General features: G+C 69.6%; 56 protein-coding genes (1 of these 56 running past the window's edge). 32 read left to right on the top strand and 24 right to left on the bottom strand.

The features are described from left to right. Together VFG40_RS17535 and VFG40_RS17530 are read right to left on the bottom strand one after the other, a co-directional pair. A protein-coding gene (locus tag VFG40_RS17535) for an efflux transporter outer membrane subunit (protein WP_324899941.1) crosses the window boundary here: on the bottom strand, window positions 1-1,419 show its 5' portion. 72 nt of this gene lie to the left of the window's left edge; only the first 1,419 of its 1,491 coding nucleotides appear in the window; the start codon lies at window positions 1,417-1,419; the stop codon falls past the left edge of the window. 25 nt (window positions 1,420-1,444) lie between these two features. After that, entirely contained in the window at window positions 1,445-1,816 is a 372-nt protein-coding gene (locus VFG40_RS17530) for a MarR family winged helix-turn-helix transcriptional regulator (protein ID WP_324899974.1), read from the bottom strand. Window positions 1,817-2,142: 326 nt separating this feature from the next. On the opposite strand from VFG40_RS17530, the gene VFG40_RS17525 reads away from it, so the two are divergent. The 6 genes from VFG40_RS17525 to VFG40_RS17500 are packed head-to-tail and all read left to right on the top strand — an operon-like array spanning window position 2,143 to window position 5,491. Beyond that, entirely contained in the window at window positions 2,143-2,565 is a 423-nt protein-coding gene (locus tag VFG40_RS17525; RefSeq protein WP_324899939.1) for a YeeE/YedE family protein, read from the top strand. Between the two features lie 2 nt (window positions 2,566-2,567). After that, window positions 2,568-2,984: a DUF6691 family protein gene (locus VFG40_RS17520; protein WP_324899937.1), complete on the top strand. Its 417-nt coding sequence runs from the start codon at window positions 2,568-2,570 to the stop codon at window positions 2,982-2,984. Between the two features lie 29 nt (window positions 2,985-3,013). Continuing rightward, window positions 3,014-3,880, top strand: a complete 867-nt coding sequence (locus tag VFG40_RS17515; protein ID WP_324899935.1) for an MBL fold metallo-hydrolase — start codon at window positions 3,014-3,016, stop codon at window positions 3,878-3,880. Between the two features lie 35 nt (window positions 3,881-3,915). After that, complete coding sequence (locus tag VFG40_RS17510) at window positions 3,916-4,353, top strand: protein tyrosine phosphatase family protein (RefSeq protein ID WP_324899933.1); 438 nt, start codon at window positions 3,916-3,918, stop codon at window positions 4,351-4,353. Next, entirely contained in the window at window positions 4,353-4,691 is a 339-nt protein-coding gene (locus tag VFG40_RS17505; protein ID WP_324899931.1) for an ArsR/SmtB family transcription factor, read from the top strand. Before VFG40_RS17510 ends, VFG40_RS17505 begins: the two co-directional genes overlap by 1 nt. A 20-nt stretch (window positions 4,692-4,711) precedes the next feature. Next, the gene (locus VFG40_RS17500) at window positions 4,712-5,491 is read left to right on the top strand and encodes a sulfite exporter TauE/SafE family protein (protein ID WP_324899929.1); all 780 of its coding nucleotides are present in this window, start codon (window positions 4,712-4,714) and stop codon (window positions 5,489-5,491) included. Between the two features lie 26 nt (window positions 5,492-5,517). On the opposite strand, the gene VFG40_RS17495 is transcribed toward VFG40_RS17500, so the two are convergent. Then, window positions 5,518-6,294 carry a hypothetical protein gene (locus VFG40_RS17495; RefSeq protein ID WP_324899927.1) on the bottom strand — a complete coding sequence of 259 codons (777 nt, stop codon included), beginning with the start codon at window positions 6,292-6,294 and terminating at the stop codon, window positions 5,518-5,520. 111 nt (window positions 6,295-6,405) lie between these two features. Continuing rightward, a complete protein-coding gene (locus tag VFG40_RS17490) occupies window positions 6,406-8,853 on the bottom strand; it encodes a S9 family peptidase (protein ID WP_324899925.1) in 2,448 nt (815 codons plus the stop codon). Between the two features lie 129 nt (window positions 8,854-8,982). Here VFG40_RS17490 and VFG40_RS17485 point away from each other — a divergent pair, with 129 nt between their 5' ends. The 4 genes from VFG40_RS17485 to hemC all read left to right on the top strand — a co-directional run bounded on the left by VFG40_RS17485 (window position 8,983) and on the right by hemC (window position 12,649). Next, on the top strand, window positions 8,983-9,651 hold the full coding sequence (locus VFG40_RS17485) for an alpha/beta hydrolase (RefSeq protein ID WP_324899923.1): 669 nt from the start codon (window positions 8,983-8,985) through the stop codon (window positions 9,649-9,651). A 50-nt stretch (window positions 9,652-9,701) separates the two neighbouring features. After that, window positions 9,702-10,736: a sensor histidine kinase gene (locus tag VFG40_RS17480; protein WP_324899922.1), complete on the top strand. Its 1,035-nt coding sequence runs from the start codon at window positions 9,702-9,704 to the stop codon at window positions 10,734-10,736. A 39-nt stretch (window positions 10,737-10,775) separates the two neighbouring features. Beyond that, window positions 10,776-11,480: a LytR/AlgR family response regulator transcription factor gene (locus VFG40_RS17475; protein ID WP_324899919.1), complete on the top strand. Its 705-nt coding sequence runs from the start codon at window positions 10,776-10,778 to the stop codon at window positions 11,478-11,480. Between the two features lie 245 nt (window positions 11,481-11,725). Beyond that, complete coding sequence (hemC, locus tag VFG40_RS17470; protein WP_324899917.1) at window positions 11,726-12,649, top strand: hydroxymethylbilane synthase; 924 nt, start codon at window positions 11,726-11,728, stop codon at window positions 12,647-12,649. Window positions 12,650-12,731: 82 nt separating this feature from the next. Here hemC and VFG40_RS17465 read toward each other — a convergent pair whose 3' ends face one another. Together VFG40_RS17465 and VFG40_RS17460 are read right to left on the bottom strand one after the other, a co-directional pair. Further along, a complete protein-coding gene (locus VFG40_RS17465; RefSeq protein WP_324899915.1) occupies window positions 12,732-13,550 on the bottom strand; it encodes a DUF481 domain-containing protein in 819 nt (272 codons plus the stop codon). 96 nt (window positions 13,551-13,646) lie between these two features. Further along, window positions 13,647-14,660, bottom strand: a complete 1,014-nt coding sequence (locus VFG40_RS17460; protein ID WP_324899913.1) for a hypothetical protein — start codon at window positions 14,658-14,660, stop codon at window positions 13,647-13,649. A 31-nt stretch (window positions 14,661-14,691) separates the two neighbouring features. Here VFG40_RS17460 and VFG40_RS17455 point away from each other — a divergent pair, with 31 nt between their 5' ends. Then, entirely contained in the window at window positions 14,692-15,666 is a 975-nt protein-coding gene (locus VFG40_RS17455; RefSeq protein WP_324899911.1) for a helix-turn-helix transcriptional regulator, read from the top strand. Between the two features lie 115 nt (window positions 15,667-15,781). On the opposite strand, the gene VFG40_RS17450 is transcribed toward VFG40_RS17455, so the two are convergent. Continuing rightward, on the bottom strand, window positions 15,782-17,557 hold the full coding sequence (locus VFG40_RS17450) for an SLC13 family permease (protein ID WP_324899909.1): 1,776 nt from the start codon (window positions 17,555-17,557) through the stop codon (window positions 15,782-15,784). Between the two features lie 229 nt (window positions 17,558-17,786). Between VFG40_RS17450 and VFG40_RS17445 the strand changes: the two genes are divergently transcribed. Then, a complete protein-coding gene (locus VFG40_RS17445; protein ID WP_324899907.1) occupies window positions 17,787-18,755 on the top strand; it encodes a patatin-like phospholipase family protein in 969 nt (322 codons plus the stop codon). Between the two features lie 9 nt (window positions 18,756-18,764). Here the strand turns inward: VFG40_RS17445 and VFG40_RS17440 are convergent, their stop codons facing one another. The 6 genes from VFG40_RS17440 to VFG40_RS17415 form a co-directional block, all read right to left on the bottom strand. After that, on the bottom strand, window positions 18,765-19,133 hold the full coding sequence (locus tag VFG40_RS17440; RefSeq protein WP_324899904.1) for a DUF488 domain-containing protein: 369 nt from the start codon (window positions 19,131-19,133) through the stop codon (window positions 18,765-18,767). A gap of 92 nt (window positions 19,134-19,225) precedes the next feature. Then, a complete protein-coding gene (locus VFG40_RS17435; protein ID WP_324899902.1) occupies window positions 19,226-19,942 on the bottom strand; it encodes a glycosyltransferase family 2 protein in 717 nt (238 codons plus the stop codon). A 161-nt stretch (window positions 19,943-20,103) separates the two neighbouring features. Beyond that, window positions 20,104-20,973: a ParB/RepB/Spo0J family partition protein gene (locus tag VFG40_RS17430; RefSeq protein ID WP_324899900.1), complete on the bottom strand. Its 870-nt coding sequence runs from the start codon at window positions 20,971-20,973 to the stop codon at window positions 20,104-20,106. Window positions 20,974-20,975: 2 nt separating this feature from the next. After that, window positions 20,976-21,824, bottom strand: coding sequence for a ParA family protein (locus VFG40_RS17425; RefSeq protein WP_324899898.1), 849 nt, complete (start codon window positions 21,822-21,824; stop codon window positions 20,976-20,978). 100 nt (window positions 21,825-21,924) lie between these two features. After that, window positions 21,925-22,569 carry a 16S rRNA (guanine(527)-N(7))-methyltransferase RsmG gene (gene rsmG, locus VFG40_RS17420; protein WP_324899896.1) on the bottom strand — a complete coding sequence of 215 codons (645 nt, stop codon included), beginning with the start codon at window positions 22,567-22,569 and terminating at the stop codon, window positions 21,925-21,927. Between the two features lie 140 nt (window positions 22,570-22,709). Continuing rightward, window positions 22,710-23,165 (bottom strand): SPFH domain-containing protein, encoded by a 456-nt coding sequence (locus tag VFG40_RS17415; protein ID WP_324899894.1) that lies wholly within the window; start codon window positions 23,163-23,165, stop codon window positions 22,710-22,712. 460 nt (window positions 23,166-23,625) lie between these two features. Here VFG40_RS17415 and VFG40_RS17410 point away from each other — a divergent pair, with 460 nt between their 5' ends. The 8 genes from VFG40_RS17410 (at window position 23,626) to VFG40_RS17375 (ending at window position 34,654) form a co-directional block, all read left to right on the top strand. After that, window positions 23,626-24,651: a LacI family DNA-binding transcriptional regulator gene (locus VFG40_RS17410; RefSeq protein WP_324899892.1), complete on the top strand. Its 1,026-nt coding sequence runs from the start codon at window positions 23,626-23,628 to the stop codon at window positions 24,649-24,651. 46 nt (window positions 24,652-24,697) lie between these two features. Next, window positions 24,698-27,745: a TonB-dependent receptor gene (locus VFG40_RS17405; protein WP_324899890.1), complete on the top strand. Its 3,048-nt coding sequence runs from the start codon at window positions 24,698-24,700 to the stop codon at window positions 27,743-27,745. Window positions 27,746-27,836: 91 nt separating this feature from the next. Further along, window positions 27,837-29,369, top strand: a complete 1,533-nt coding sequence (locus tag VFG40_RS17400) for a tryptophan halogenase family protein (protein WP_324899888.1) — start codon at window positions 27,837-27,839, stop codon at window positions 29,367-29,369. A gap of 103 nt (window positions 29,370-29,472) precedes the next feature. Beyond that, window positions 29,473-30,942: a glucoamylase family protein gene (locus VFG40_RS17395; protein WP_324899886.1), complete on the top strand. Its 1,470-nt coding sequence runs from the start codon at window positions 29,473-29,475 to the stop codon at window positions 30,940-30,942. A gap of 92 nt (window positions 30,943-31,034) precedes the next feature. Next, complete coding sequence (locus VFG40_RS17390) at window positions 31,035-32,294, top strand: sugar ABC transporter substrate-binding protein (protein ID WP_324899972.1); 1,260 nt, start codon at window positions 31,035-31,037, stop codon at window positions 32,292-32,294. After that, entirely contained in the window at window positions 32,291-33,181 is an 891-nt protein-coding gene (locus tag VFG40_RS17385; RefSeq protein ID WP_324899884.1) for a carbohydrate ABC transporter permease, read from the top strand. The genes VFG40_RS17390 and VFG40_RS17385 overlap by 4 nt, the downstream gene beginning before the upstream one ends. Continuing rightward, window positions 33,178-33,999, top strand: coding sequence for a carbohydrate ABC transporter permease (locus VFG40_RS17380; protein ID WP_324899882.1), 822 nt, complete (start codon window positions 33,178-33,180; stop codon window positions 33,997-33,999). Before VFG40_RS17385 ends, VFG40_RS17380 begins: the two co-directional genes overlap by 4 nt. 121 nt (window positions 34,000-34,120) lie before the next feature. Further along, window positions 34,121-34,654 (top strand): gluconokinase, encoded by a 534-nt coding sequence (locus VFG40_RS17375; RefSeq protein ID WP_324899880.1) that lies wholly within the window; start codon window positions 34,121-34,123, stop codon window positions 34,652-34,654. 10 nt (window positions 34,655-34,664) lie between these two features. On the opposite strand, the gene VFG40_RS17370 is transcribed toward VFG40_RS17375, so the two are convergent. From VFG40_RS17370 to VFG40_RS17355, 4 genes are all read right to left on the bottom strand, one after another. Further along, window positions 34,665-35,498, bottom strand: a complete 834-nt coding sequence (locus VFG40_RS17370) for a pirin family protein (RefSeq protein ID WP_324899878.1) — start codon at window positions 35,496-35,498, stop codon at window positions 34,665-34,667. Window positions 35,499-36,617: 1,119 nt separating this feature from the next. Then, window positions 36,618-37,298: a YecA/YgfB family protein gene (locus VFG40_RS17365; RefSeq protein ID WP_324899876.1), complete on the bottom strand. Its 681-nt coding sequence runs from the start codon at window positions 37,296-37,298 to the stop codon at window positions 36,618-36,620. A 6-nt stretch (window positions 37,299-37,304) separates the two neighbouring features. Then, window positions 37,305-38,084, bottom strand: coding sequence for an exodeoxyribonuclease III (gene xth, locus VFG40_RS17360; RefSeq protein WP_324899874.1), 780 nt, complete (start codon window positions 38,082-38,084; stop codon window positions 37,305-37,307). Window positions 38,085-38,232: 148 nt separating this feature from the next. Continuing rightward, window positions 38,233-40,308 (bottom strand): M3 family metallopeptidase, encoded by a 2,076-nt coding sequence (locus VFG40_RS17355; RefSeq protein WP_324899872.1) that lies wholly within the window; start codon window positions 40,306-40,308, stop codon window positions 38,233-38,235. A gap of 100 nt (window positions 40,309-40,408) precedes the next feature. Between VFG40_RS17355 and VFG40_RS17350 the strand changes: the two genes are divergently transcribed. The 3 genes from VFG40_RS17350 (at window position 40,409) to VFG40_RS17340 (ending at window position 43,057) form a co-directional block, all read left to right on the top strand. After that, complete coding sequence (locus VFG40_RS17350; RefSeq protein WP_324899869.1) at window positions 40,409-42,127, top strand: patatin-like phospholipase family protein; 1,719 nt, start codon at window positions 40,409-40,411, stop codon at window positions 42,125-42,127. A gap of 67 nt (window positions 42,128-42,194) precedes the next feature. Then, the gene (locus tag VFG40_RS17345; RefSeq protein WP_324899867.1) at window positions 42,195-42,728 is read left to right on the top strand and encodes a gamma carbonic anhydrase family protein; all 534 of its coding nucleotides are present in this window, start codon (window positions 42,195-42,197) and stop codon (window positions 42,726-42,728) included. Next, window positions 42,725-43,057, top strand: a complete 333-nt coding sequence (locus tag VFG40_RS17340; RefSeq protein ID WP_324899865.1) for a low molecular weight protein tyrosine phosphatase family protein — start codon at window positions 42,725-42,727, stop codon at window positions 43,055-43,057. The genes VFG40_RS17345 and VFG40_RS17340 overlap by 4 nt, the downstream gene beginning before the upstream one ends. Window positions 43,058-43,063: 6 nt before the next feature. On the opposite strand, the gene VFG40_RS17335 is transcribed toward VFG40_RS17340, so the two are convergent. The 5 genes from VFG40_RS17335 to VFG40_RS17315 all read right to left on the bottom strand — a co-directional run bounded on the left by VFG40_RS17335 (window position 43,064) and on the right by VFG40_RS17315 (window position 46,442). Continuing rightward, window positions 43,064-43,594: a hypothetical protein gene (locus tag VFG40_RS17335; protein WP_324899863.1), complete on the bottom strand. Its 531-nt coding sequence runs from the start codon at window positions 43,592-43,594 to the stop codon at window positions 43,064-43,066. Window positions 43,595-43,675: 81 nt separating this feature from the next. Then, the gene (locus VFG40_RS17330; RefSeq protein ID WP_324899861.1) at window positions 43,676-44,638 is read right to left on the bottom strand and encodes an energy transducer TonB; all 963 of its coding nucleotides are present in this window, start codon (window positions 44,636-44,638) and stop codon (window positions 43,676-43,678) included. A gap of 81 nt (window positions 44,639-44,719) precedes the next feature. Further along, complete coding sequence (locus VFG40_RS17325) at window positions 44,720-44,974, bottom strand: YkgJ family cysteine cluster protein (RefSeq protein ID WP_324899859.1); 255 nt, start codon at window positions 44,972-44,974, stop codon at window positions 44,720-44,722. 9 nt (window positions 44,975-44,983) lie between these two features. After that, window positions 44,984-45,805 carry a shikimate dehydrogenase gene (aroE, locus tag VFG40_RS17320; protein WP_324899857.1) on the bottom strand — a complete coding sequence of 274 codons (822 nt, stop codon included), beginning with the start codon at window positions 45,803-45,805 and terminating at the stop codon, window positions 44,984-44,986. A gap of 82 nt (window positions 45,806-45,887) precedes the next feature. Beyond that, window positions 45,888-46,442 (bottom strand): lipocalin family protein, encoded by a 555-nt coding sequence (locus VFG40_RS17315; protein WP_324899855.1) that lies wholly within the window; start codon window positions 46,440-46,442, stop codon window positions 45,888-45,890. Between the two features lie 141 nt (window positions 46,443-46,583). Between VFG40_RS17315 and VFG40_RS17310 the strand changes: the two genes are divergently transcribed. Then, window positions 46,584-46,805, top strand: coding sequence for a hypothetical protein (locus VFG40_RS17310; RefSeq protein ID WP_324899854.1), 222 nt, complete (start codon window positions 46,584-46,586; stop codon window positions 46,803-46,805). Window positions 46,806-46,849: 44 nt separating this feature from the next. Here the strand turns inward: VFG40_RS17310 and VFG40_RS17305 are convergent, their stop codons facing one another. After that, window positions 46,850-48,334, bottom strand: coding sequence for a RimK family ATP-grasp domain-containing protein (locus VFG40_RS17305; RefSeq protein ID WP_324899851.1), 1,485 nt, complete (start codon window positions 48,332-48,334; stop codon window positions 46,850-46,852). A gap of 299 nt (window positions 48,335-48,633) precedes the next feature. Between VFG40_RS17305 and VFG40_RS17300 the strand changes: the two genes are divergently transcribed. Then, a complete protein-coding gene (locus VFG40_RS17300; protein WP_324899970.1) occupies window positions 48,634-49,098 on the top strand; it encodes a GNAT family N-acetyltransferase in 465 nt (154 codons plus the stop codon). Window positions 49,099-49,116: 18 nt separating this feature from the next. Here VFG40_RS17300 and VFG40_RS17295 read toward each other — a convergent pair whose 3' ends face one another. Beyond that, on the bottom strand, window positions 49,117-49,803 hold the full coding sequence (locus tag VFG40_RS17295; protein WP_324899849.1) for a hypothetical protein: 687 nt from the start codon (window positions 49,801-49,803) through the stop codon (window positions 49,117-49,119). Window positions 49,804-49,913: 110 nt separating this feature from the next. Here VFG40_RS17295 and VFG40_RS17290 point away from each other — a divergent pair, with 110 nt between their 5' ends. From VFG40_RS17290 to hslV, 7 genes are all read left to right on the top strand, one after another. Beyond that, window positions 49,914-50,702, top strand: coding sequence for an SEL1-like repeat protein (locus tag VFG40_RS17290; protein WP_324899847.1), 789 nt, complete (start codon window positions 49,914-49,916; stop codon window positions 50,700-50,702). 557 nt (window positions 50,703-51,259) lie between these two features. Beyond that, on the top strand, window positions 51,260-52,045 hold the full coding sequence (locus VFG40_RS17285; RefSeq protein WP_324899845.1) for an SEL1-like repeat protein: 786 nt from the start codon (window positions 51,260-51,262) through the stop codon (window positions 52,043-52,045). Between the two features lie 48 nt (window positions 52,046-52,093). Beyond that, window positions 52,094-52,264: an LPS translocon maturation chaperone LptM gene (lptM, locus tag VFG40_RS17280; RefSeq protein ID WP_324899843.1), complete on the top strand. Its 171-nt coding sequence runs from the start codon at window positions 52,094-52,096 to the stop codon at window positions 52,262-52,264. Between the two features lie 11 nt (window positions 52,265-52,275). After that, window positions 52,276-53,109 carry a diaminopimelate epimerase gene (gene dapF / locus VFG40_RS17275; protein WP_324899841.1) on the top strand — a complete coding sequence of 278 codons (834 nt, stop codon included), beginning with the start codon at window positions 52,276-52,278 and terminating at the stop codon, window positions 53,107-53,109. 105 nt (window positions 53,110-53,214) lie between these two features. Beyond that, on the top strand, window positions 53,215-53,895 hold the full coding sequence (locus tag VFG40_RS17270; protein WP_324899838.1) for a DUF484 family protein: 681 nt from the start codon (window positions 53,215-53,217) through the stop codon (window positions 53,893-53,895). A gap of 13 nt (window positions 53,896-53,908) precedes the next feature. Beyond that, complete coding sequence (gene xerC, locus VFG40_RS17265; RefSeq protein WP_324899836.1) at window positions 53,909-54,802, top strand: tyrosine recombinase XerC; 894 nt, start codon at window positions 53,909-53,911, stop codon at window positions 54,800-54,802. A gap of 60 nt (window positions 54,803-54,862) precedes the next feature. Next, window positions 54,863-55,399 carry an ATP-dependent protease subunit HslV gene (gene hslV / locus VFG40_RS17260; RefSeq protein WP_324899834.1) on the top strand — a complete coding sequence of 179 codons (537 nt, stop codon included), beginning with the start codon at window positions 54,863-54,865 and terminating at the stop codon, window positions 55,397-55,399. Window positions 55,400-55,433 lie beyond the last annotated feature (34 nt).

Below are 55,433 nucleotides of genomic sequence, written 5' to 3'. Positions count from 1 at the left end.
GCGCGGCCGGTAGCCGCCGCCCAGCGCTGCAATCAGCTGCACCGACAGGTCGACCTGCTGCGCCTTGAGCGCGGCCATGCCCTGCTCCGCGACGAGCAGCTGCTGGCGCACGCTGAGTGCCTCGAGGTAACTGCCGATGCCGGCGTCGTAGCGCTGGCGAGCCAGCTCCCACGCCTGCTGCGCGGCATCCAGCGCGCGCTGCTGCGCCGTCACCTGGGCGCCCAGCGAGTCGAGTGCCGACAGATCGTCCGCCACCTCGTTCACTGCGCTCACCAGGGTCTGGTTGTACTGCGCCACGGCCAGGTCGTAGGCAGCGTCCTTGCTGTCGAGGTTCGCGCGCAGGCGACCGCCGTCGTAGATCGGCAGGCTCAGGGTGGGCCCGAACTGGTAGAACCGCGCCGGCAGCTGGAACAGGTTGGTGCCGCCAGTGGCCAGTAGGCCGGCCATGGCGCCGATGCTCAGGTTGGGCAGGAATTCGGTCTTGGCGGCTTTGATGTTCTGCTGTGCCGCCTCGACCCGCCAGCGCGCCGCGACGAGGTCGGGACGATGGCCGATCAGGCCGGCGGAGAGATCGGCCGGCACCGCGACCGCAGCGGGCTGCAGCAGGCCGGGGCGGGCGATCGCCAGGCCACGGTCGGGCCCTTTGCCCAGCAGCACCGACAGCGCCGACTGCGCCGCGTCGACCGCGCGGTCGGCAACGGCCTGCGCGCGCTCGGCCTGCGCGACCTCGACGTCGCCCTGCTTGAGCTGCAGCTTGCTGTCCACGCCCGCGGCAACGCGCTGGCGGGTGAGCTTGCGCGCCGCGGAGGCGCGCTCCAGCTCGGCATCGGCGACGTCTTTCCGGGCGTAGGCATAGCCAAGCTGGGCATAGGCGCGGGCCACGTTGGTGGACAGCTCGATGCGGGCGGCCCGCGCCTCGATGTCGGCGGCCTTGGCCGCACCCACCGCCGCTTCCCAGGCGGCGCGCTTGCCGCCCCACAGATCCAGGCCCCAGTTGAAGCTGGCGTAGGCGTACTTGGCGGTAACGAAGTGGCCGCCGCCGACATCGGCCGGCACGGCCGTGGTGGGGAGGCGCGCGCCGGAGACGGCGCCCGCGGCGTTCACCTGCGGGCCGCGCGCGGCATCGGCGCTGCCGACTTCTGCCTGTGCGGCGCGCGCACGGGCGTCGGCGCTGGCCAGGCCGGGGTTGTCGCGCAGCGCTTCGTTGATCAGCGCGCTCAGCTGCGGATCGCCCAGCGTGGTCCACCAGTCGTCGCTGGGCCAGCTGGCTTCGGCCACGTGCAGGCGCGCCAGGCTCTGGTCGGTGGCAAGGGCGGACGGGTCGGTCAGCGAGCCGTTGGGGTGCAGCCCGCCGTCGCTGGCGCAGCCGGCCAGCAGCAGGGTGAGCCCGAGTCCGGCGGCGAGGGAATGCAGACGCATGGGGAAGGTCTCTGGGGAGATGGGTTCAGGACTTGTCGCGCAGTGCGTGCAGCACGCGCTCGAGGTAGTCGTGCAGTTGTTCGCGCTCGGTGCCGCTGAGCGACCGCTGGGCCGCCTCCAGCACACGGTCGTTGCAGTCGGTGAGCCGGTGCCACAGGGCGTCGCCCGCGTCTGTGAGTTCGATCCGCAGGGCGCGGCGATCCTGCTCATGCGGCGTGCGGCGCAGGAAACCCTTGGCTTCCAGCTGGTCGAGCTGCCGGGTCATGGCGCCGCCGTCGAGCTCCACCGAGCGGGCCAGCTCGCTGGCGCTCATCGGACCGAGCCGTGCCAGCCGCTTGAGTATCAGGAACTGGGTAAAGCGCAGGTCGATCTGATGCGCGGCCAGCTCGGCTTCCATGGCCCGCACGATCTCGGAGCGGACCAGCCCGAGCAGCACGCCGAGACTCTCGGCGGGGCCTTTGGCGATCGGGGGGGTGAGGGCGTCGGGACGGTTCATGGCCGGGCATTCTATTGCTGTGAGTTTAATTGTCAAGGCAAATATCTAGATCACAGCTTTTGCGCCGGCAAAGTGTTCTGCGTGCAACCCGCGGGGCATGGGGCATGCGCCGGATGCACCCGGGGCAGCGGCAGCACCGCTCGCCGAGAGCCCGCGACGGCAGCCCCTCTTGCGTGCCGGCTCGGGCGCCTTTATATTCGTTTAATCGCATATACGAATATTGACTCATGCACCCATACCTTCTTTCCTTGCTGGGTGGTGTCCTGATCGGGGGCGCCGCAGTCTTGCTGATGGCCAGCCTGGGCCGGATCACCGGTATCAGCGGCATCGCCAGCGGCGTCTTCATCGGCAATCGCGGCGATCGCGGCTGGCGCGTAGCCTTCGTGATCGGCCTGATCGCCGGACCGCTGCTGCTGAGCCTGTTCGGCCAGGACCGCGGCATCGGCGCGCCGCCGGTCGGCCTGCCGCTGATGGCGCTGGCCGGTTTGCTGGTGGGCATTGGCACGCGCCTGGGCAGTGGCTGCACCAGCGGTCACGGCGTGTGCGGCATCGCCCGTCTGTCGCCGCGTTCACTGCTGGCCACCGGCGTGTTCATGGCTGCCGGTATCGCCACCGTATTTGTCCTGCGTCACCTGCTGGGAGTGGTCTGACCATGAAAATGACTGTGGCCATGCTGGCCGGCCTGCTGTTTGGCCTGGGCCTGAGCCTGGGCGGAATGACCCAGCCGTCGGTGGTGCAGGGCTTTCTCGACCTGTTCGGCGCCTGGAACCCGCGCCTGGTGTTCGTGATGGGCGGTGCGGTACTGACCACCGCGATCGGCTACCGGCTGGTGTTTCGCCGCGGCCGGCCGCTGTTCGAGCCGAGCTTCCAGTTGCCGACGGCGAGCCGCTTCGACGCGCGGCTGGTCGGTGGAGCGGCCCTTTTCGGCATCGGCTGGGGCATCGCCGGCTACTGCCCGGGCCCGGCCCTGGCCTCGCTCACGGCCGCGACGCCGGCGCTGGGCGTGCTGATCACCACCATGGTCGCCGGTTGGTGGCTGGCGTCGAAGATTCCTGCGGCGCGCAGTTGAGCGCGCGCCCTCAAGCGAAGGAGAAAGCCATGCAACGCCCCGACGTCAAAGCGTTCTTCGACGAACCAACCAATACCTTCAGCTATGTCGTCTCCGACCCCGCCACCAGGCGCGCCGCGGTGATCGACAGCGTGCTCGACTACGACGCCGCCTCCGGCCGCACGCGCCATGATTCGGCCGACGCGATCGTCGCCTGGGTGCGTGCGCACGACCTCGCCGTGGACTGGGTGATCGACACCCACGTGCACGCCGATCACCTCTCCGCCGCGCCGTACATCCAGCAGCAGCTGGGCGGCAAGTTGGGCATCGGCGAGCACATCCGCACCGTGCAGGACACCTTCGGCAAGCTGTTCAACGCCGGCACCGAGTTCGCCCGCGACGGCAGCCAGTTCGACCACCTGTTTGCCGATGGCGAGCACTACCGCGTGGGCGGGATCGAGGCGGTGGCGATGCATACCCCCGGCCACACGCCCGCCTGCATGACGCACGTGATCGGCGACGCGGCGTTCGTCGGCGACACGCTGTTCATGCCCGACTACGGCACTGCGCGCTGCGACTTTCCCGGCGGCGACGCGGCCACGCTGTACCGCTCGATCCAGACCATCTACGCGCTGCCGGAGTCCACGCGCATCTTCCTGTGCCACGACTACAAGGCACCGGGCCGCGACGAGTACGCCTGCGAGACCACGGTGGCCGCCGAGAAGCACGGCAACCTGCACGTGCGCGAGGGCATCACCGAGGCGGACTTCGTGCAGATGCGCACCGCACGCGATGCCACCCTGGCAATGCCCAAGCTGATCCTGCCCTCGGTGCAGATCAACATGCGTGCCGGCCACAAGCCGCCGCCGGACGACAACGGCGTGAGCTACCTGAAGATCCCGCTCGACGCGTTGTGAGCCCGCGCCGCCTCCCATCCCCCCGGAACCTGACCATGACCCAAGCCCCGACCATCCAGCGCCTCACCGACACGATCGGCGTGGCCGCCCAGATCAGCCCCGACGACCTGCCCGCGATCGCGGCGCAGGGCTATCGCAGCGTCGTCAACAATCGGCCGGACGGCGAAGAACCCGGGCAACCGGCGGACGCTGCACTGGCCGCCGCGGCGGCACGCGCCGGGCTCGCCTACCGGCCGCTGCCGGTGGTCTCGGGCCAGGTGCGGGACGACCAGGCGCGCGCCTTTGCGCAGGCGATTGCCGAGCTGCCCGCGCCGGTGCTGGCGTTCTGCCGCACCGGCACGCGCTCGACCATGCTGTGGGCGCTGCAGGCCACCGACGCGCTGGATGACCGCGCGATCCTGGCGCGGGCGGCCAGCGCCGGCTACGACCTCGCCGCGTTCGCGCCGCGCCTGCGCGCGTACCGGGGGCAGTGATGGCAACGGCAACGAAGCCGCACGGCGCGGGCCCGGCCGCGCCGCCGATGCAGCGCATGCACGCGCACGCCGACGAGGCGATCGCCGTGCTCAAGGCAATGGCCAGCCACAACCGGCTGATGCTGCTGTGCCAGCTGATCCCGGGTGAGCGCTCGGTGGGCGAACTGGCGCAGGCGCTGGGACTGGCGCAAAGCGTGGTGTCACAGCATCTCTCGCTGCTGCGCCGCGACGGCGTGGTGAGCGGCCGGCGCGAGGCGCAATCGATCTACTACCGCATCAGCGATGCACGCGTGCATGCGTTGATGCAGACCCTGTTCGACCAGTTCTGCCACGACTGACCAACCGCGAGAGCCACACGATGCCCCCCTTTGACCTGATCCAGGCCCTGCTCGCCATCGCTTGCGGATCGGCCGTCGGCTTTTCGCTGGCGCTGATCGGCGGCGGCGGCTCGATCCTCGCCGTGCCGCTGCTGCTCTACGTGGTGGGCGTGCGCAATCCGCACCTGGCCATCGGCACCAGCGCGCTGGCGGTGTCGCTCAATGCGTTTGCCAACCTGATCCCGCACGCACGCGCCGGCCACGTGCGCTGGAGGGCCGCCTTCATCTTTGCCGCGACCGGCGTGGTCGGCGCTTTCATCGGCTCGACCATCGGCAAGGCGGTCGATGGCCAGCGCCTGCTGGTGCTGTTCGCCGTGCTGATGATCGTGGTGGCCGCGCTGATGCTGCGCGGGCGCCGCGGCGGCGGCCCGGACCGCTACCCGCTGCCGCACACCAACCCGCGGCTGGCCGGCGTGGGCCTTGGCGCCGGCGCACTGTCGGGCTTCTTCGGCATCGGCGGCGGATTCCTGATCGTGCCGGGGCTGATGCTGGCCAGCGGCATGGAGATCATCCACGCGATCGGCACGTCGCTGTTCGCCGTCGGCGCGTTCGGCCTGACCGCCGCAGCCAACTACGCGTTTTCCGGCCTGATCGACTGGCCGGTCGCCGCCGCGTTCATCGGCGGCGGCGTGGCCGGTGGCTGGCTCGGGGCGATCGGTGCGAAGCGGCTGGCGAAAACCCGCGGCGCGCTCAACGCGATCTTCGCCGGCGTGATCATCGTGGTGGCGATCTACATGCTGTTTCGCTCGCTGCGCGGCTGAGGCCGCGCGCAACACCGGCGCTGCACTCAGCGCGCGCCGGTTCCCTCCTCCAGCGCCGGCCAGCAGTAAAAGCCGCCGTCGGTGGAGGAGATCGCCTGGCGGAACACCTCGTCGGGGAAGTAGCCACGCTCGAAAAGGGCCGCGAACAGCGCCTCGCCGCCGTCCGCCTCGGTGGGAACCACGAACGACTCCGGCCGCAGCGTGGTGAAGATGTACAGCCCGTCGGAGGCGTACAGGCCCTCGTCCTTGAAGCACACGCGCACGATCGCGCTCCACGGGAACGCGTCCTGCCAGGCGGGTCGCCCCGGCGGGTGCACGTCCAGGTGCACGTGGGTGTCGTCGAAGGTCACGTGGAACCAGCTGTCCAGCCGCAGGCCCCGTGCCCGGCCGACGCTCCGCCCCCTGGCACTGCGCCAGGCGCCGCGGATCAGCAGCACCCCGCAGAGCAAGGCGAGTGCCAGCAGCACCAACGCGCCGGGCGAGAAGCCCGCCTGCGCCAGCGAGCCGGTCCGTAGCGCACGCCAGGCGTCCACCGCGGCGGAGAGCGCCAGCGCGGTCAGTCCCAGGCCGATCACCAGCCCCGGTATGGCCAGCGTCCGGCACGCGGCGCGCACGCCGGGCGCGTCGCTGGCGGCCTCGCCCAGGGCTGCACGAAGGTCGATCCAGTACAGGATGGCCAGGACCAGCGCCGGCACGAACAGGCCGGCCGGGTAGCCGCTGTGCAGCAGGCCGGCCAGCAGCAGCGACGCGGGCATGGCGATCAGGGCGATACCCAGGCGCAGCGAGAGTTTTCCGAGTGGCATGGCATCCATTCCCTGGCGGCGTGGAGGCCAGTGTATGCGTGCCGACCGCGTGCGGCAGGCGCGCACTTCGGATCGCGCCGGCGCGGCGGCGCGACCCGCTGCATGCCGTCGTCAGGGCGCCGCGGCGCGGCCTTTCACGTAGGTATCGAACAACTCGTCGATGCGGCGGTACTCGTCGTACCACGCGTCGGGATGAACGAACCCGTGGCGCTCCAGCGGATACAGCGAGATCCAGAAGTTCTTCTTGTGCAGCTCGACGAACCGCTGGTACAGCCGGATCGAGTCGGCCGCCATCACGTTGTCGTCGATCAGGCCGTGTTCGATCAGCAGCGGGTCGGCGAGATTCGCCGCGTACTCGATCGGTGAACTCGTGGTGTACGCCGCGGGATCGAGCTGCGGATCGTTGAGGATGTTCGAGCTGTACTCGTGGTTGTAGGTGACCCAGTCCGACGGCGGGCGCAGCGCCGCACCCGCGGCGAACTCGCCCGGCGCTCGCAGCAGCGCCATCTCGGTCATGAAGCCGCCGTAGCTGCCGCCGTAGATGCCCACGCGCTTCGGGTCCACGCCGTGCTGCTTCACCAGCCAGGCCTTGCCGTCGAGCAGGTCTTCCAGCTCCGGGTGACCCATCTGCCGGTAGATCGCGGTGCGCCAGGCGCGGCCGTAGCCTTCGGAGGCGCGGTAGTCCATGTCGAGCACCACGTAGCCCTTCTGAACCAGCAAGTTGTGGAACATCTGCTCGCGGAAGTAGTAGGTGGAACCGAGCGTCACGTCCTGGGTGTAGCCGGCGCCGTGCACGAAGATCACCGCCGGGCGCGAAGCCGGCGCGGCGGTGTCGTCGGCCGGGCCGTAGTACTTGGCGTAGATCGCGCCGGCGCCATGGGAGGACGGTACCTGCACGATGGCCGGCACGATCCAGTCGTGTGCGGTGAACGCAGGCTTCATGGTGTCGGTCAGCTCGCGCGCCGCGCCGCCGGTCGACGGCACCACGGCCAGCTGGTCAAACCGGTAGGGCGATGAATGCAGCACGGCGAGCTGCTCGCCGTCCGGCGACAGCGCGAACTCGCCCGTGCCCTGGTACTGCGTGAGGCGGGTGAGTTCGCCGCCGCCCGAGGGCACGCGGTAGACGTCATAGCTGTAGGGCGCCGCGCGGTTGGAGCGCACGTAGAACCAGCGGCCGTCGTCGCTCAACTGCGGATGGCTGATCTCGAACTGGCCCGCGGTGAGCGGCTTCGCCTTGCCGGCCAACGGCTTGACGTAGAGCTGCGACCAGCCGGTCTGTTCGCTCAGGTACCACAGCGTGCGGTTGTCCTTGAGCCAGCCGAAATCGTTGAAGTTCCAGTTGATCCAGGCGTCGTCATGCAGGCGCTGCTGGTTCACCAGCGCGTGCTTGCCGAAGTCGACGCTGGCGATCCAGCGGTCCTTGTTGTCGATCGCGCGCAGCTGGATGGCGAGCCGGGCGCCGTCGTCGCTCCAGGCGATGCCACCGCCGGAGCCGTCGTTCTCGCCCGAGACGATGTGCACCGGGCGCACGTCCGGCGCCTTCAGCGCCTTCGCCCCGTCGTCGTCACCGGCCTTCTGGCGCGCCGCGATCGCCTGCCGGCGCAGGGCGTCCAGCGGGTCGTCCTTGATCCCCGGCAACACGGCTGTATCGAGTGGGTAGCTTGCATGGGTGGAGAGATCCAGCAGCAGCAGCGACTGTGGCGTCGGGTCCTTGCGGCCGACGTAGCTGCGCGCGTCCTGCGCCTCGGTATAGCCCGAGTCGGTGACGAAGTGGATGACCTTCGGCGCTTCGCCGTTGGCGGCATCCTTCGGCTCGGTCACCAGCAGCATCCAGCGGCCGTCCGGGGAGAGTTCGGTATCGACCGCGGTGACCTTGTCGCCGAGCCAGAACGGCTCGGGGGCGCGTCCCGGATCGGCCGCCTGCAGCGCCTTCTCCTGCGCGCGCTCGGCGGCCTTGTCGTCCTGGATCTGTCGCAGCGTGCCGAACAATGCGCGCTGGTGATCGCGCAGCGCGTCGGGCTTTTCCGCCTGCGGATCGTCGGCGAACTTCAGCACGGCGACGGGGGCGCTCACGCCGGCGGCCAGGTCGTAGGAGAACCAGTCGTTGCCCTGGCGGTACTGCAGGGTGCGGCCGTCGGCGGAGAAACGCGGCGAAGATTCGTCGGCCGGCGTGCGGGTGACCTGGCGGCGTGCGCCGCCGGGCAGATCCACCACGAAAACGTCGCCGTGGCGGATGAAGGCCGCATGCGCGTGGCGGCGATCGTAGACGGCCGGGCCGTCGGCCGTTGCCTCGGCGGCAGGGTCGAGCTTCTCGCTGCGGCCGCTCGCCGGGTCGACCCGGTACAGGTCGCGCACCGGGCTGCCGTCGCGCTGCACGCGGTAGTAGATCGCATCGCCGTCGACGCTCCAGTACGGCGACTCCACCGGATGCCCGATCCAGTCCGGATTGGCCATGATGGTTTCCAGGTCGAGCGGGGCCGGCGCCGGCGCGGCCGGCACGGCGGCGTGGACGGGCGACACGAGCAGGGCGACGAGGACGGCAAGCGCAGTGCGATGCATGGGTAGCTCCACGGTGGCAATCCGACCAGCGTAGCGAGCCGCCACACCGGCGCACACCCGCCATTGGTCAAGGGTGACCCGCCCGCGCTGGTACGATGCGGCCCCGACGCCTGCCATGGAAACGAAGCGATGAGCCTGCTGCCCACCGTCGAGCGCGAAACCGGCGCACAGCCCACCCACAGCGTGATCTGGCTGCACGGGCTGGGCGCGGACGGCAACGACTTTGCGCCGGTGGTGCCGGAACTGGCGGCGCGGGACTGGCCGCCGCTGCGCTTTGTGTTTCCGCATGCGCCGGTGCAGCCGGTGACGGTCAACGGCGGCATGCCGATGCGCGCCTGGTACGACATCGTCGGGTTCGATCTGTTGAGTCGCCAGGACGAAGTCGGCATGCGCCGCTCGATCGCCGCGGTGGAAGCGCTGATCGAGCGTGAGCACGAGCGGGGTGTCCCCAGCGAACGCATCGTGCTGGCCGGGTTCTCGCAGGGCGGCGCGATCGCGCTGGCGGCGGGCTTGCGGCACGCCCACGCGCTGGCGGGGATCGTGGCGCTGTCCACCTACCTGCCGCTGGCCTCCACGCTCGCCACCGAACGACACGCCGCCAATGCGGCGGTGCCGCTGTTCTGGGGCCACGGCACGATGGACCCGGTGGTGATCCTGCAGCGCGGCCTGGATTCGCGTGCCGCGCTGGAAGCGCTCGGCTACGTCGTGGACTGGCACACCTACCCGATGCCGCACTCGGTCTGTCCGCAGGAGATCGGCGACCTGCGCGAGTGGCTCGGCAAGCGCCTGCGCGCCTGAACGGCGCACCGTCGCCGCTGGCGGCATACTGCGCCGATATGCGCTCCGACGTGCGTCCGTCCCGCTCCCACAGCCCGCTGCCGGATTTCTGCCGGCTGCCGGCGCTGTTCGCCCTGCTGGTGGTGGGCGCGCTCACCGTCACCGTCGTGTGGCTGGCGCCGGACACGCGCCTGGGCTGGCGCGGCTACAGCGTGGGCATGGCATTCGTGGCGTGGCTGTCGGTGCTCATCGCATTGAGCCTGTGCAAGGCGCGGGCGCGCCTGCAGCGGCTGTCCGGCTGGTTGCCGTATGCCGGCGTATGGCTGCTGATCGTGCTGATCGTGATCGCCGGCAGCGCGGTGGCGCGTTGGGCCGATGGCGCGCTGGGGCTGGCGCTGATCACCGGCGGATATGGCCAGTTCGTGCGCGACAACGCACTGATTGCCGCGCTGCTGGGTGCTGCGATGCTGCGCTACTTCTTCGTGCTGGCGCAGTGGCAGCAGCGGCTGGCCGCGGCGTCGCAGGCGCAGGTGGCGGCGCTGCAGGCGCGCATTCGTCCGCACTTCCTGTTCAACAGCATGAACACGGTGGCGGCGCTGGTGCGGGTCGATCCGGCCGCGGCCGAGCGCACGGTGGAGGATCTGTCCGAGCTGTTCCGCGCCGCGCTGGGGCAGCACGGCAGCCGCGACGGCACGCTTGCCGACGAGCTCAACCTGGTCGAGCGTTACCTGGCGATCGAACAGCTGCGGCTGGGGCCGCGATTGCGTGTGCTGCGCCAGCTCGACGCGTTGCCGGCCGGCTTCCCGCTGCCGCGCCTGCTGCTGCAGCCGCTGGTCGAGAACGCGGTGCGGCACGGTATCCAGCCGCTGCGCGAGGGCGGCGAGATCACCCTGCGCGGGCACTGCGAGAACGGTGCGCTGGTGATCGTGATCGACAACCCGCTGCCGGCAGCACCCGCGCCCGGCGGCCACGGCCTCGGACTGGACAACGTGCGCCAGCGCGTCGCCTATCGCTACGGCGCGCGAGCGCAGGTGCAGGCCGGCCCGCAGGGCGACCGCTTCGTGGTGCGCCTGCGCCTGCCGCTGGAGGCTGGACATGGGCCCTAGCCTGCCTGGCGAACTCTCGCGGACCGATGGAGTGCAGCCATGCGCGTGCTGATCGTGGACGACGAGCCGCTGGCGCGGATGCGGCTGGCCGCGCTGCTGGGGGAGTGCGACGGCTGCGAGATCGCCGGCAGCGTGGCCGACGGCGAGGCGGCGATCGCCGCCATCGCCGCGCACTCGCCCGACGTGGTGCTGCTGGACATCAACATGCCCGGCATCGACGGCACCGCGCTGGCCCGGCGGCTGGCCGGGCGGGCGCGGCCGCAGGTGGTGTTCTGCACCGCCTACGAAAACCACGCGGTGGAGGCGTTCGACCTGGGTGCGGTCGATTACCTGCTCAAGCCGGTGCGGCTGGAACGCCTGCGCGAGGCGCTGCAGCGTGCGGCACGCCGCCTCGACGCCACGCCGGCGGAGAGCACCGGCTACCTGCACGGACGGCTGCGCAACGAGCAGGTGCGGATAGCCCTGAGCGAGGTGATCTGCCTGCTCGCCGATGAAAAATACGTCGTGGTGCAGCACACCAGCGGCGAGCTGCTGATCGAGGAATCCCTGCGGCAGCTGGAGGAAGCCTATCCCGACCAGCTGGTGCGCCTGCACCGCAATTGCCTGGTGCCGAACGCGCGCCTGGTGGGGCTGAAGACGCTGCCCGACGGCCGCACGCTGGCGCGCCTGGCAGGCACCGAGCTGCATCCGGAAGTCAGTCGGCGCAACCTGCCCGCGTTGCGCAAGCTGCTGCGCATGGGCTGAAGCTTCGCCGCCGCCCAGGCAGCGAACGGCGGCGGTGCGCGGATCGGGCACGGGCATTGCCGCGCAGCCGACCCTGTGGTTGGGAGATGAGGTCACGCCGCCCTGCCTGCATCGGCGAACGCGGCGCGGCGACATGCGGCCCCGGCGTGTCCCGCGGCGTCATGCGCTGACCGTGCGGCGCGTTTACGCGACAATGGGGTCTCGGGCAGCCGCGCTGCCTCGCACCCCACGCCACGGACATCCCCATGAGCCTCAGCACCCTGCGTATCGCCACCCGCAAGAGCGCGCTTGCGCTGTGGCAGGCCGAGCATGTGGCCGCGCTGCTGCGCGCGGCGCATCCCGGCCTGGCGGTGGAGCTGGTGCCCATGAGCACGCGCGGCGACGAGATCCTCGATCGCCCGCTGGCCACCATCGGCGGCAAGGGCCTGTTCCTGAAGGAGCTGGAGGTGGCCATGCTGGAAGGGCGCGCCGAGCTCGCGGTGCATTCGCTCAAGGACGTGCCGGCCGAGCTGGAGCCGGGCTTCGTGCTGCCGGCGATCCTGCCGCGTGCCGACGCTGCCGATGCCTTCGTCAGCAACCACCACGCCGACCTCGCGGCGCTGCCGCATGGCGCGCGCGTAGGCACCTCGTCACTGCGCCGGCAGGCGCAGCTGCGCGCGGCACGGCCGGACCTGCAGCTGCGCGACCTGCGCGGCAACGTGGGCACGCGACTGGCCAAGCTCGATGCCGGCGAGTACGACGCGATCCTGCTCGCCTGTGCCGGGCTGGAGCGGCTGGATTTCGCCGCGCGCATCCGCAGCCGGCTGGCCGCACCCGAGTGGTTGCCGGCCCCGGGACAGGCGGCGATCGCCATCGAGGCGCGCGCGGATCAGCCGGCCGTGCATGCCCTGCTGCGGGCGCTGGATGACGCCGAAACGCGCGTGTGCATCACCGCCGAGCGCGCGATGAACCACGCCCTCGGCGGCAGCTGCACGGTGCCGGTGGGCGCGTGGTGCGTGCGGACCGAGCACGGACTGGATCTGCGCGGTCTGGTCGGCGATGCCGCCAGCGGCGAACTGATCGTGGCCGGCGCATGCGGGGCCGCGTCCGAGCCCGACGCACTCGGCGTACAGGTGGCGCAGGCGCTGCTGGCGCAGGGCGCGCGGGCACTGCTCGATCGTGGCCGCTGAACGGCGGTAGTCGCCCCCATGAAAAAGGCCGGCTGCAGTGCAGCCGGCCTTTTCGTTCATCGACCCGGAGCCGCAACGCGGCTCAGAAGTTGTAGACCAGGTTGGTGGTGGTGAGCGTATCGGTGCTCTGCGTGCCCGGCTGCGTGTCGCTGTTGTAGCGCACCTGGAAGCCGAGCTTGAGCGCCATCTTCTTGGTCATGCTGACCGAGAGGCCGGCGTCGTTCTGGTAGTACTTGTTCTTCGAACCCGCTTCGAGCAGCAGCGTGTCCTCGAACGCGGTGTTGTCGGTAAGCCGGTACTTGTAGTTGACCAGGCCACGCGCCACGCCCTCGCCTACCGTCTCCTGGCGCACCGGCACGGTCACGCCGCCGACATCCTGCAACTCGTCGGCCGGGCGATAGCGCTTGTAGCCGGGGCCGATTTCGAACGACAGCTCGGTGCGCTGATTCTTCAACGCGATGTACCCGTAGCCGAGCGACACGGTGCTCTGCCAGAGGTTGGAGCCAAAGTCGTCGTGCTCATAGCGCCCCGCGCCCACGATGTAGCTGCGCGGGTCGAGCTTGTAGCCCACCGACGCACCACCTTCGTAGCGGTTGGCCGTGGTGCTGAACTGGCTGACCGTGTTGCCATTGGCGTCGACCACCGACACCTCGCCCTTGGAGCGCAGGCCGTTGAGGAAGAAGTTGTTCTTCCACAGCTCGTTCTCCTGGGTCAGGCCGAGCTTGGCGTTGAGGTTTTCCGAGCGGGAATTGCCGCGTGCGGACGCAAAACCGAACTCGCCCGAGCCGCTCCAGCCGCTGTTGGTTGGCGCACCGGAGGGGTCGATCGCGACCTCCTGGGCGTGGGTGCCGCCAGCGGCAAGGGCAGAAACGAACAAGACGGCGAGAGACGTGTTTTTCATCGAAGCTGGATCCAATTGTTAAGCAAATGTCGCCGGCTACCATAGCGGCCCGCGTTGAACGACCAGTGAACTGCGCCCGCAAAAAAACGGGCGCGATCAGACCGTGGCGGCGAGGGGAGCGGACGCCGCGCTGGCGCGAGCGTGCAGTCGCTGCTCCAGCGATCGGCCCGCCACGCCGCACAGGGCGGCGAGCAGCGCCATCCAGCCGCTCACCTGCCAGCGATCGGCCAGCAGCAGCGCGGTGCAGGGCACGGCATAAGTGAGCAAGGCGGCGACGAAACGGGCGCCCAGGAGCGAACTCCGTGCACGTGCGGCGCCCTCGCCCTGCCCCGGCCGCAACACGTGCCAGCGCATGCCTTCGAGCAGACCCAGCAGCAGGGCCAGCACCAGCAGGATCAGCAGCCAGGGCTGATGGGCGGCCTCGGCCGGTCCCAGCCGGTTGCGATCGGCGGCAACGCACAGCCACAGCCACAGGCCGCCGCCATACAGCCCGGCCAGCAGTCGATCCATCGCCAGGCTGTTGCGCGAAGGTGAGCGCGCGGATTCACCAGGCGCCCGGCGGGGGCTGCCGTAGAGCATGCCGACGCTGCACAGGGTGAGCACGGCGCCAGCCACGCGGGTGGCCCAGAAACTGTTGTCGCCCCGGGTGAGGCCCGCCACCGCAAGCAGCGGCAGATAGACCGCCAGCGCCATCAGCGCCTCGCGCGGCGGCCACGCACTGCGCCCGGGATACCAGCCGTGCCAGGGAGGCAGGCCCGGCCTGCGCACGCACGCCAGTATCAGGCCGGCGCTGACGAACAGCGTCCCCAGCGCCAGTGGTACCAGCGACTCGCCGCGTCCGTGGCGGTAAATGCCGACGGCCAGTGCCAGGCCCTGCAGCGCCCACAGGCCGTAGCCGGCGTCGGACCACGTGCGCAGCGTCACCGCCAGCATGCGCTGGCGGACGCGGCCGCTGTCAGGCGAGGCGTCGGAAATGCCGGTATCCGGCGTAGCACGCGTTGCTTGCGTCAAGGTGTCGTCGTCCGGGGAGGCGAAGGCGGGCGCGGGGAAGGCGTCATGATCGAACGCGGCCACTGCTGTGGGCTTGCGGCCGCTTCGAGGCGTGCCCATGCTACACAACGCCTCCCGCCGACGATATGCCATGGACCGTTACGAGCGCATTCTCACTCTCCACCGCCTGCTGAAGTCGGCGCACTACCCGGTGCCGTTGCCGCGCCTGATGGACGAGCTGGAGTGCTCGCGCGCCACGCTCTACCGCGACATCGCGTTCCTGCGCGACGCGCTGGGCGCGCCCATCGAGAGCGGTGGCGGCGAGCAGGCTGCCTTCCGCTACGAGGTCGGCGAGGGCGAGCGCTTCGAACTGCCGGGGCTCTGGCTCACCTCCGACGAGCTGGCGGCGCTGCTGGCCCTCAACGAGCTGATCGGTCGCAGCGGGCCGGGTGTGCTGGCCGGTGCGCTGGCGCCGTTCAAGGCCCGCATCGAAGGGCTGCTGTCCGACCAGGGCAGCGGCAAGGCGCTGCCGATCGAGCGCATCCGGGTCATCCCCTGGGGCGAGCGCAAGCTCGACCAGCAGGTGTTCCGCATCGCCGCCGGCACCGTGCTGGAGCGCAAGCAGTTGCGCTTCCGCTACCGCGCGCGCACCACCAATGCCGACAGCAAGCGCACGGTCTCGCCGCAGCGGCTCACCCACTACCGCGACAACTGGTACCTGGACGTGTGGGACCACGACCGCGAGGCCTTGCGCAGCTTCGCGGTGGACCGCATCGTCGAGCCGCATGCGCTGGACGCGGCCGCCATCGACGTGGCCGAGGCCGACCTCAACGAGTTGCTTTCCTCCAGCTACGGCATCTTTGCGGGCAAGCCCAAGGCGTGGGCGACCATCCGCTTCTCCCAGCACGCGGCGCGCTGGGTGGCCGACGAACACTGGCACTCGCAGCAGAAGGGCGAGTGGCTGCCCGACGGGCGCTACGAATTGCAGGTGCCGTACTCCAACTCGCGCGAGCTGCTGATGGACGTGCTCAAGTACGGGCCGGACGCGGAGATCGTGGCGCCGCTGCCGCTGCGCGAGGAGATGAAGATCTCGCTGCAGCTGGCGCTGACCGGGTACGGCCGGTAAGCCTTGCGATTGAGCCGCTGCGTCGCGTTGCGGTCCCGCGAGACGTCCTCGGCAGCGGGCACGTTTGGCGCACCCGCGTGTTCTTCGCTTCAGCAACGGTGCGAGCGGCGTCGCCTCAGTGCGCTACCGCCTGGAACGGCCAGAAGTGCGGAATCAGCCACATCGACAGGGCGCAGAACAACAGGATCAGTGGAATGCCGACCTTCATGAAGTCGGTGAAGCGGTAACCGCCTGCGTAGTACACCATGGTGTTGGTGGGGTAGCCGACCGGGGTCGCGAACGAGGTCGCCGCGGCAAATGCCACCGCCACCACGAACGGGCGCGGATCCACGTGCAGCGCCTGCGCCACCGACGCGGCAATGCCCACCATCAGCACCACCGACGGGTTGTGGCCCATCAGCTCGGTGAGCAGCGCCGTGAGTAGGTAGATCATCAGCAGGCCAGCCAGCGGACCGTGGCTGCCGACGACAGCCATGCCCATGTGCACCACCGCCGTCGACAGCCCGCTCTTCTCGATCGCCACGCCCAACGGGAGGATCGCGCCGAGCAGGATAATGATCTTCCAGTCCATGCCTTCGTAGACGTCTTTACGGCCAAAGCAGCCGGCCAGCGCCATCGCGGTGGCGCCGCAAATCGCCGCGATCGGTATCGGCAGCCAGCGCAGCCCCGACACCACCACCACGGCTGCCATGATCGCCACCGCGTAGAACGCCTTGCGCGGCGTGTGCGGCGCCTTCTCGCGCTCGCTGAGCACAATGAAGGACTCGTCGTTGCGCAGGTTGGCCATGGCCTCTTCCGCCACCAGCACCAGCAGCACGTCGCCGACCGCAAGCGACACGTCGCTGAGCTTCTCGCGCAGCACCTGGCCGCGGCGGTGGATCGCCAGCGCCACGGCGTCGTAGCGCCAGCCGATGCCGGTCTCGCCGAAACGCCGGCCTTCCAGCGGACTGGCGGGCGCGACCATGATCTCGGCCATCACCCGCGGGCGGTCGTCGGCATGCGCGTAGTGGCCGTCCGGGGCGTTGCGCAGGTGGGTCTGGCGGCGGAATTCCTCGATCTTCTCCCAGTCCCCGCGCACCAGCAGCACGTCGCCCTGGGCGATCTGCTGCGATCGCGGGGACCACATGCGGCGCTCGCCCCGCAGCAGCTCCAGCGGGTACACGCCGTAGCGTTCACCGAGGCTGGCGTCGGCGATGCTCTTGCCCAGCAACGACGACTGCTCGGTGACTTCCAGCTCGGTCACGTACTTGCCGATGTCCACTTCCACCGGCATGTCGGTGTGGGTCTGGCGCGGCAGCAGCCAGCGGCCGATCACCATCAGGTAGACCATGCCGACGACCGCCAGCAGCGCGCCCATCGGGGTGAACTCGAACACCCCGAACGGCGCCATGCCGTGCTTCTGCGCCAGGGTGTCGGCCAGCAGGTTGGAGGAGGTGCCGATGAGCGTGCACACGCCACCCATCTGCGCCGCGAAGGCCATCGGCATGAGCACGCGGCCGGGCGACGTGCCGGTGCGCTGGCACACCTTCAACGCCAGCGGCAGGAACGTGGCCACCAGCGCGATGTTCTTGATGAAGGCGCCCAGCGGCGCGATCGCCAGCATCATCGCCAGGGTCAGCAGCCACGGCCGCTTGATCTTCATCAGCAACCGGCTGAGCGGCTCCAGCGCGCCGGAACGTTCGATGCCCATGCTGAGCGCGAACATCGCCGCCACGGTGACCGTGGCCTCGTTGCTGAATCCGCTCAGCGCCTCGGCCGGACTGACCACGCCCAGGATCACCAACGCGGCGAGTGCCATCAGCGCCACCAGGTCGATGCGCACCTTTTCGCTGGCGAACAGCGCCATCGCCGCCACGATGACCGCCACCGTCGCCCAGGCCTGCCAGGTCATGCAACGACCCCGCGCGCAGGACGGACAGTGGCAGCCGCCGGCGGCGGTCGTCTGGTGCTCGGTTGCATCGTGCTGTTCCTGGAGAGACGTCGGTGCGGCCGGCCGGCCGGGGGCGGCCAGGGCGCGGCCCGATCCCGCGGCGGTCGCTGCCTTCACACCTTTCTGGCATCGTACGGAATCGGGGCGTTTGCACAATGTTATGGCGCTCCTCCACCGCACGCGAGCCGCCATGGCCGAGACATCCGCCCGATCCGAAAACCCTGCACCCGGTGCTGCTGATGCCCCGGTCCGGTCCCGCGCGAGCCGGCCCACCGTGGCGCTGGCGCTGGGCGCCGGCGGCGCCAAAGGGCTGGCGCACATCGGGGCGATCGAGCAGATCGAGGCCGCCGGCTTCGAGATCGTGGCGCTTGCCGGCAGTTCGATGGGCGCGCTGATCGGCGGCATCTATGCGATGGGCAAACTGGACGTCTATCGCGACTGGGTCTCCACGCTGGCCCGGCTCGACGTGCTGCGGCTGCTGGACTGGACCTTCTCCGGCGGCGGCCTGATCAAGGGCGAAAAGCTGATCGGCACCCTGCGCGAGCTGATCGGCGATGTCTCGATCGAGGAGCTGCCGCTGGCATTCACCGCTGTCGCCACCGACCTGGAGCGGGAGCGCGAGGTGTGGCTGACTCGCGGCTCGCTGTTCGACGCGATTCGCGCGTCCATCGCCATCCCCACGATCTTCCGCCCGCATCGCATCGACGGTCGCCTGCTGCTGGACGGCGCGCTGCTCAACCCGGTGCCGGTCACGCCGCTGATACGCGAGCGCGCCGATCACGTGTTTGCGGTCAGCGTGGACGGCCCGGCGGAGACCGTCCGGGTGCAGGAGCTGGTGGCCGAGGACGACGAGAGCTACCACAGCCGCGTGGGTGGATGGCTGAGCCGGCTACGGCCGGGCGCAGGCGAGCCGCGGCCGGCCGAGCTGGGCGCGCTGGACCTGCTCAACCAGTCGATGGACCTGATGCAGTCGAACCTGTCGCGCCTGCGCCTGGCGGCATACGCGCCGGACCTGCTGATCCAGATGCCGCGCAACCTCTCCACCGCGTACGAGTTCTATCGTGCCCGCGAGCTGATCGAGCTGGGCCGCGAGCGGACCCGGCTGGCGCTCGCGAACTGGAGCGGCGCCGATACCGTGCCGGCCACGCAGGAGCCATGACGCGGGGCCTCAACGCGGCCCGTGTGCCTGCAGCCAGCGTTCCAGGTAGATCTTCAGCGCCACGGCGTGGTTGTGCTCGTCATCGCGCGCGCCATAGAGCAGCGTCACCTGGCGGTGCAGCGACTGGGTCGCGAGCGGTCGCCAGTACTCGGCGAGGTCGTCGAGCTCGGCGGCATAGCGGTGGCGGAACGCCTCCCAACGCGCCGGCTCGTGGTTGAACCAGCGCCGCAGCGCCGGCGAGGGCGCCACCTCGCGCAGCCACTGGTCCAGCGCGGCCGCGTCCTTGCTCACCCCGCGCGGCCACAGGCGGTCCACCAGCACGCGTACGCCGTCATCGGGCGCGGCGGGCTGGTAGATCCGTTTTACCGTAAGGCCCATGCGCTGCTCCGCGCCGGGAAAATGCGCCGAGCCTACGCGCCCGGACGCCAACGTCGCGTGTCGGCGCCATGCGCCGGGCAGCGGCTGGACTGCTAGAGCTCCTCGACCGCGGTGACCTTGCCGCGGCGCATCAGCCAAGCCACGCCGCGCAGGTCGGCCAGGCCGACCCACAGGCGGTCGAGCATGCCGTACTTGGAACTGCCCGCCGTGCGCGGGCGATGGCCCACCGGCACGCTCTGGCTCTGGAAGCCGGCGCGCTTGACCAGCGCCGGCAGGTAGCGGTGCATGTGGTCGAAGTAGGGCAGGCGCAGGAACACCTCGCGCTCGAACAGCTTCAGCCCGCAGCCGGTGTCCGGGGTAGCGTCCCTGAGCATGCGCGAGCGGACCGCATTGGCCACCTTGGACGAGATGCGCTTGTTGAAGCTGTCGCGCCGCGTGGTGCGCCAGCCGGCAAACAAGCGCACATCCGCCGCCGCGGTGGTACGTGCGGCTAGCAGCTTGGGGATATCGGCCGGATCGTTCTGGCCGTCGCCGTCCAGCGTGGCGATCCAGGGCGACTGCGCCGCCCGCACGCCGTTCCAGACGGCGGTGCTCTGGCCGGACCGGGCCACGTGATGCAGCACGCGCAGCTCCGGATGCTGCGCCTTCTGCGCGGTCAGCACGGCACGGCTGTCGTCGGTGGAGTCGTCGTCGACGTAGATCACCTCGTAGTCGACCTGGCCGCGCAGCGCGGCGGCGATCTCGGCGAGCAGCGGCGGGATGTTGTCGCGCTCGTTGAACACGGGAACGACGACGGAGAGCTGGGGCATGGGAGCCGGTCCGGAATAGGGCTGAGCGCGCGATTATCGCCCAAGCGCGCGGGCCGCGCTGGATGGCGCGACGGCGCCCCGTGCACCCACTGGCGCGTGCTTACTGCTGCAGGCGTGACGCCGTGCTCACGCAGCCGCGCCGCCGGCGACTGGCGGCATGCTCAGCGGATCTTGCCGAGGATGCCCTCGAGCTCGTCGTTGCTGTGGTAGTGGATCACCAGCTTGCCCCTGCCGCCGCGCCCCTGCGCCAGCTCCACGCGGGTGGCGAAGCGCTCGGCCAGCTCGCGCTCCAGGTCGGCGACATTGGGGTCACGCGACGGCTCGCGTTTCGCCTTGCCCTTGGGTGCGGTCTGCGCCTTGCGCGCGGCCTCTTCGAGCTCGCGCACGGTCCAGCCGTTGCGGGCCGCTTCCAGCGCCAGCGACTCGGCCTCGCGTTCGGGCAGGGTGAGCAGGCAGCGGGCGTGGCCCATCTCCAGCTTGCCCTCGTCGAGCAGCTTCTTGATCGTGTTGGGCAGATCGGTGAGGCGCAGCAGGTTGGAGACCGAGGCGCGCGAGCGGCCCACGGCGTCGGCGGCCTGCTGGTGGGTGAGGTCGAAATCGTCGATCAGCCGCTTCAGCGCATCGGCCTCTTCCAGTGGCGTGAGGTCCTGCCGCTGGATGTTCTCGATCAGCGCCATCGCCGGCACGGCGACCTCGGGCACGTCCTTCACCAGCGCCGGGATCTCGCTCATCTGCGCGCGCTGCGCGGCACGCCAGCGGCGCTCGCCGGCGATCAGCTCGTAGCTGTTCTTGCCGAGTGCGCGCACCACCACCGGCTGGATCAGGCCCTGCGCCTTGATCGACGCCGCCAGTTCGTCCAGCGCCTCGTCGTTCCAGTGCCGGCGCGGCTGGTACTTGCCCGGCTGGATCTGCTGGATCGGCAGCGTACGCAGCTCGCCCTCCTGGTCGATCACCGATGGCGTGCCGGCGTCGTCGCCGCCGCCGAGCAGGGCGTCGAGCCCGCGTCCGAGTCCACGCTTTTTCGCGGCCATGCTTACTCCTGGTGAAGATTGACCGCGACGGCCTGCGCGGAGGCGGGATCGTCGTGCATGTCCGCCAACGCGGCGAGCGCCGCCTGGGCGCCGCGCTCGCGGCGGATGATCTCGCCGGCGAGCCCGATATAGGCGATCGCGCCGCGCGAGCTGCGGTCGTACAGATGAATGGGCTGGCCGTGGCTGGGTGCCTCGGCAAGGCGCACATTGCGCGGGATGATCGAGCGCAACACCTTGTCGCCGAAATGCTGGGTGAGCTGGGCGGACACCTCGTTGCCGAGGTTGTTGCGTACGTCGTACATGGTGCGCAGCAGGCCTTCGATCTCCAGCGTCGGGTTCAGCCGCTGGCGCACGGCACGCACCGTGTCGAGCAGGCTGGAGAGCCCTTCGAGCGCGAAGTACTCGCACTGCACCGGGATCAACAGGCCGTGCGCTGCGGTAAGTGCGTTCAGGGTGAGCAGGTGCAGCGACGGCGGGCAGTCGATCAGGATCGTCTGGTAGCGATCGGACACCTTCGCCAGCTGCTCCTTGAGGCGGCTTTCGCGCGCGAGCTGGTCCATCAGCTTGAGCTCCGCGGCGGTGAGGTCGCCATTGCCCGGCAGCAGGTCGTACTGCGCCTCGGTGGCGACGATGGCCTGTTCGATCGGCGCCTCTTCCATCAGCACTTCGCAGCCGTTGGGCCGCGCCTCGCGCTTGTCCACGCCCGAGGCCATGGTGGCGTTGCCCTGCGGATCGAGGTCGACCAGCAACACCTTGCGCTTGGCCGCGGCCAGCGAGGCGGCGAGGTTGACGGCGGTGGTGGTCTTGCCGACGCCACCCTTCTGGTTGGCGACAGCGATGATGCGGGCCATGGTGTCGTCGCTACCGTTCGCGGTCGAAAAGGAAAGTTAGATTAGCAGGCCGCCGGGCCGCACCGTCGCCGGGGCGACTGCTTCGGGCATGCAGGCCCATTCAGGCGACGGCTGCGTCCGCGTGCGTCAGCACCGCCAGATGGCGCTCGCCCTCCAGCCCCGGTACCTGCAGCACGTGCATGGCGCGCAGGGCAAAGCCCGCCGGCACGCCGGCAAGCTCCTCGTCGGGGCGGCGCCCTTTCATCGCCAGCCAGCGCCCGCCCGGCGCCAGCAGGTGCCCGCCCCAGCCGAGCATGTCGGCGAAGCTGGCGAACGCACGCGCGGTGATGCAGTCGAACTGACCGGTGACGTCTTCCACCCGCGACTGCACCGCACGCACGCCTTCGAGCTTGAGCGAACGGATCGCCTCGCGCAGGAAGCGCACCTTCTTGCCGTTGGAGTCCACCAGCAGGATCTCCCGGCCCGGGGCGGCCAGGGCCAGCACGATGCCGGGCAGGCCCGGGCCGGTACCGAGGTCGGCAAGGGTCTTGCCGCTGACGTGAGGCAGGATCGCCAGCGAGTCGAGCAAATGGCGCGTGACCATCTCGGCCGGGTCGCGCACGGCGGTGAGGTTGTAAGCCGCGTTCCAGCGCTCGAGCAGCGCCTGGTAATCGAGCAACCGCGCCACCGCGTCGTCGGGCAGGCGCAAGCCGAGCGCGGCAATGCCCTGTTCGAGCTGCGATTGGAGGACGGTGCGCTCGGTCATCTCGATTTCCGTGTGGCGGGACGGCGGGCCGCGGAGTATCGGGCGCTGCCGACGCAAAAGAAAACCCGCCGAAGCGGGCTGGTAACAACGCCTCCCCTGGCGCGGCGGCTCTCGGGCCGGGCCTGCGCAAGATCAACTGGCTACGCGAGCTCCAGATCGACCCGGGTCACCATCATGCCGCGCTCGCGAAGCGAGCCGTTGAGTGCCTGCTTCAGGCGGGTGCCGATGGCGCGACGATCGGCGCCGGCATCGTCCGCCTCGCCCCGCAGCGCTTCCAGCGCGCCGTGCCGGATCAGCTGCACCGCCTGCTCGATCACCGCGTCGGCCCGCTCCGGTTCCAGCACCTGCCAGTACACCGTGCCGCGCCACTCGCGCTGATCGGCCTGTGCCTGCTCGAAGCGCAGCGTCTGGCCCGCCAGATCGATCCGGTGCCCGATGCGGTCGAGCCCCGGCAACACCCAGTGGGTCCCGGACTGCAGCAGCCGCCGCGGCTTGCCAAGGCGATACAGGCTGTGGACCTGACCGGGTGGAACGCGGCGCACCGCGCCGGCGAAACCGGCAAGGGCGAGCAAGGCCGCGGTAGTGAGGGCAATCATGGCTGGATAATCAGTAGGTTGATGACAGGTTGTGATGAGAACCGGAGGTTCACCATACAGCCGCTTGTCTGCGCTTAGATTAATTTAAATTTAACCGCGTGCAAGCGGAATCTTAAATTTTCGTGATGCGGTGCTCTGATGGGGCGTTCGGTGTGCATTTGTGCGATGGGGTCGCTGCACAGACCTATCGGCGTGCTGTTTGCCGGCTTGAGGGGCTGGTGACCCGGGACAGGCGCTTGTCGGGTGGCTCCTGCTTGTTGCACCGCAGGAATAGAGGCACTGCGTCGACGGCCGCCGAAATCGCATCACCCGGGCGGCCTTGCGTGAGCACGGTGTCAACGCCTGACGAATCATCCCGCAGCGCAACAAATCGCTGATTTCCAAAAGCTTTACAAACTTCCATGAAAACGTTTACGTTCCGCCCAGCGCTGGGGTCGGCGCGGACCAAAGGGCCGGATTCGTGACAACGGTGACCATCAAAGACGTGGCGCGCGAGGCCAAGGTGTCGGTCGCCTCGGTGTCGCGCGCGCTCAACGGCAGCGGCGGTGTCACGGCCGAGACCGAGCGGCGCATCCGCGAGGTCGCCGCGCGGCTGCGCTACGTGCCACACAGCGCCGCCCGCAGCCTGATCACCCGGCGCACGCACACCATTGGCGCCTTGCTGCCAGACCTGTATGGCGAGTTCTTCTCCGAGCTGATCCGCGGTATCGACCAGGCGGCGCGAGCACGCGGGCTGCATCTGCTGGTGTCCAGCTCGCACGACGGCGTCGAGGACGCGGCCGCGGCCCTGCAGGCGATGCGTGGCCGCGTCGACGGCATGCTGATCCTTTCCTCGCGCGCAGACCTGCCGTTCCTGCAGGCCAACCTGCCCGAGTCGCTACCGACCGTGCTGCTCAACAGCGCCGTGCGGAGCCCGCACTACAGCGTGCTGAACATCGACAACGAAGCCGGCGCCCGCGCCATGGTGCGTCACCTGGTCGACTGCGGCCTGCATGACATTGCCTTCATCGGCGGTCCCGAGGGCAATTTCGATGCGCAGCAGCGCGAACACGGCTACCGCAGCGCCATGGCGGAGCTGGCTCCGGACGGGCTGGCCCAGGTGATTCCGGGCGACTTCACCGAAGAGGCCGGCTACCGCGCGGGCCGCCAGCTGCTGGCCCAGGCACGGCGGCCGCAGGCGGTGTTCGCGGGCAACGACATGATGGCGATCGGCTGCCTTTATGCGCTGAAGGAAGCCGGTCTGGATATTCCCCGCGAGATGGCGGTGACCGGGTTCGACGATATCCCGGTGACCCGTTACGTCTCGCCGCCGCTGACCACGGTGCGCGTGCGCATCGTGGACCTGGGGCGAAGTGCGCTCGAGCGACTGGCCGCGCTGCTGGATGCATCCGACCAGACCCCCGTATCAGCCGACACCCTCGGCTGCGAAATCGTGGTCCGCGACAGCTGCGGCGCGCGAGGGTTGCCACCCGCTGCCACCACCTGAAGCCCGCTCAGGGCAATCAATAAAAACATCCTTTGGGAGGGTCGACATGAAGGCTCCACTGCAATTGAAGAGAAAGCTGCTCGCCAGCGTCATCGCCACCAGCATCGTGGCGATCGGCGCGGCGCCATCGACGGCATGGAGCCAGTCCGCCTACGCCACGCTGCGCGGCAATGCGCCGCCCAATGCGCAGGTCACGGCGTTCAACCCCGCCACCGGTACGACCCGCCGCACCACCGCCAGCGCCGACGGCAGCTATACGTTGACCGGCCTGCAACCGGGCACGTACCAGGTGGACGCCGGCCCGGGGACGCAGAAGGCGGTCACCCTGACGGTGGCTTCAACCTCCACGCTCAACCTGGAAGCCGCCGCGGCGGGCGCGGCGGCACCGGCGTCGGCCGCCAATGCCACCACGATGGGCGCAGTCACCGTCTCGGCCACCACGCTGCAGGAAGTGCGTACGCCGGAAGTCGGCGGCACCGTCTCGCAGCATCAGATCGACACCATCCCGCAGATCTCGCGCAACTTCCTGGAGTTCGCCGACACCGTGCCGGGCATGATTTTCGAGGTCAGCTCCAACGGCAACACCACGTTGCGCGGCGGTGCGCAGAACAAGAGCTCCACCAACGTCTACATCGACGGCGTCGGCCAGAAGAGCTACGTCAAGGAAGGCGGCATCAGCGGCCAGATCGGCAGCCAGGGCAATCCGTTCCCGCAGCTGGCGATCGGCGAGTACAAGGTGATCACCTCCAACTACAAGGCCGAGTACGACCAGATCTCCTCGGCAGCGGTGACGGCGCAGACCAAGTCCGGTACCAACGAGTTCCACGGCGAGGTATTCGGTCGCTACACCAACGACGCATTCCGCGAGCGCACCCCGGCGGAGGAGGCAGCCGACCGCAAGACCGAGTCTGAGGAGAAGGAGTACGGCTTCGCCATCGGCGGACCGATCATCAAGGACAAGATGCACTTCTTCGGCACCTACGAGGCGAAGCGCTTCAATACGCCGATCACGGTGGTGCCGGACGCCAATGCCATTCCGGGCGTGCCGTACCTGCCGGCCGATGCGGCCGCTCAGCTCGGACCGTCGAACCTGCCGTTCGAGGAAAACCTGTATTTCGGCAAGATCGACTGGGAGCCGACCGACCGCGACCGCTTCGAGCTGAGCGCGCAGATCCGCAAGGAGAACCAGACCGGCGGTATCGGCGGTCCCACCTCGGCGTCTGCGGCGTACAAGACCAAGAACGACGACAAGCGCTACGTGCTGCGTTGGCAGCACAGCGGCGAGGCGTACTTCAACGAGCTGCTGTTGACCCACGAGGACGCGTTCAACGCCCCGGTCGCCAACAACCTCGGCAACGGCGTGGTGTACACCTACCCGCTGCCCGACTCCGACCCGACCATCGTCGCCACCGGCGCGGCCAATCCGCTGTCGACCCAGAACAAGGGCCAGAAGGGACCGTCGATCCAGGACGACCTCACCTTCAACGATCTGGAGTGGAACGGCGACCACGTCGTCAAGACCGGTTTCAAGTACAAGGACATCACCCTCACCGCCGCCGACGCGGCCGACATCAATCCGCAGTTCTACTACGACGTCACCGCCGGCGGCGTGAGCGCGATTCCCTACAAGGCATTCTTCACCAAGCCCGTGACCGGGCTCGGGCTCAGCCCGACGGTCGAGACCAAGGCCAAGCAGTTCGGCATCTACGTGCAGGACGACTGGGCGGTCAACGACAAGCTCACGCTGAATCTCGGCGTGCGCTGGGACTACGAGAAAAACCCCGCGTACACCGATTTCGTCACGCCGCAGAACGTGATCGACGCGCTGAACAGCCCCAACCCCGACCCGAACGCGCCGGCCGGGCAGACCTATGCCCAGGCGCTGGCGCTGGGTGGCATCAACGTCAACGACTACATCAGCAACGGCCACAACCGGAAGAACTTCAAGGGCGAGTGGCAGCCCCGCCTGGGCTTCTCGTACGACCTCAACAACGACGAGGCGCACGTGATCCATGGCGGCGTCGGCCGCGCCTACGACCGCAACCTGTTCGACTACCTGCAGCTGGAGACCACCAAGGCGGCGCTGCCGCAGTACACGGTGTACTTCCGTGATCCTGCTACCGGCAACTGCCATCGGGGCTCCAACCCGGACGCCTGCTACGACTGGGACCCGAGCTACCTCAACGGCCTGCCCAACCTGCAGGCGCTGCTCGCGTCGAGCAATGCCGGCACCGAAGTGGACGTGCTCAACAACCACCTCAAGGCGCCGCACTCGGACCAGTTCAGCATCGGCATGTCGAACCGCATCGGCGAGTGGCAGACCGACGCCACGCTGGCGCGCGTGCTGAGCTACGACGGCTTCGGCTTCACCTTGGGCAACCGCTATCCGAACGGCGATTTCTTCCAGGGCGGCAGTCAGCCGTGGGGCAACGGCGTGCCGGGCTTCGGCGCGCTGATCGTGGGCAACAACGGCATCGAGACACGCACCACCCAGCTGCTGCTGTCGGCCAACAAGCCGTATGACCAAGAATCCGGCTGGGGCGCCACGTTCTCATACACCTACACCAGCGCCACCCAGAACCGGGACATCGGCGAGCACTACTCGTTCGACGAGGCCACGCTCGGGAACTACCCGTTCATCGACTCCAATGCGGCCCCGCGCCATCGCCTGGTCGCCACCGGGGTGGTCGACGGGCCGTGGGACATCACGATGTCGGTCAAGCTGACACTGGCGACGCCGACGCCCGGCAACACCACCGCCTGCTACGGACCATACGTCTTCGCCACCGGCAGCACCTGCACGCCGATCGCCGGTACCCCCGAAGGCAGCGGCCGCTTCCTGGTCGGGCCGAAGATCTTCGGTTACCGCGACGTGGACTTCCAGGCGACCAAGAACTTCGAGCTGGGCCACGGCGTCACGTTGTATGGGCGCTTCGACGTGCTCAACGTGTTCAATTTCAGGAACTACAACGACCTGATCTACCAGATCCCCGCGGGCGCATCGCCCTATGTGCTGCAGACCCGCTACAACCCGACCGGCAACATCACCTTCGTCCCGCGGACGTTCAAGTTCGAAGTGGGCATGAAGTTCTAGGTGTCGATACGGCACCGCGGATCGATGCATCCGCGGTGCCAACTTTTCTCCCGGCGCGGCCTGGCCGCGCCGCTTTTCTTGCGGGTGCGGCATGAGCGATTCGCGCATCAAGAACATCGTGATCGTCGGCGGCGGTACCGCCGGCTGGATGGCCGCGGCGGCGTTCGCCAAGGTGCTGGGGCCGGAATACGCGGTCCGGCTGGTCGAGTCGGAGGAGATCGGCACGGTCGGCGTGGGCGAGGCCACCGTGCCGCACCTGAAGCTGTTCAACAACCTGCTCGGGATCGACGAGATCGAGTTCGTGCGGCGCGTCCAGGGCACGTTCAAGCTGGGCATCCAGTTCAACGACTGGGGCCAACTGGGCGACTCCTACATCCACGGCTTCGGCGACCTGGGCCGCATGCTCGGCCTGCTGCCTTTTCACCAGTACTGGGTTCGCGCGGCGCAGCTGGGGCTGGCGGCGGACCTGGGCGAGTATTCCCTCAACACGCTGGCGGCACCGCGCGGCAAGTTCATGGCCTCGGCCAGCGACGCGCCGCCCGGCTCGCCGCTGGCGAACGTCGCCTACGCCTACCACTTCGACTCCGGCCGCTACGCGCGCATGCTGCGCGAGTTTGCCGAGGCACGCGGTGTGCACCGCATCGAAGGCAAGATTGCGCAGGTGCGCCAGCGTGCCGGCGACGGCTACGTGCAGGCGGTGGTGCTGGAGAGCGGCGAGGCGATTGAGGGCGAGCTGTTCATCGACTGCTCCGGCTTCCGCGGATTGCTGATCGAGCAGACGCTGCACGCCGGCTACGACGACTGGACCCACTGGCTGCCCTGCGACCGCGCCCTGGCGGTGGCCTGCGAGAAGGTGGGCCCGCCCACCTCGTACACCCGCTCCACCGCCCGCGCCGCCGGCTGGCAGTGGCGCATTCCGCTGCAGCACCGCACCGGCAACGGCTACGTGTATTCCAGCGCGCACGTCGGCGATGACGAGGCGGCGGCCACGTTGCTCGCCAACCTCGACGGCAAGGCGCTGGGCGACCCGCGCCCGCTGCGCTTCACCACCGGCCTGCGGCGCAAGGCGTGGGACCGCAACGTGGTGGCACTGGGCCTGGCCAGCGGCTTCATGGAGCCGCTGGAGTCGACCAGCATCTTCCTGATCCAGTCGGGCATCTCGCGACTGCTGAACCTGTTTCCGCGGCAGGACTTCAGCCCCGTGCTGATCGAGCGCTACAACGCGCAGACGCGGTTCGAGTGCGAGCGCATCCGCGACTTCCTGATCCTGCATTACCACGCCACCCGGCGCAGCGACACGCCGTTCTGGAACCAGTGCCGCGCGATGGACATCCCCGCCTCGCTGAAGGAGAACATTGCGCTGTTCCGCGACAGCGGGCGGTTCTTCCGCGAGGGTGAAGAGATGTTCGCGCTGGTCAGCTGGGTGCAGGTGATGATCGGCCAGGGCATCGTGCCGGAGCGTTATCACCCGCTGGTCGACCAGCTGCCGCCGCACGAGCTGGCCGCGTTCATGCAGCACGTGCAGCGCGTGGTGGGCGACTGCGTCGACGCGATGCCGGCACACGAGGCGTTCATCGCCCGCTATTGCCAGGCGCCCCCGGCGGATGCAGCGATCGCCGCCTGATCTTTCGCTGGCGCACCCGATCGCGCCGGCATCGCGCCGTCCCCACGGCGTTGGCGGGCCGGCAAGGCCCGTGTTCCCCCGTAGCCATGCGAGTGTGTACGCCATGTTCCCTGCTGTCGTGAAAACCCTTTGCACCACTGCCGCGTCCGCGGCGCTGGTGCTCGCCGGCGCGTGCGCGGCGCCGGCCCGCGCCGCGGCGGGCGGTGCCGCTCCCGCCTACCGCCCCAGCGCCGCCCAGCAGGCGATGGTGGACGACCTGGAGCAGCGCACGTTCCGCTGGTTCTGGGACAGCGCCGATCCGGTCACCGGGATGGTGCCGGACCACTACCCGGGCGAGTCGTTCTCGAGCATCGCCGCGGTGGGCTTCGGCCTCACCGCGTACGGCATCGGCGTGGAGCGCGGCTACATCACGCGCGAGCAGGCGGTACAGCGCACGCTGGCCACACTGAAGTTCTTCCACGACGCGCCGCAGAACGCCAGCGAAGACGACGCAGCCGGCTACCACGGCTTCTTCTATCACTTCCTCGACATGCAGACGGGCAAGCGCGAAGGGCGCTGGACCGAGCTGTCGAGCGTGGACACCACGCTGCTGCTCGGCGGCGTGCTGTTCGCGCAGTCGTACTACGACCGCGCCACGGCCGAGGAAGAGCAGATCCGCGCACTGGCCGACGCGATCTACCGCGCGGTGGAGTGGCCGTGGATGCAGGCACGCCCGCCGCTGATCTCGATGGGCTGGACCCCCGGCGGCAAGTTCATTCCGGCTGACTGGAAGGGCTACAACGAGGGCAAGCTGGTCTACATCCTGGCACTGGGCTCGCCCACCCACCCGGTCGACCCGGTGGCGTGGAAGGCCTGGTCGTCCACCAACGACACCACCTGGGGCCGCTTCTACGGCCAGACCTTCCTTAACTTCGCGCCGCTGTTCGGGCACCAGTACACCGAAGCCTGGATCGATTTCCGCGGCATCCGCGACGACTGGAACCGCCAGCACAACCTCGACTACTTCGAGAACGGCCGCCGCGCCACCTACAGCCAGCGCAACTACGCCATCGCCAACCCCGGCGGCTGGACCGGCTACGGCAAGAACGTGTGGGGCCTGACCGCCAGCAACGGCCCGGGCGGCTTCATCGTCAAGAGCGCACAGGGCGAGAAGAAGTTCGAGGGCTACACCGCGCGGGGGGCCGGGCTGGATTACATCTCCGACGACGGCACCATCGCGCCGACGGCGGCCGGCGGCTCGATCGCCTTTGCGCCGGAGATCGTGATCCCCGCGCTGGCCGAAATGAAGCGGCGTTACGGCAAGCACATCTATGACCAGTACGGCTTCGTCGACGCCTTCAACCCCAGCTTCCACACCCAGACCGAGCTGCGTACGGGCAAACTGGTGCCGGACCTGGGCTGGGTAGATGACGAACAGCTCGGCATCGACCAAGGGCCGATCCTGCTGATGATCGCCAACTGGCGCAGTGGCTTCGTCTGGAGCGTGATGAAGAAGAACGCGTACATCCGCAAGGGGCTCGAGCGCGCCGGCTTCACCGGCGGCTGGCTCGACGAGGCGACGGCCACGCCGTGACGGCCGCCGCGCGCCAGCGCCTGCTGCTGCCGGTGCCGCGCGTACCCGGTTGCGTGGCGCGGCATCGGCCGGTGTTTCGCATCGGCCGGTGGATGCGCGGCATCGCGGGGGTGGCGCTGCTCGCACTCGGCGGCTGCCAGGCTCGCGCGCCGGCCACCCAAACACTCGAGTTCTGGACCTTCGGCGGCGAAGGCGAGGCGGTGCAGGCCCTGCTGCCGGCGTTCGAGCGCGCGCACCCGCAGATCCGCGTGCGGCTGCAGCAGCTGCCGTTGAGCGCCGCGCACCAGAAGGTGCTCACCGCCTATGCGGGCGGCTCGATGCCCGACCTGATGCAGCTGGGCAACACCTGGCTGCCGGAGCTGGCCGCGCTGCACGCGCTGGAGCCGCTGCAGTCGCGCGTGACGCGCTCGGCGGTGGTGCAGCCGGATGACTACTTCGCCAGCATCTGGGCTACCAACATGGTCGACGGCACGCTGTACGGCGTGCCCTGGTACGTCGACACCCGGCTGTTGTTCTACCGGCGCGACCTGCTCGCCGCCGCCGGCTTCGACCAGCCACCGCAGGACTGGGCGCAATGGCGGCGCATGCTCGCGGCGCTCAGCGATCCGGCCGCACACCGCTACGGCATCCTGCTGCCGACCAACGAGTACGAGCAGCTGATGTCGCTGGCGCTGCAGCAGGACACGCCGCTGCTGCGCGACGGCAACCGCTACGGCAACTTCCGCAGCGCCGGGTTCCGCCGCGCTTTGTCGTTCTATGTCGACACCTTCCGTCTGCACCAGGCACCGGCGATCACCAATGTGGAAGCGGGCAACCCGTGGCAGGAATTCGGCCGCGGCACCTATGCGTTCTACTTTTCCGGGCCCTGGAACATCGGCGAGTTTCGCCACCGACTGCCGGCCGCGCAGCAGGACGCCTGGGCCACCGCACCGCTGCCCGGCCCGGATGGTCGCGGCGCGGGCGCGGCCGGCGGCGCCAGCTTGGTGATCGTGCGGGCGTCGCAGCACAAGGCGGCCGCCTGGGCGCTGATCGAATACCTGTCCGAGCCGGCGGTGCAGCGTCGTTTCTATGCGCTGCTGGGCGACATGCCGCCGCGACGCAGCGCGTGGTCCGAAGGCGCGCTCAGCCGCGATCCCAAGGCGCAGGCGTTCCGCCGGCAACTCGAACACGTGCGGCCGACGCCGCCGGTGCCGGAGTGGGAGCGCATCGCCAACGAGATGCAGCTGGTGGCGGCACGGGCGATCGCCGGCGAGCTCACCATCGACGCGGCCTGTGTCGAGCTGGACCGGCGCGTGGACGCGATCCTGGCCAAGCGCCGGTGGGTGCTCGCGCGGCGCGAGGCCACGCCGTGAATCCGCCGCGCGCCGCGTGGCTGTTCCTGGCTCCCGCGCTGGCGGTGCTGGCGGTGTTCTTCCTGCTGCCGGTGCTCGGCGCGCTGGCGCTCAGCCTTACCGACTACGACCTCTACGCGCTGGCGGACGTGCACAACCTGCGCTTCGTCGGCCTGCACAACTACTGGGCGCTGCTGCACCGGCCGCTGTTCTGGTCGGCGCTGGGACACACCGTGTATTTCGTGGCGGTGGGCGTGCCGCTGTCGGTGGCCGCCTCGCTGGGCGCCGCGCTGCTGCTGAACTCACCGCTGACCCGCGCGCGCGCGTTCTTCCGCACCGCGCTGTTCGCACCGGTGGTGACCACGGTGGTGGCGGTCGCGCTGATCTGGCGCTACCTGTTCAACACGCGCTACGGCGTGGTCAACGGGGTACTCGGGCAGCTCGGCATCGGGCCAGTCGACTGGCTCGGCGACCCGCGCTGGGCGATGCCCACGATCATCGCCTTCGCGGTGTGGAAGAACTTCGGCTACAACATGATCATCTTCATGGCCGGGCTGCAGGCGATTCCGGGCGAGCTGTACGAGGCCGCCCGCATCGATGGCGCCTCGCCATGGCGGCAGCTGCGCCACATCACCCTGCCGATGCTGCGCCCGACGGCACTGATGGTGGCGATCCTCACCGTCTCGGGGTACTTCCAGCTGTTCGCCGAGCCCTACGTGATGACCGAAGGCGGTCCGCTGCAGAGCACGGTCAGCGTGCTCTACCTGATGTACGACGAGGGATTCACCTGGTGGAACCTCGGCTCGGCCTCGGCGGTGGCCTTTCTGCTGTTCCTGGTGATGTTCGCGGTGACCGCGGCCATGCTGTACCTGGCGCGCAACCACGACGACGCGAGCGAGCGCGCATGAGTCCGCGCACCGGCAAGGTGCTGGTCCACGTCGCGCTCGTCGGCGCCGCGGCGATGGCGCTGTTTCCACTGGCCTGGATGGCTTCGGTGTCGCTGATGCACCCGGGCGAGAGTGGCGCCCTGCCGCCGCCGCTGCTGCCGGCACACCCCACGCTGGCGAACTACCGCACGCTGTTCCTGCGCGCCGGCATGGGCCGCTACCTGCTCAACAGCCTGGGGGTGTCCGGCGCGATCACGCTGGTGTCGCTGGCGTTCAACCTGATGGCCGGGTACGCCTTCGCCAAGCTGCGCTTCGCCGGCCGCACGCTGCTGTTCCGCGGCCTGCTCGGCGCCCTGGTGATTCCGGCGCAGGTGGCGATGCTGCCGCTGTTCCTGCTGCTGAAATACCTGGGCCTGGTCAACAGCTATGCCGGCGTCGTGCTGCCGGCCATGGCGAGCGTGTTCGGCATTTTCCTGGTGCGCCAGTACGCGCGCGGGATTCCGCGCGAACTGCTGGAGGCGGCGCGCATCGACGGCGCCAGCGAGGCGCGCATCTTCGTGCAGATCGTGCTGCCGCTGCTGCGGCCGGTGATCGCCACGCTGGCGATCGTCACCTTCCTCACCGCATGGAACGATTTCATGTGGCCGCTGATCGTGCTGACCGGGCAGGATCACTACACGCTGTCGATCGGGCTGGCCTCGCTGTCACGCGAGCATGCGCGCGATACCGAGTTGATGATGGCCGGCTCGGTGGTCACCGTGCTGCCGGTGCTGGCGCTGTTCCTGGCGCTGCAGCGCTATTACCTGCAAGGCCTGCTGCTGGGCAGCGTGAAGCGATGACCGCGACGTATGCGGGCCGGCCGCGGCCGGATGTGCGGCCACTCCCGACATCACCACGGGCGGCACGGCGCGCGGTGCCGCACCGTCTGGAGCGCCCGCGCGCTGCGGTCGCCGGTGTCGCATGACGGCCGATCGAACACACGCCGCAGCAGGCCCGCGGATGGTCGTGGTGATGGGCGTGTCCGGCAGCGGCAAGAGCACCTTCGGCGCCGCGCTGGCCGACGCCATGGGGGCATCGTTTCTCGATGCGGACGACCTGCATCCGCCTGCCAACCGCGGCAAGATGGCCGCCGGTATCGCGCTGGACGACAGCGACCGCGGCGGCTGGCTCGACGCCGTGGCGCTCTGGATGGCTGACCGGATCGAGCAGGGCGCGTCCGGCGTGGTCGCCTGCTCGGCCCTGCGCCGGAGTTATCGCGAGCGGCTGCGGGCGGCCGGCCCCGGCGTGCGGTTCGTGTACCTCGCGGTGCCGCGCGCCGAGCTGGCGCGGCGCATGCGGGCGCGTCGCCATTTCATGCCGGTGACGCTGCTGGACAGCCAGCTGGCGACGCTGGAGCCGCCGGCGCAGGACGAGCACGCGTGCCTTGTCGACGGAGCTGCGCCGGTGCCGGACGCGCTGGCGCGCGTCCTTTCGTGGCTGGCGGCAGCAGGATAGGGCGCAGGGCCTAGAAGGTGCCGGCGCGGAAGTCCGCGATGGCCTGGTGGATCTGCTCGGTGGTGTTCATCACGAACGGGCCGTAGCGGGCGACCGGCTCCTTCAGCGGCTGCCCGGCGACCAGCAACACGCGCGCCGCCGTGGCGCCGCCGGCGATGCTTACCGACGTGCCCTTGCCGAGCACCGCCAGTTCGCTGCGCGAGAGCGACTCGCCGGCGACCTGCGCCGCCTCGCCCTCGAACACGTAGGCGAACGCGTTGTGGCCTTCCGGCAGCGGCACGGTGATCGTGGCGCCCGGTTGTACGGCGAGATCGAGGTAGATGGGCGCGGTGGCGACGCCGCTGACCGGGCCGCTGGCGCCGCCGAAATCGCCGGCGATGACGCGCACGTCCACGCCGTCCACCGGATGCACCAGCGGAATCTCTTCCGGCGCGATGTCCTGGTAGCGCGGCGCGGTCATCTTGTCTTTCGCCGGCAGGTTCACCCACAGCTGGAAACCCCACATCAGGCCGTTCTCCTGCTGCGGCATTTCCGAATGCACGATGCCGCGCCCGGCAGTCATCCACTGCACGCTGCCGGGGCCCAGATCACCACGATTGCCGTGGTTGTCGCCGTGCTGCATGTGGCCGGCGAGCATGTAGGTCACCGTCTCAAAGCCGCGGTGCGGATGCTCGGGGAAGCCGGCGATGTAGTCACCCGCCTGGTCGGAGCGGAACTCGTCCAGCAGCAGGAACGGGTCGAGCATGTCCAGCGCGCTCTGGCCAATGATGCGCTTGAGCTTCACGCCCGCGCCGTCGGCGGTGTCCGTGCCGCGGATGCGGCGGAAGATGCGGCGCTCGGTCATCGGTGTGCTCCGTGGGGTGAGGCGCACAAGATGATCGCGCAACCCGCGTTAGCCAAGCGACGGCACGGGAACGGATCGTTTCGCCATGGCGACGACCGGCGCCGGGCGCGCTTGCTTGTCGGCGCTTGCTTGTCGGTATGGCAGGCGGGACAGCACGCGCGGAGCCGACGCGCCGCAAAAGCCACGGCCTTCATTCGCGCGAACGCGGTGAGGCACCGCGCGCGGCCGCGACAAACGTGGATTCCCGCGTTCGCGGGAATGACGTGAGGAATCGGGAACTGTCCGGCGACCACATGGGCAAGCAGCGAAGGCAGATACGCGGGGCCGGGGCATCCACGCCCCCATGCCCGTCATTCCGCGGACGCGGGTATAAGACGTGGGAATGATGTGAGGAATCGGGAGCTGTCCGGCGACCGCGTGAACAGGCCGCGCGGGCAGATACGCGGGGACGGGGCGTCCTCGCCATGGACGTCATTCCCTCGGACGCGGGAACAGCGTAAGGAACCGAGAGACGTCCGGCGACCGCATGGACCGGCAGCGCGGGCAAACGCGCGGAGCCGGCGCATCCGCGGCGCCCATGGCCGTCATGCCCGCGGAAGGAAAATTCATCGTGCCCTTCTCCTCGAACCATGGATTCCCGCGAACGCGGGAATGGCGCACGGAGGCGGGAGACGCCCGGGCGACCGCATGAACAGGCAGCGGGGGCAAACGCGCGGAGCCGGGGCATCCGCGGCCCCCATGGCCGTCGTGCCCGCGGACGGCGAATTCATCGTGCCCTTCTCCTCGAACCATGGATTCGCGCGAACGCGGGAATGACGCACGGAGGCGGGAGACGCCCGGTGACTGCGTGGAAAGGCAGCGCTGGCGACGCGGGGCGGGGGCATCCACGCCCCCCATGGCCGTCATTCCCGCGCACGCGGGAATCCATCGTGCTCTCCCTCCTCGGACCCCGGACTCCCACGCTCGCGGGCAATGTCGTGCGGAGGCGGGACACGTGCGGGGGGGAGGGAGAGATCGGGCGATCGGGAATGCCCTGGTTCGGCCGGGCCGTCGCGCCAGTGTTCCGCGACTGCGGGCGGGGGGCCGGCGCATGCACCGGGGCCAACTCTCGTGACGAGCTCAGTGCACCCAGTGGCCGCTGCGGTGCCGCGGCGGCGAAGCAGCTTCTTCGCCGGTCTCGGCCGCGGCCTGCACCTGGGCGTCCAGCTCTTCCTCGGTGGCCGGGTGCTCCTGCCAGTACTGGTTGACTGCGCCGAGCACCGCCGGCAGCTGGCTCAGGCACTCGTCGTACTCGTCGTCGCTGAGCTTTTCGAAATCGGCATCGGAGTTGAGCACCCCCTCGTCCACCGCCAGCGCCATCACCGGACCGAGCAGCTCCATCAACTCGGCATCCTCGGCCAGGCGCTTTTCCCACAGCCCCGCACGCAGGTCGATGCCGCGGCTGAAACCTTCGCACCAGCCGGCGGCACTGAGCGCGGGGCCGGTCTCGGTGTCGATCTCGCCGAGAATCGGCTCGTATGCGTCCACGTCCAGCTCCGCCTCGATCGAGTCGTTGAGCTTGGCCAGCAGCGCGAGCACGCGGTTGCCTTCGGTTTCGTCGGCGAACGGATGGTGCAGTACTTCGGGCAGCCACTCGTCCGGCATCACCTGCAGCGGCCCTACCGCCAGCGCCGAGAGCAGGCCGTGCACGCCGTCGAGCAGCAGGTGATCGTCGCCGGCGTGGGCGCGCAGGTAGGTGTCCAGTTCGTCCAGCTCGCTGTCGTCCAGCGAGCTGGGCCAATCATTCGGTGTCGTCGTCATGTGTGCTCAGATATCCAGGTCCAGCGTCACCGGCGTGTGATCGGAGGGACGCTCCCACGTGCGCGGCGCGCGGTCGATGGCGGCCCCGCGGGCGGCTGATTTGAGGGCCTCGCCGATCAGGATCAGGTCGATGCGCAGCCCCATGTTGCGCCGGAAGGCGGCCTGTCGGTAGTCCCACCAGCTGAAGTGGCCGGCGTCGGTTTCGAACAGCCGGAAGCTGTCGTGCAGGCCCAGTTCGGTGATCGCCTTCAGCGCGGCGCGCTCGGGCGGCGAGCACAGGATGTCCTCGCCCCAGGCAACCGGATCGTAGACGTCGCGATCGTCCGGGCAGATGTTGAAATCGCCCAGCACCACCAGGTTGGGGTGGCGCGCCAGCTCGCCGGCGAGGAACTCGCGCACGCGCGCCATCCAGTCCAGCTTGTAGGCGTACTTCGGATCCCCCACCGCCTTGCCGTTGACCACGTACAAGTCGACCACGCGCAGCTCTCCGATGGTGGCAGCGAGGATGCGCCGCTGCGGATCGTCCAGCCCGGGTATGTCGGTGACCACGTCGGCGAAATCCGGCTGGCTGCCGGCACGCGCAAGCAGTGCCACGCCGTTGTAGGTCTTCTGGCCGGCGAACACCGCGCGATAGCCGGCGGCAGCGAGCGCGTCGACCGGGAACTTGGCGTCCTCCAGCTTGGTTTCCTGCAGCGCCACCACGTCCGGCTGCGCATCGGCCAGCCACTGGGTGAGATGCGGCAGGCGCACGTTGAGCGAGTTGACGTTCCAGCTGGCGATCTTCATCGGCGCATTGTAAGGGATGGCATACGGGGCAGCTGGCAGCACCGGACGACCCGTGGCGCACCATCGGCGCGGCGCCGGGACGGCCTGGCCCGCCGCGGCCAGGCCGTGCCCGCGCGCGATGTCCGGCGCGACGCCTGCGCGCGGCGACTCAGTCGACCAGACCGTGGCTGCGCAGCAGCGCCTCCGGCTCGGGCTTGCGGCCGCGGAAGGCGACGAAGCTTTCCAGTGCAGGTCGACTGGCGCCTACGGCCAGCACTTCCTGGCGGAAGCGCGCACCGGTGGCCGCATCGATCACGCTGCCGCTGCGGGTGGAGGCTTCCTCGAACGCGCCGAAGGCGTCGGCGCTGAGCAGTTCCGCCCACAGGTAGCTGTAGTAGCCGGCCGCGTAGCCGCCGGCAAAGATGTGGCTGAAGGCGTGCGGAAAACGCTGCCAGGCCGGCGGGTGCAGCACGGCCACTTCCTTGCGCACCTGTTCGAGCACCGCCATCGGGCGGGCGCCCCGCGCCGGCTCGTAGTCGCGATGGAGCAGGAAGTCGAACAGCGCGAACTCGAGCTGGCGCACCAGGAACAGACCCGCGTGGAAATGCCGCGCGGCGAGCATGCGCTGAAACAGTTCTTCCGGCAGTCGCTCGCCGGTCTGCCAGTGGCGGGCGAACAGGTCGAGCGCCTCGCGGTTCCAACCGAAGTTCTCCATGAACTGGCTGGGCAGCTCCACCGCGTCCCATTCCACGCCGTCGATGCCGCCGATCGAGGGCAGGTTCACCTCGGTCAGCAGGTGATGCAGGCCGTGGCCGAACTCGTGGAACATCGTGAGCACGTCGTCGTGCGTGAGCAGCGCCGGCCGCCCTTCGGTGGGCGGAGCGAAGTTGCAGGTGAGGAAGGCCACCGGCAGCTGCGCGCTGGCGCCGTCGTCGAAGCGGGCGCGGCACACGTCCATCCACGCGCCGCCGCGCTTGCCGGTGCGCGCGTACAGGTCGATGTAGGCGCCGGCGAACACGCGGCCGTCGGCATCGCGCACGTCGTAGTAGCGCACGTCCGGGTGCCACACGTCGACGTCGTCGCGCACGGCCAGCTCGATGCCGTAGAGCTTGCGGGTGATCGCCCACAGGCCATCGAGCACCGCCGGCAGCGGGAAGTACGGCTTGAGCTGCTCCTCGTCCAGCGCGTACTGCTGCTGGCGCAGCTTTTCGGAGGCGTAGCCGACGTCCCACGGCTCGAGGTTGTCCAGCTTCAGCTGATCGGTGGCGAAGCGGCGCAGCGTATCCAGCTCCTGCTTCGCCACCGGCCTGGCGCGGGCGGCCAGGTCGCGCAGGAAGGTGAGCACCTCGTCGGTGGACGCAGCCATCTTGGTCGCCAGCGATTCGTCCGCCGCGTTGGCAAAACCGAGCAGCTGCGCCGCCTCGTGGCGCAGCGCCATGATCTGCTCGATGCGCTCGGAGTTGTCGTACTTGCCGGCATCCGGGCCTTGGTCGGAGGCGCGGGTCTGATAGGCCCAGTACACGCGCTCGCGCAGGCCGCGGTTGTCGGCGTAGGTCAGCACCGCCTGCACGCTGGGCTGCTTGAGCGTGACCAGGAAGCCTTCCAGATCCTGTTCCCTGGCGTACTGGCGCAATACCGCGCGGCCGGATTCGGGAATGCCGGCGAGGTCGCGCTCGTCGGTGACGTGCTCGTGCCACGCATCGGTGGCATCGAGTACCGCGTTGGAGAACTCGGTGGACAGCTTGGACAGCGCCACCCCGATCTCGCGGTAGCGCGTGCGGGCCGGCTCCTCCAGTGCCACGCCGGAGAGGCGGAAATCGCGCAGCGCGTGTTCCACCAGCGCCCGCTGCGGACGCGGCAGGTCGGCAAACCCCGGCGCGTCGGCCAGCGCCTGCACCGCGGCGTACAGGGCGCGGTTCTGGCCCAGCTCGATCGCGTGCTCGGTGAGTTTTTCCTCGGCCGGGCCGTAGACCTTGCGCAGCGCTTCGCTGTCGGCCACCGAATGCAGGTGGCCCACCGGCGCCCACGCCCGTGCCAGGCGCTGCTCGAGGCGCTCCTGGCCCAGCATCAGGCGATCGAAATCGCGCGGCGCATCGCCTGCGGTCAGCGCGTCGATGGCCTGGCGGTAGTCCGCCAGCAGTTGGTCGATCGCCGGCTCCACGTGCTCGGGCCGAATGCGCGAGAACGCCGGCAGCGTGGCGTCGCTCAGCAGCGGGTTGTCATGTGCGGGGGTGTCGTGACGCATGCAGGCTCCTGGTGAACATCCAGCGTGGCGATCGGGTCCGGTGAAATCAAGCGGCGGCGCCCGGCGTCGTCCTGTCACATGCGCTGCCTAGCATCGGCGGATGCGGTCCGCCGAGCTCGACCAGCTGCTTTGCCAGCATCCCCCGTTCGCCGCGTTGGGCGCGGCCGGGCGGCGCGAGCTGTCGGCCCGGCTGGTGCCGTTCGGCCTGCCGGGCGGACGCCCGCTGTTCAAGGCCGGCGAGCCCGCCGACGCGCTGTACCTGCTGGTGCATGGGGGGCTGGGGGTATTCGACGGGGCGGCCGCGCTGACCCATACCCTCGGCGCCGGCATGTGCGTGGGCGAAACCAGCCTGCTCGGCGGCGGTGCGCGCCATCGCACAGTGCGGGCGCTGCGCGACAGCGAGCTGCTGCGACTGGATCGGGCCGCGTTCGAGGCCCTGTTGCAGCGATACCCGGCGGCGCTGCTGCAGCTGGCGCGCAGCACCGTGGCGCGACTGCAGCCGCGGGCGCGCGACCACGCCAATGCGGACGCCCCGCGCACCTTTGCACTGCTGCCGGTGGACGCCAGCGTGCCGGCCCGGGTGCTGGCGATGCAGCTGTGCCAGGCGCTGGAGCCACTCGGCAGCTGCCTGCTGCTGGACGCGCAGGCGGGTGCGGGCCGCAGCGCCGACTGGTTCGCCGAGCGCGAGGCGCAGGTGCGCTTCGTGATCTACCTGGACGAGGCCGCGGATGCGCCCTGGCGCCAGCGCTGCCTGCGCCAGGCCGACGTGCTGCTGCCGGTGGCGCTGGCCGCGCATGAGGCGCGGCCGTGGCCGCAGCTGGGCGATCCGGCGCTGGCCCGGCACCGCCCGCGGCACCTGTTGCTGCTGCATCCGGGCCACGGCGTGACGCTGGGTGCGGCGGGGCGGTGGCGGGCGATGTTCAGCGGCCCGCTGATGCACCACCACCTGTGCCGGCAGGCCGACACGGCACGCGTGGCGCGGCTTATCAGCGGCCACGGCCGCGGCGTGGTGCTGGCCGGTGGCGGCGCACGCGGGCTGGCCCATCTCGGCGCGCTGCGCGCACTGGGCGAGGCCGGGCATGCGTTCGATGCAGTCGGCGGCACCAGCATCGGCGCCATTGTCGGCGCGGGGCTGGCGGCGGGCTGGCCGCTGGCGCAGTGGCAGGCGCGCTGTGTCGATTCGTTCGTGCGCGGACGCCCGCTGTCGGACTGGACCGTGCCGATCGTCGCGCTGACCCGCGGCGCACGGGCCTCGCGTGCGCTGCGCGAGAGCTTTGGCGCACTGCAGATCGACGACCTGCCGCTGCCGTTCTTCTGTGTCTCCACCAGCCTCTCCGGCGAAAGCCAGCGGGTGCACCGGCACGGCCCGCTGTGGCTTTGGCTGCGCGCATCGAGCGCGATTCCCGGCGTGCTGCCGCCGGTGCTGGAACGTGGACGGGTGCACGTGGACGGTGCGCTGGCAAACAACCTGCCCACCGACGTGATGGCGGCCGACGGCATCCGCCACATCACCGCGCTGGACGTGCGCGCCGAGATCAGTCTGCGCACCGATGTCGACGAGTCGGCCACGCCGCCGTGGTGGCGTCTGCTCGTGCGCAAGCACCAGCGTCCCGGCCTGGTGTCGAGCCTGGTTCGTGCCGGCATGGTCAACGGTGAGACCGCCGCGCTGCAGCGGCGGGCGCTGGCGCAGCGCCTGATCACGCCCGAGCTGGATCACATCGGTGTGCTCGACTGGAAAGCATGGGAGCGCGCCGTGCAGGCCGGTTATCTCGCCGCCCGGCAGGTGCTGCAGGACGAACAGGCCGACGCGCCGGCATGACCGACCCGGCCGATGCCCGCGCCACGGTGGCCGCTCGCGCGTCGTCGCGCCCGCCTAGAATGGGCGCATGAACATCCGCTCCTACCAGGACCACGCCCCGGCGCTTGGCCAGCGCGTCTACGTCGATCCCGCGGCCACGGTGATCGGCCGGGTCGAGCTGGCCGACGACGTGTCGATCTGGCCTGGCGCCGTGCTGCGCGGCGACGTGCACTTCATCCGCGTGGGCGCGCGCAGCAACGTGCAGGACGGGGCGATCGTGCACGTCACCCACGACGGTCCGTATTCCCCCGGCGGGTTTGCCACGGTGATCGGGGAAGGGGTGACGGTGGGGCACGGCGCGGTGATCCACGCCTGCACCCTCGGCGACTATTGCCTGATCGGCATGCATGCGACGGTGCTCGACGGCGCGGTGGTGAAGCGCTACGGCTTCGTCGGCGCCGGCAGCCTGGTGCCGCCCGGCAAGGTGGTGGGCGAGCGCGAGCTGTGGCTGGGCAACCCGGCCCGCTGCGCGCGGCTGTTGAGCGACCGGCAGATCGAGCAGATGCACTACTCGGCCGATCACTACGTGCGGCTCAAGGACAACTATCTGGACGACGCATGAGCCGGCCGCGCCGCATGCTGTTCCTGTGCAGTCGCCGTCGCCTGCGCAGCCCGGCCGCGGCGGCGGTGTTCGCCGACCACCCCGGCTGGGAGACCGACTCCGCCGGCCTGGCCGATGACGCGGAGACGCCGCTCAGCGGCGGGCAGGTCGCCTGGGCCGAGCTGGTGGTGGTGATGGAGCCGGTGCATCGGCGACGGCTGCGCGCGCGCTTTGGCGCGCTGCTGAAGGGCCGGCAGTTGATCTGCCTGGACATCCCCGACCGCTACGACTACATGCAGCCGGAGCTGGTGCAGCTGCTGCGTCGACGGCTCGCGCCGCAGCTGCGCTGAGCCTGCTCACGGGCGCGCAGCGGTGACCTGCGCCTCGCGCATGCGGGCGGCCCGGGCTTCGTCCTCACGCACCACGATCATGCGTTGTGCGTCGAGCTTGCCGGCCAGCAGCGACAGCGTGTAGTTGTTGCCGTCGACCTCGCGCAGCAGGCGCAGTTCACGGGCCGCCTCGTCGAGCGCGCGGGTGTTGATCGCCTGCTCCACCTGGCCCATCGCCTCGGTGAAGGTGTCGTCCAGGTGCTGGTGCGCCTCCGCATTGGCCGGGTCCAGTTGCAGCACGCTCAGGTAGAACTCGTAGGCGTTGGCGCCCTCGGGCGCCAGCAGGCGCTTTTCCTGCAACGCGCTGTCGGCCAGCCCGAGCAGGATCGCAATGCCGTCACGATCGCTGTCGACCGAACTGCTTGCCGGGCCGGCGGCGGCCGCGCCCTCGCCGGGCCGACCGCAACCGGCAAGCCATAGCACGCAGCCGAGCACGGCCGCGACAGCAAGGCGGGACACGCCGGAGGAACGGACGGGGAGCGTGGAGCGGAGCGGCATGACAGGGTTCCGGAGACGACGCGGGCGGCCGCGCATGGTGCCGGCCACGCGTTGCAGTGCGGTGACGCCGCGGCAGCCGCGTTACAGGCGGAAGTCGAGACGCTGCCGCAGCGTGGTTTCCACGGCGCGGCCGGCGCGGGTGGCCGGGGCGAACACCCATCGCTGCACCGCGTTGCTGGCAGCGAGGTCGAACACCCGGCTCGGCGCGGCGTCCAGCACGCGCACGTTGCTTACGTGCCCGTCGGCCGTGACCACGAACTGCAGCTCCACCCAGCCCTCGCGCCGCGAGCGGCGCGCCGCCTGCGGGTAGTACGGCTCCACCCGGCGCAGCAGCACCGCTGGCGTGGGGGCCGTCGGTGTCGTAGCGGCCACCACGCCGCGGGATGGGCGCGCGCCGACAACCGGTACCGGCGTCGGTGGCGCGACGCGTTTCGCCGCAGCGACCGGTGGCGACTCCGCCGCCGTGGGCCGCGGGTCGGCAGCGTCACGGGACACGGCCGCCGGCGCAGCCGCCAGCGAGGCCGTACGCTGCCGCTCGGCCAGCTGGTTGCGCAGCAGGGTCAGCGTGTAGTTGGCCGGATCGGCCCGCGCCAGCAGGTCGATCTCGCGCTGCGCTTCGTCGATGTCGCCATCACGGATCACTCCGGCAGCCTGTTCGGCGGCGAACGGAAACAGTTCGCGCAGCGCCTCGGTCGCCACCGGCTCGTCCGGCTGGTCGTGCAGTACGTCCAGGTAGTGCTCGAACGCACTGGCACCGGCCGGCGCCAGCAGCTGGCGCGCGGCGACGGCGGCGCGCGCGGCGCGCAACAGCGCCTGCGTGGAACCGTCGTCCCTCGTCGCGGGCGGCGCACGGTTCGAGCTGTCGATGGCAGGCGGCGGCGATGCGGTGATCGTGCGGGCAGGCACGGCGCGATCCGCCTCGCCGCGCTGCCACAGCATCGCCGCCACGACGGCGGCGAGTGCGAGCAGACCGAGCAGGATCAGCGCGGCGAACCGGCCGCTGCCGTGCTGGGCAGGGCGGGTCGACGATCGGGACATGCGCATGGACAACACCATCGTGAGCCGGGCACGGCGCCGGCGGCCGGCCAGACTAGGCCAGCGATGTTGCGGTGCTGTGGCGTGCGCTCATGCGGTGGCGCGTTCCAGCGCCTCGAGCCAGCGCATCGCCTGCGCCCGGTCGACGCCGCACATCACCGGCTGCGGGCGCAGCCGCGCGCACACCGCCGGCCGCTCGGGCCGGCTGAACAGGCGGCAGCGGCTGGCGTCGTCCAGCTGCACGCGACGCACGCCCGCCGGCTTGCCGTGCGGCATGCCGGGGATCGGGCTGCTGATGGACGGCGCGATGCAGCAGGCGCCGCATCCGCTGCGGCAGGCGAGCACGGTGGTGCCCTATCCGCGCAAGGCGGCGTAGACCGCGTCGGTGTCGGGCCGCTGCCCGTGCCACAGGGCGAAGGCATCGGCCGCGGTTTCCACCAGCATGCCGAGGCCGTCGAACGCAAACAGCGCGCCGCTGCTGCGGGCCCAGGCGAGGAAACCGAACGCCGCCTCGCCGTAGCTCAGGTCGTAGCAGAGCGCACGGCTGCCGACCAGCGCCGTCGGCAGCGCCAGCGCCTGGCCCAGCACGCCGGCGGAGGTGGCGTTGAGGATCAGGTCGAAACTGCCGATGGTGGCCAGGTCGTCCCAGTAGCGCGTGCGTACGCGGCCGGGTTCGCCGATGGCATCGGCGAGCGCGTCGGCCGCGGCGGGCGTGCGGTTGACGATGGTCAGGCTGCGCACGCCCGCATCCAGCAGGACCCAGGCCACGCCGCGGGCGGCACCGCCGGCACCGAGCAGCAGCGCGTCATGGCCGCGCAAGTCCACCTCGTGCCGCGCGGTGAGGTCGCGGACCAGGCCGTCGCCGTCGGTGTTGTGTGCGGCCAGCCGGCCATCGTCGAGACGGGTGAGCACGTTGGCGCTGCGGGCCCGGCGCGCCGCCTCGCTGGCTTCGTCCGCCAGCGCCAGCGCGGCCGCCTTGTGCGGCAGGGTGACGTTGGCGCCGTGGCCGCTGTCGGCGAAGAAAGCACGCACCGCGGCGTCGAAGGCCGCCGGGGCGGCGTCGATGGCGCGGTAATCGACCACCTGCCCGAATTGCTGCGCGAACGCCGCGTGGATGCGCGGCGATAGCGAGTGGCTGATCGGATGGCCAAAGACGGCATAGCGGGCGTCGGTCATGAAGCAGTTTCCAGCGGCGGGTAAGCGCACATTCTAGCGCCCGCTGTGCGCTCGCCCGGCCCGGCAGCTGGCGGTGCGGCCGCTACGGCTCGAAGCCGGGCTGGCCGATGTCCTCGGCGCGCTGCGGCACCTTGCGCACCTCGTCCACCGGGAAGCCCTCGGCCTTCGCCACGCCGAGCAGGCGCTGGTATTCCGCCTCCGGCAGCTGGCGATCGCGCGCCATGATCCACATCAGCTTGCGCGACGGCAGGCCGACCAGCACCGAGCGATAGTCCGCGGCCAGGTCGACGATGACGTAGTCCGAGCGCAGCGGCCACACCAGTTGCACCTTCCAGTGCGCCGGGTCGGCCGGATCAGGCAACCAGGCCTTGCCGTTCCAGGTCTTGTCCGGCCCGTCGATGCGCTTGCGGTAGCGGTAGGTCACGGCAATGGTGCCGTCGGGCTTGAGTGCATAGATGTCGGCGCTGGCGACGTCGCCCTTCTCGGCGAAGTACGGCACGTGGCTGATCACGTGCCAGGTGCCCATGTAGCGGCCCAGGTCGACATGGTCGGCGTGACGCAGCGGCGGGTGGCTGGCGCAGCCGCCCAAGACGGCGGCGCCGAGCAGCGCAAGCAGGGCGGAATGGCGGCGGGTCATGGCGGGTCCTCGTCGAGCGGCGTGGGAGTGGTTGATACGCGCGTCGACGCCGGAATGATGCAGCGGGCAGCGCCCATCGCAGTCGCTGAGACGCGGGCAGGGGAGGCTCCATGCATCGTCCTACTGCACCCGGAGCGTTCCATGTCCCGCCTGTCTTCGCCCGTTTCTGCCGCGCCTGACTTCTCCCACTGGGTTGCCGCCATCAGCGCCGTCTGGCTGGCGGTGGGCGCGTTCGCGCTGGGCCTCACGCCGCTGCCGGCACATACCGCCGAGGCCGGTTGGTCGCCCGCATTCTGGCTGCTGCTGGCGCCGGCGTGCGCTCTGGCGGGCCTGGGCCTGCGCGCGCGCCGCACGCGCGGCTGACACATGCGCGGCTGAGATCCGCCGCCGCCGAACCGCGGCGGGTCTCAGCGGCCGATGCCGAGCCGCTTGTGCTCCATCCGGCGCAGGAATTCCTGCATCACGCGCAGGTAGAGATCCTCGCCGAGGTACACGTCTTCCACGCCGGCGTCGATCGAGGGGTTGTCGTTCACCTCGATCATCACCGGCTTGCCGTTGACCTGCTTGAGGTCGACGCCGTACAGCCCGTCGCCAATGGCGTTGGTGGCCTTCAGCGCCAGCTTCACCACCTCGCTGGGCGCGTCGCGCACCGCAATGGTCTCGAAGCCGCCGGACTTCGCGGTGCCCTTGGCACCGTGGTTGTAGATCTGCCAGTGGCCGCGCGACATGTAGTACTTGCACGCGTACAGCGGCTCGCGGTTGAGCACGCCGATACGCCAGTCGAACTCGGTGTAGAGAAACTCCTGCGCCAGCAGCAGCGCACTGTGCTGGAACAGCTCGCCGGCCGCCTTCTCCAGCGCCGCGGCGTCCTCCACCTTCACCACGCCGCGCGAGAAGGAACCGTCCGGGATCTTCAGCACGATCGGAAAGCCTAGCTTTTCGCCGACGTCCTTCAGGCCCTTGGGGTTTTCGCGGTAGAGGATCTCGGTGCGCGGCACGGCGAGCTTGCGCGAGACCATCAGGTCGTTGAGGAAGATCTTGTTGGTGCAGCGCAGGATCGAGGTGGGGTCGTCCATCACCACCATGCCCTCGCGTTCGGCGCGATGCGCGAAGCGGTAGGTGTGGTTGTCGCTGGCGGTCGTCTCGCGGATGAACAGGCCGTCGTACTCGGCCAGCCGCTGGTAATCGTTCTTGCCGATCGGGTCGACCTCGATCCCGAGCGCCTTGCCGGCCTCGACGAACGACTTCAGCGCCTTCTTGTTCGACGGCGGCATCTGCTCGTTGGGATCGACCAGCATCGCGATGTCATACCGGAACCGCTTGCGCGCACGCGGCTTGCGCCAGAGCTTCTTGGAGAAGCGGTCCAGCTCGGTGGCAAAGGCGTCTTCCTGTGCGTCGTCCAGCGTGTGCAGGCCGACCGGCTTGATCGAGCTGACCTGCCACACCCGCTCGCGCTCGAACTCGATTCGCAGCAGCGGGCAGGGGAACATCTCGAACACCTGGCGGGCCAGATCCTGCAGCGCCGGGTAAGCGGTCTCGCCGAAGTACACCAGGATGCCGAAGTCGGTGGTGTCGCGACCACCGGCGGGCAGGAAGTGGGTGAGCTTCTGGTTGAGGTCGTCGATGTTCAAGCCGTACAGCGAGCGCCGGCGCAGGTCGTTGACGGTGCGCACCGAGGGCATCACGCGGTGGCCGCGCGCCTCCGCCAGCAGCGACACGTAGTAGCCCGTGCCGAGATATTTGTAGCTGCGGCAGAGGTTGATGACGTGCGTGCGTTCGTCGTCCCCGCTGATCGGTTCGCGCAGGTAATCCATCGCGCTCATCACGTCGACGGATGGGTAGTAGGAGCTCCAGTCCGAAGCTTTTTCGACAACGATGACCAGGCGGGTCATGACACCTCAACGAGCGCAGGGGGAGTGCGTCGTCGCAGGACGTCCAGAGTGCGGCGCGGCGCAAGGCGCGCAGTGTCGCATAGCCGACGGGCGGCACAAGCGACGGCACTGAAGGCGGATTAAACCTCGCATTACGGTTCGCGCCTGGATGCACCCGCTGGCCGGCTGCACTACAGTGCCGCGCTCGCCGCACCGCGTGCATCCGGATCCGCGTGATGCCACGGCCCTGCCTGCTGCTGGAGTCGAACGACCTGAACCCGCGCCCCGCCCTGCCGCCCGCTCCGTCGCCCGTGGCGCCCATGCCCGCCACGGCGCCGGTGCGCGTGCGGCGCGCCCAGCTTTCGGATCTGGATGACCTGGTGGCACTGGAAGAGGCCACCTTCGACAGCGACCGCATGAGCCGCGCGCAGTACCGCCGCCATCTCGACAGCGACAGCGCCAGCGTGCTGGTGGCCTCCACCAACCATCGGCGTTTTCTCGGCACCGCGGTGGTGTTCTACCGCCGCGGCAGCACGGTGGCGCGGCTGTATTCGCTGGCCAGCCGGCCGGAGGCGCGCGGCAACGGCGTGGGCTCGGCACTGCTGGCGGCCGTGGAGCGCAGCGCGCGGCGACGCGGCTGCCGCGAGCTGCGGCTGGAGGTGCGGCTGGACAACGTCAACGCGATGCGCCTGTACGAGCGGCTGGGCTATCGCCGGTTCGCCCGCATCAACCGCTTCTACGAGGACGGCAGCGCCGCCTGGCGCTACGCCAAGAAGCTGGCCTGACGCGGCCGCCGCGGAACCTCAGCGCAGCGACTCGTCCAGGCGCTGTGCGGTAGCGGCATCGGGGCGCGCCACCAACGCCCCGGTGCGCATCAGGCTTACCTCGTAGTGCCCCTCGTCCACCAGCGGCAGGAACGCGCCGGAGCCGTAGACCGTGTCGAGCTCGGGCAGCCATTGCGGGTAGCGCTTGCTCAGGGTAAGCAGGTCGAAGCGGCCGGCCTGGTCGAAATCGATCACGGTACGAGGCGCCTCGCGCTCCTGCGCAGCATCCTCGTATCGGCCGTCCAGACGGTCCAGCCGATACAGCGGCGGCGCACCTGCCAGCAGCGCCGGCAGCTTCCACTTCAGCACGATCGCCTCGACCCGGAACGCATCGCCGGCCAGCGTCACCTCGCGCGTGCTGCCATCGGGCCAGGTGAGCACCAGGGTCCAGCGCTGCGGCGACTGGATGTGCGCGTCCACCGCTACCACCGGCGCCTCCTCAGTGAGCTGGCGGTACCCGCGCAAGCTCAGGCCGAGCCCGGCCGCGAGCAGGGCCAGCATCAGCCACACCAGGCTCAAGAGCAGCCGCATCGTGCCGCGGACCCGACGGCGCTCGCGCCAATGCCGGCGCACACCCGCCGCGCTGACCAGCGCCACCAGCCCCAGCAGTGCGGCAACCACCAGAATCAGCGTCGCGGGCAACGCCAGCAAATGCTCCCAATCCACGTAGGCACTCCCTTACAACGCAATCAGCGGCGTATGACCTGCGGCAGATGCCCGGCAGCCGCGCCAGCGGCTAGGGTAGCCCAAGCACACTGCGACCAAGGAGGTTCGCCATGCTTCGTCCACTCGCTCTCACCCTCTTCGCGCTCGCCTTCGGCGGCGCCTTTCGGTCTTCATTCGCGCAGGCGGCGACAGCGCCGGCGGTTACGCCGGAGGACCAGAACGTGCGCACGCTGATCGACGGCATGCGCGATGCCAGCACGTGGGGGCATCCGGATCAGTTCGGTCAGTACAAGGGGATGGTCGCCTTCAGCGATCACCACTACGAGGCGGCGATGCGACTGTTCCTGATCGGGGCGCGCTACGCGGACAAGGTGTCCCAGCTGAGCATCGGCCTGATGTATCTCAACGGGCAGGGCGTGGCACGAGATCCGGTGCAGGCCTGGGCCTGGACGGCGTTGTCCGCCGAGCGTGGCTATCCCGCATTCGAGGCGACCCGCGACCGGATCTGGAAGGATCTGTCTGGCGACCAGCGCACCGAGGCCAGCGCCGCACGCGACGCCCTGGCGCTTACCTATGCCGACGACGTGGCCAAGCCACGAATGGTTCGGGAACTGCGTTACTACCGTAGCCAGCTGACGGGTTCGCACACCGGATTCGACTCCGGCGTGGACCAGATCGCCAGCGGCCCGTCGGGCACCGGCAGTGCCGCATGCATGCGCGCAGCAAAGGCCGGCCTGCGCGCCGCAGGCTGCGGCAGCAGAGATCTCTATGCCGACGAGAGCTGGGACCCGAAGATCTATTTCAAAGCCCGCGACGCCCAGTTCAAGGGCAGCGTGACCGTCGGAGCGCTCACCACAGGGAAAGACAAGAGCGCCTCACCCGCACCCGGTGGCGAATAGTGTCTGAGCACGCCGTCGGCGGGCCTGATGGCCGGGCGTGCGATCCGGGCGCGGGTTGGACGCCGGGCCGGTGGCGGAAAGACTCCTGAAGAGCCCGACCTAAGCTCCGCCGAGATGGTCGCCAGGACACGGGTAATCCAGCAGCTGTGGCATCGCGGCACGACCGATCACTCACATGCCGGGCGTCGAACAAGACACCAGCCAGATACGGCCCGATCCCGTGGCGCAATGTCCGGCCGCTACATACGGACAGGCCGCGACGGTTTGTGTGCCGTCGAGCGTAGTAGTCAGAACGTGTGCAGACGGGAGCCGGAACCGGACACTAGGCCAAACGGCTCGCCATACAGGAGACCTGAGCGGGTGCCCCGTGAGTGCCGCGCGTCACGATCGCGATAGGTGGCATCCCGGCGGTCAGTTGCGGCAAGCAGCGCGTGCGGCTGGATGACCCGGCGGGACGCCCTTGGATGTTTGGGGGCGGGTTGTATTGGCGGCACTTGGGCGCGCATTTGCATCAGCGTAGCGTTGCTTTCACGTCACGTGACCAAGGGAGGTGTCCCATGCGTACGCTTGTGCTCTTCGCCTGCCTGACAAGCGCTTTGCTGACCTGCAAGGCAACTCCGGCGTCAGATTCCTCGCCGGACGACGGTAACGCCCGAACCCTGCTCGAAGGCATGCGGGTAGCAAGCACGTGGGGCCATCCCGACCAGTTCGGCCAGTACAGGGGCATGATCGCGTACGCCCGTGGCGACTACGATGCTGCCATGCGGCTGTTTCTGATCGGTGCGCGCTACGCAGACAAGCCCTCGCAACTGAGCATCGGCCTGCTTTACTTGAACGGCCAAGGCGTCCCTCGCGACCCGGTGCAGGCATGGGCGTGGGTCGCGTTGTCGGCTGAGCGGGGATATTCGCGATTCGCCGCGACCCGCGACCAGATAGGGAAAGAGCTCGACACAAACCAGCGCGTCCGCGCGATGCAGCGCCGGAACGATCTCGCGCTGACCTACGGTGATGTGGTGGCTAAACGCAGGATGAGTCATGAGCTGCGTTTCTACAGTACCCAGCTTACCGGCTCCCGCACGGGCTTCGATTCGGGAGCTAACGCCATGGATGTCTCGATCCTGGACAAGCAGCTCAGCAAAGAGGGCCATGGCAACGCCCAGTGCATGATCGCAGGGCGCGCCAATATGCGTGGAGTCGGCTGTGGAGGGGGTGATCTCTATGCCGACTGGCAGTGGAATCCGAAAGTCTACTTTCTGACTCGCGATGCCCTGTACAACGGCACCGTGCGGGTAGGCGATACCCAGCGATCTACCGACAACACCGCGCAGCGTGAGCAGGAATAGCCACTCGGCCGCGGGCTATACTGGCGCGCCCTGCCTGAGGAAGTTGCCATGCGTCGTGCGCCTGTTGCCGCGCTGCTCGTACTGACCGTTGTCAGCCTGGCTGGCTGCGGCAACAAGGGTCCGCTGGTGTTGCCCAGCAAGGCCACGCCCGCCGCGACGCCTCCGGCCACGGCCCCGGCGGCGGCTTCCACCGTGACACCGCCGCCCAGCCAACCCTGAGCCAGCCTACGGTGGCGCTGCGCTTCACCAAGATGCACGGCATCGGCAACGACTTCGTCGTCCTCGATGCTCGCCACACCGCGTTGCCTCTGACGGCCGAGCTGGTGCGCACGATGGCGCATCGGCGCACCGGCATAGGCTTCGACCAGCTGTTGACGCTGGAGCCGGCGCGCGACGCCTCCTGCGCTTACTACTACGGCATCTGGAACAGCGACGGCTCGATGTCCGGGCAGTGCGGCAACGGGGCGCGCTGCGTGGCGGCTTGGCTGCATCGCGCCGGCGCACTGCCGCTGGACCAACCGGTGTGGCTGGAGAGCCCTTCCGGACCAGTTGCGGTGCAGGTCGACCGCCCCGACTGGGTCACCGTGGACATGGGCGAGCCGCGTTTCGAACCGGCCACGCTGGCGTTTGCGGCCGATGGCGAGAACGACAGCTATGAGATCGAGGTGGACGGACGAACGCTTCGCATCGGCGCGGTCTCGATGGGCAACCCGCACGCGGTGGTCGTGGTGGACGATCTGCAGGCAACGGCACTGGAGACGCTGGGTCCGGCCCTCACCGGCCACCCGCGCTTTGCGCAGCAGGTGAACGCGGGGTTCGCGCAGGTGATCGCCCGCGACCACCTGCGCCTGCGCGTGCACGAGCGCGGTGCCGGCTGGACCCTCGCCTGCGGCACGGGCGCGTGTGCCGCGATGGCGGTACTGCGCCGCCGCGGCACGGTGGATGAACGCGTGCGCGTGGACTTGCCGGGCGGCAGCCTCGAGATTTGCTGGCCAGGGCCCGGGCGGGCGCTGCGGATGAGCGGTCCGGCTGCGTTCGCGTTCGAAGGCGAATGGCTCGGCTGAGCCGCGGGCGCGGTTCCGCCATTGATGTAATGCGGCGCGCATCGCACACTCGGCCGGTCCGCGCGCCCAACGACGCGCCCTTCTGCCGTTCGAGGATGTCCGCCCATGACCGATACCGTCACCGACTCGCTGGATGCCGGCCAGGTCGCTGCCTACCTGCGTGAGCATCCGCAGTTCCTGAGCGACTATCCGGAGTTGGCGGCCAAGCTGACCCTGCCGCGCGAACAGGGCGCGGCGGCGTCGCTGGCGGTTTATCAGGTACAGAGCCTGCGCGAGAAGAACGTCGAGCTGGAACGTCGGCTGGCTGAACTGATCGCCATCGCCGCCGAGAACGAGCGGCTGATGAAGCGCGTGCACGACCTCACCGTGGCCATGCTGCGCGCCAACACCCCCGAGGTCACCGCGCGCAGCGTGATCGCCAAGCTGAGCGCCGACTTTCACACCGAGCAGGTGCGGCTGGTGCTGTTCGGGCCGGCCACGCTGCCGCCGGCCGACTGGCTGCTGCAGATCCCGGACGGCCGGGCCGGCGTGCCGGAGTTCGCCGAGTTCCTGGCCCATCACGAGCCGATTTCCGGCCGCCTCTCGTCCGAGCGGCTGCAGCGGCTGTTCGGACAGCGCGCCGGTGAAGTGCGCTCCGCTGCGGTGATGCCGCTGGGCGAACTGGGGCTGCTGGCGATCGGCTCCAGCGACGGCGATCACTTCCAGCCGGGCATGGGCACGCTGTTTCTGAAGATGATCGCCTCGACCATCACCGCGGCGCTGCAGCGCGCGCGCGACCTCGGCTGAGGGCGCGGCCGTCGTGAGCGAGGCCGCGCAAGCCCAGCTCGATGCCTGGCTGTCCCGCCTGGGCACCGACCGCCAGGCCTCGCCGCACACGCTGGCCGGCTACCGGCGCGATCTGGCCAAGCTGCTGCGCTACATGCACTCGAACGCGCTGCAAGGCTTCGCTTCACTGGACACGCATCACCTGCGCCGCTTCATCGCCGCCGAACACCGCGCGGGACTCTCGCCGAAGAGCCTGCAGCGACTGCTCTCCTCCTGCCGCAGCCTGTTTCGCCACCTCAGCCGCGAAGGGCAGCTGGCGCATGATCCGGCGCTCGGCGTGCGCGGTCCGCGGGTGCACCGGAAGCTGCCGCAGGTACTGGACGTGGACGAAGCGGCCAGCCTGATCGAAACCGGCAGCGACGGCGCATTGGCCGTGCGCGACCGGGCGATGCTGGAGCTTTTCTATTCCTCCGGACTGCGCCTGTCCGAACTGACCGGGCTGCGCTGGCAGGACCTGGACCTCGACGGAGGCGAGGTGCGTGTGCTGGGCAAGGGCAACAAGACGCGGATCGTGCCGGTGGGCCGGCACGCGGTCGAGGCGCTGCGGGCGCTGGCTCGCGCCGGCGGCATGGCGCCGGCCAGCCCGGTGTTCCGGGGGCGCGGTGGCGCCCCGATCAGCCCGCGCACGGTACAGGCGCGGCTGAAGACACTGGCGCTGGCGCACGGCAGCGCCAAGCGCATCCATCCGCATCTGCTCAGGCACACTTTCGCCAGCCACATGCTCGAGTCCTCGGGCGACCTGCGCGCGGTGCAGGAGCTGCTCGGCCACGCCGACATCGCCACCACCCAGATCTATACCCATCTGGATTTCCAGCACCTGGCGAAGGTCTACGACGCCGCGCATCCCCGCGCCAGGCGAAAGCCGTAGGAGCGCATTGAAGCCCGCCAACCCATCCCCATCTCGTTCGCTCAACCTTTGGAGCTTCGTATGGAATCCTTCCACGCCACCACCATCGTCTGCGTGCGCCGCGACGGCAAGGTCGTGATCGGCAGCGATGGCCAGGTCACGCTGGGCAACACGGTGATGAAGGGCAACGCGCGCAAGGTGCGCCGGCTGGGCAAGACCGGCGAGGTGGTGGCCGGCTTCGCCGGCGCCACTGCCGATGCCTTCACCCTGTTCGAGCTGTTCGAGCAGAAGCTGGAGAAGCACAACAACAACCTTACCCGCGCGGCGGTGGAGATGGCCAAGGAATGGCGCACCGACCGCCGCTTCGGCCGGCTCGAGGCGATGCTGGCGGTGGCCGACCGGGAAACCTCGCTGCTGATCTCCGGCAACGGCGACGTGGTGGAACCCGAGCACGGCCTGATCGCGATCGGCTCGGGCGGCCCGTTCGCCCAGTCCGCCGCGATGGCCCTGCTGGAGAACACCGAGCTGGACGCGCGCACCATCGTCGAGAAGGCGCTGAAGATCGCCGGCGACATCTGCATCTACACCAACCACAACGTGTCGATCGAAGAGTTGTGATTCGGGATGGCGGGAATCGTCCGAGCCCGCCAGC

Origin of the sequence: Dyella sp., assembly GCF_035685805.1 — a bacterium.
Classification (GTDB): Bacteria; Pseudomonadota; Gammaproteobacteria; order Xanthomonadales; family Rhodanobacteraceae; genus Dyella_A.
Note: the sequence above shows the minus strand (reverse complement) of the source record. Positions and strands in the feature narration are given on the sequence as shown.

Bases quoted from the DNA above. Each gene is read 5' to 3' on its own strand.
- VFG40_RS17530 (WP_324899974.1), bottom strand. From the start codon at position 1,816: ATGGAAGCCGAGCTGGCCGCGCATCAGATCGACCTGCGCTTTACCCAG.
- VFG40_RS17525 (WP_324899939.1), top strand. From the start codon at position 2,143: ATGCACCCATACCTTCTTTCCTTGCTGGGTGGTGTCCTGATCGGGGGC.
- VFG40_RS17520 (WP_324899937.1), top strand. From the start codon at position 2,568: ATGAAAATGACTGTGGCCATGCTGGCCGGCCTGCTGTTTGGCCTGGGC.
- VFG40_RS17515 (WP_324899935.1), top strand. From the start codon at position 3,014: ATGCAACGCCCCGACGTCAAAGCGTTCTTCGACGAACCAACCAATACC.
- VFG40_RS17510 (WP_324899933.1), top strand. From the start codon at position 3,916: ATGACCCAAGCCCCGACCATCCAGCGCCTCACCGACACGATCGGCGTG.
- VFG40_RS17505 (WP_324899931.1), top strand. From the start codon at position 4,353: ATGGCAACGGCAACGAAGCCGCACGGCGCGGGCCCGGCCGCGCCGCCG.
- VFG40_RS17500 (WP_324899929.1), top strand. From the start codon at position 4,712: ATGCCCCCCTTTGACCTGATCCAGGCCCTGCTCGCCATCGCTTGCGGA.
- VFG40_RS17495 (WP_324899927.1), bottom strand. From the start codon at position 6,294: ATGCCACTCGGAAAACTCTCGCTGCGCCTGGGTATCGCCCTGATCGCC.
- VFG40_RS17490 (WP_324899925.1), bottom strand. From the start codon at position 8,853: ATGCATCGCACTGCGCTTGCCGTCCTCGTCGCCCTGCTCGTGTCGCCC.
- VFG40_RS17485 (WP_324899923.1), top strand. From the start codon at position 8,983: ATGAGCCTGCTGCCCACCGTCGAGCGCGAAACCGGCGCACAGCCCACC.
- VFG40_RS17475 (WP_324899919.1), top strand. From the start codon at position 10,776: ATGCGCGTGCTGATCGTGGACGACGAGCCGCTGGCGCGGATGCGGCTG.
- hemC (WP_324899917.1), top strand. From the start codon at position 11,726: ATGAGCCTCAGCACCCTGCGTATCGCCACCCGCAAGAGCGCGCTTGCG.
- VFG40_RS17465 (WP_324899915.1), bottom strand. From the start codon at position 13,550: ATGAAAAACACGTCTCTCGCCGTCTTGTTCGTTTCTGCCCTTGCCGCT.
- VFG40_RS17460 (WP_324899913.1), bottom strand. From the start codon at position 14,660: ATGGGCACGCCTCGAAGCGGCCGCAAGCCCACAGCAGTGGCCGCGTTC.
- VFG40_RS17455 (WP_324899911.1), top strand. From the start codon at position 14,692: ATGGACCGTTACGAGCGCATTCTCACTCTCCACCGCCTGCTGAAGTCG.
- VFG40_RS17450 (WP_324899909.1), bottom strand. From the start codon at position 17,557: ATGACCTGGCAGGCCTGGGCGACGGTGGCGGTCATCGTGGCGGCGATG.
- VFG40_RS17445 (WP_324899907.1), top strand. From the start codon at position 17,787: ATGGCCGAGACATCCGCCCGATCCGAAAACCCTGCACCCGGTGCTGCT.
- VFG40_RS17440 (WP_324899904.1), bottom strand. From the start codon at position 19,133: ATGGGCCTTACGGTAAAACGGATCTACCAGCCCGCCGCGCCCGATGAC.
- VFG40_RS17435 (WP_324899902.1), bottom strand. From the start codon at position 19,942: ATGCCCCAGCTCTCCGTCGTCGTTCCCGTGTTCAACGAGCGCGACAAC.
- VFG40_RS17430 (WP_324899900.1), bottom strand. From the start codon at position 20,973: ATGGCCGCGAAAAAGCGTGGACTCGGACGCGGGCTCGACGCCCTGCTC.
- VFG40_RS17425 (WP_324899898.1), bottom strand. From the start codon at position 21,824: ATGGCCCGCATCATCGCTGTCGCCAACCAGAAGGGTGGCGTCGGCAAG.
- rsmG (WP_324899896.1), bottom strand. From the start codon at position 22,569: ATGACCGAGCGCACCGTCCTCCAATCGCAGCTCGAACAGGGCATTGCC.
- VFG40_RS17415 (WP_324899894.1), bottom strand. From the start codon at position 23,165: ATGATTGCCCTCACTACCGCGGCCTTGCTCGCCCTTGCCGGTTTCGCC.
- VFG40_RS17405 (WP_324899890.1), top strand. From the start codon at position 24,698: ATGAAGGCTCCACTGCAATTGAAGAGAAAGCTGCTCGCCAGCGTCATC.
- VFG40_RS17400 (WP_324899888.1), top strand. From the start codon at position 27,837: ATGAGCGATTCGCGCATCAAGAACATCGTGATCGTCGGCGGCGGTACC.
- VFG40_RS17395 (WP_324899886.1), top strand. From the start codon at position 29,473: ATGTTCCCTGCTGTCGTGAAAACCCTTTGCACCACTGCCGCGTCCGCG.
- VFG40_RS17390 (WP_324899972.1), top strand. From the start codon at position 31,035: ATGCGCGGCATCGCGGGGGTGGCGCTGCTCGCACTCGGCGGCTGCCAG.
- VFG40_RS17380 (WP_324899882.1), top strand. From the start codon at position 33,178: ATGAGTCCGCGCACCGGCAAGGTGCTGGTCCACGTCGCGCTCGTCGGC.
- VFG40_RS17375 (WP_324899880.1), top strand. From the start codon at position 34,121: ATGACGGCCGATCGAACACACGCCGCAGCAGGCCCGCGGATGGTCGTG.
- VFG40_RS17370 (WP_324899878.1), bottom strand. From the start codon at position 35,498: ATGACCGAGCGCCGCATCTTCCGCCGCATCCGCGGCACGGACACCGCC.
- VFG40_RS17365 (WP_324899876.1), bottom strand. From the start codon at position 37,298: ATGACGACGACACCGAATGATTGGCCCAGCTCGCTGGACGACAGCGAG.
- xth (WP_324899874.1), bottom strand. From the start codon at position 38,084: ATGAAGATCGCCAGCTGGAACGTCAACTCGCTCAACGTGCGCCTGCCG.
- VFG40_RS17355 (WP_324899872.1), bottom strand. From the start codon at position 40,308: ATGCGTCACGACACCCCCGCACATGACAACCCGCTGCTGAGCGACGCC.
- VFG40_RS17350 (WP_324899869.1), top strand. From the start codon at position 40,409: ATGCGGTCCGCCGAGCTCGACCAGCTGCTTTGCCAGCATCCCCCGTTC.
- VFG40_RS17345 (WP_324899867.1), top strand. From the start codon at position 42,195: ATGAACATCCGCTCCTACCAGGACCACGCCCCGGCGCTTGGCCAGCGC.
- VFG40_RS17340 (WP_324899865.1), top strand. From the start codon at position 42,725: ATGAGCCGGCCGCGCCGCATGCTGTTCCTGTGCAGTCGCCGTCGCCTG.
- VFG40_RS17335 (WP_324899863.1), bottom strand. From the start codon at position 43,594: ATGCCGCTCCGCTCCACGCTCCCCGTCCGTTCCTCCGGCGTGTCCCGC.
- VFG40_RS17330 (WP_324899861.1), bottom strand. From the start codon at position 44,638: ATGCGCATGTCCCGATCGTCGACCCGCCCTGCCCAGCACGGCAGCGGC.
- aroE (WP_324899857.1), bottom strand. From the start codon at position 45,805: ATGACCGACGCCCGCTATGCCGTCTTTGGCCATCCGATCAGCCACTCG.
- VFG40_RS17315 (WP_324899855.1), bottom strand. From the start codon at position 46,442: ATGACCCGCCGCCATTCCGCCCTGCTTGCGCTGCTCGGCGCCGCCGTC.
- VFG40_RS17310 (WP_324899854.1), top strand. From the start codon at position 46,584: ATGTCCCGCCTGTCTTCGCCCGTTTCTGCCGCGCCTGACTTCTCCCAC.
- VFG40_RS17305 (WP_324899851.1), bottom strand. From the start codon at position 48,334: ATGACCCGCCTGGTCATCGTTGTCGAAAAAGCTTCGGACTGGAGCTCC.
- VFG40_RS17300 (WP_324899970.1), top strand. From the start codon at position 48,634: ATGCCCGCCACGGCGCCGGTGCGCGTGCGGCGCGCCCAGCTTTCGGAT.
- VFG40_RS17290 (WP_324899847.1), top strand. From the start codon at position 49,914: ATGCTTCGTCCACTCGCTCTCACCCTCTTCGCGCTCGCCTTCGGCGGC.
- VFG40_RS17285 (WP_324899845.1), top strand. From the start codon at position 51,260: ATGCGTACGCTTGTGCTCTTCGCCTGCCTGACAAGCGCTTTGCTGACC.
- lptM (WP_324899843.1), top strand. From the start codon at position 52,094: ATGCGTCGTGCGCCTGTTGCCGCGCTGCTCGTACTGACCGTTGTCAGC.
- VFG40_RS17270 (WP_324899838.1), top strand. From the start codon at position 53,215: ATGACCGATACCGTCACCGACTCGCTGGATGCCGGCCAGGTCGCTGCC.
- hslV (WP_324899834.1), top strand. From the start codon at position 54,863: ATGGAATCCTTCCACGCCACCACCATCGTCTGCGTGCGCCGCGACGGC.